The organism is uncultured Turicimonas sp., from assembly GCF_902477955.1.
Classification (GTDB): Bacteria; Pseudomonadota; Gammaproteobacteria; order Burkholderiales; family Burkholderiaceae_F; genus Turicimonas.
In genome coordinates this window covers 1-57,671 of sequence record NZ_CABSJB010000007.1, presented here as the reverse complement: position 1 = coordinate 57,671, position 57,671 = coordinate 1, and the positions used below count along the sequence as shown (strand labels likewise).

Below are 57,671 nucleotides of genomic sequence, written 5' to 3'. Positions count from 1 at the left end.
TACATCCCTCTCGGAGGCCCTTGTAAAATTTCAGATTCTAATTGTCGTTGAGTTCGTAGGTTTAAATGGCTACCCTGAAGGACTAACAATCGACATGTCTCCCTTTGTGTTTCTAACGCCCACAAACAGAAAGCATCATTTGCCAATAACCACGCAACCCAAATTTCTGGAGGAATTTCTTTATTTTTACTTCCAGCAAAAAGCGCTAAGCGTTTAAAAGTAATTTGAGATTGTTCAAACCAGTCTAATGCCCGCTGATTGGCTCGGAGCACGTCAATATCAAGGAGCTTAAGCCAACAATCCCGAAGCAGTTCAATAAGGCGAACCCAATTTTGAAATCCTTGATTCTGTGGATGCTCTTCAATAGAAGGCAGATCTAGAAAGGAAATATCCGGCCACCGAACATGGCCGTTGATCTCAAGAATTAAATCTAAAGCATCCTTTAAAACAAGTTCTAATTCCGAAATTAGCGACAACAAATTTTCTTTTGTAATATCCAAAAGAGCCTTTTTTATTTGCTCAATTACTTCCTCATCTTGCAAGGCGAGTTCACAGTCCAAACACTCGCTGATGTCAGAAGAATCGCCTATTAAGGGGATTTTTCGTAAAATTATTATTGGTGATAATCTCCTTCGAAGATCAACTCGGGCTATGGAGTCCATCTCTTTTATTTTTAAACGATTTTCATAATAAAATTCTTCAGTCCGGTTTCTCATTCTCCCTGTAAGAAGTGCCCACCAGAGCTTTTCCATTCGAGGAGTAGGAATTGAAAATGGGTACTCCTTTTTAAAATCCTCAGCTTGTTTTTTCGAAAAGGCACTGTATCGCTTTAATGTGGATATAAACAAATTTTTAAGTCGAGGACAGATACAACCTTCCTGTGCTGAAAACCATAATATCAGCCTGGGATCATTTAAGTAGAAAGTTAGCCATATAGCCAAGTATTCGAACACTTCATCCCATTTGGTAACTGAGAAACCGGTAAGATTCATCCATGCGCCGTGTTCATAGGACGCGGGTCTATTAAGCATACTGAATTTAAGTGATGAATCTTCCTCGTTTCGGTTGGTTACTCCAAATCTGGGGAGGTCTTTGCTAGAAAAGTTATTCTGAGTAAATACATCAAAAAACCAGTCGAGAGGTGGTGCAGGCTTTGACTCTGCAAAACGTTTTGCCGGCAATCCGGACGGATCAGATAGAGCCCATAGCATTCTACCGACGAAGTCATCCTGGGGTGTACTCTTTTGAGGATGAGTTAAACATAGCTGAAGAACAAGATTCTCTTTTCCTTCGATTCCACTTGTATAAGCAGCAGCCCAGGCGTGCAAAGACTTATGCAGCCCAACATGTTTATCCCCTTCTGTCCCCCAAGGGTAAAGAATTGGCCTGACCCCTTTGGCTTCCCATTTACTTTTCTCCTCAGCTTCTTTTCCCGGAGAACAGTCAGCGAAAACCCAAGCTTGAGGAGTCCGCTCTCCCTGCCTCCTATCGGCAGCGAGTGCATCCATCATATAGCGCATAACAGGGTCATTGATCCTGTACCCTACAAAGACGACAACCCAATTTCGAAAAAGTTCGATTACGAACCGAGCGGCCCAACCTTCAGTTAAGTAGGCTACCCCAAAATCCCCACTTGTCATTACTAAACTATTCAAGTCTGAGTTTTGTGTAACATCTTTAGGCAGAACACCGTGAAGAAAGACCAATCCGTCCCAACGACTCTTTTTAGGTATAGGTAAAGATGGAGCCCCATGCTCTTTAAACGGCATCTTTATTTTTTTAGCCGCCAAATGAAATAGACGATCGTAATTTGTGGTTACCAACCTTAAATGACCGTCACGGGACAGACCTAACTGTAAAAGAGCTTGGTGGGTTTTGGTCGCTCCTCTTTTGCCAGGTGTAGGGGTCAAAATCTCTGGTATAACCTCTCTTAGTTTTTTTCTTCCCCCTGTGATTCGACGCTCAAACTGATCAAGTGTAGTGTCGTATTCCTCAGCATCGAAGGTATCTTTCTCACTTTTAGTTTTACATTCTCCATTTAATTTATAAATTTTTTCTACAAACGTTTCGAAGTTAGGTAAGCCAGCAGGAATCGAAATGCCGGCTCCACAGAAAAACACTACACGGCCTTCTTCATGCGCCTGCAAAAGTTCATTCGGAATATCCGGACCATTTTTAATGAACTGCATACTTTCCTCTCGTTTGCTTCCCTTCAGTTTTGTTATGTAGGAACCAATGCCCAAGCAAGAGCTTTAGACGAAGCACTAATTCGAGGCATCTTCATAGATTGCCATGATACTTGCCCGAGAGAATGGTGCTTCCATAGGGATTCTCTATCCCAAAACTATTGTGCGCCAAGAAGGCGCACAAAATTAAATTTTATTATGAACAAAAATGAATCATTCTTAAACTCTAGATATTTCCTCCTGAATGTCCTTGATTTCCCGAGGAAGCTGGTCTAATAACAAAATTAATTCAGATAAATTCTCTAGATTCGGACACAAGCGAACTTTCTTGACCAAGTCTTCAACCCAATCTAAATGTTCTTTTGCAAAAGTTTGAGCCTCTTCCAAAAGTTGCCTCTTCTCTTCTTCGTCTTTGGTTGTGTCTGCTTCCAAAAGAAGGCGAGATAGGAAAAACAATTGGATTCCAAGGTGATCGGCAGGCACCCGGCTTGAAGGTTTTTCACCAAATTTTAAATACCAATTGAGAGTTTTATCTCGGGGCTCCTGCATAGACAGACCCGTCCGGACTACACTTTCTTCCGGGGGAATACAGCACGGACCTATGCAAAATGCAGTTGTCCATTGCTGCTGTAGTTTCTCCAAAGAAGTTGACTCCAACGCTTTATAAATGGAGCCCCCTGTTCCCTCTCCCTCTGAACAATTCACAAGGTAGTATTTCTTAAGAACCGGAAGCGTCTTCTCATTAAAGCCTTCTAAAAGCCATCCCCCAAAGGTGACGGCTTTCAGAGCAGCTAGTTTTAGCTGGTTTCCCATTGTTTAAACTCCCTTCGGAGCGACACGGGACTTGAATAGAATGCTCGGCTTAGTATTTTGAGGATCAAAGCCCAGTGCATAAATAGTAGCACCCGGATGCAATTTTCTTAGCTCATCTATAGGTCCGCATTCGAGAGCTCTTCCAATGCAAGAAGCCACACAAGCCGGTTTGAGTCCCATTTTTATTCGATCGATGCAAAGATCACATTTAGTCATCTTGGGATGCTTTGGGTCACCTATGGAAGAAAGAGATAAATCTTCAAAGAATTGCGGCGCTCCCCACGGGCAGACTTTGGCACAAGTGCCACATCCAATGCATTTTTCTGAATCAACAATAACGGCTCCGAATTCCGGTTCTTTAGAAATTGCTTTTGCAGGACACGCTGGAAGGCATGCGGGTTCAGCACAATGGTTGCAAGAAATTGAAAGAGGGGCAATAACAACATCCGGCGGATTGTCTCCAAGCTCTACAAATGTGACTCTCCTCCAATTTTCTTTCATGTCGAATTTTCTTAGCATTGAAAGATTACTTGCGGATTCCTCTGATCCTGCTTGCCATTTTTCTGGCGTTTCATATTGAGACAAATTCTTCAGAGGATTGATTTGGGCATCCCCTCTTCTGCCTTCATTCCACTCCTTACATGCTACTGTGCAAGTTTTACAACCGTAGCAACGTGTCTGGTCAAAATAAAAACCCCATTGAGTCATGATGTTCCTCTTAAACGGTTGTTAACTAAAAGATGGAAGAGTTTTACTTACTTCGCACAAGAGTCCATTGACGTACATTCCTCCGGAATCTCCTACCTCTTTGTTGAGAATAGGATCGGAAACTCCAGTATCCTGGTCGGTCAAAAGAACGTTCATGCAGCCACCTACGTCCACGGGAACAATATGAGATTCAGGTTTGCCATCGAAATCTGAATCGAACCATGCCTCATATTTTTCGGATTTGCTAGGCTGATACCACGCACCTTGAGGGATTGAAATCACTCCTTTCGGCTGTTGTTTTGTAACGATAGCCTTAAGCTTGGTACATCCCATGTCGTTGTAAACGTATACTTTTTCTCCGTTAGAAATATTCCGTGCTTCGGCATCGGCAGGGTTCATCAGAACTCCATGTGGAGAGGTATCCATAAGCATGGAGGTATTGTCGTATACAGAGTGGCATCGATGAATCAAATGAGGGGTTATATACTGAAGAGTGTAATTACGTTTAAATTTTCCTTGAGTATTACCTTCAGAGATGTCCTCGTATCCTTGCGGGGGTCTGACATAGCGTGGCGCTGACACATCTAACACAACACGTCCTCGACTTGCAAGGAAAGGAGAGTAAAAGTTGATCATCCCCGTATCAGTTGGGAATTTTCCAGGCTCAAATTTTGATGAAGGAATTATGCTTTCTTCCGGAGGAACCGGTAATTGAAGGTTTGCGCTTTCGAGCATTTCTTCAAATGTAGGTAATTTGAAATTAGGATCTATCGCAAGATAATCCGCCGGTACTTTAGCCCCTGCCCATTGTTGTTTCATCACATCAATGTCGGACATTCCTCCCATGCTCCAGGGAATCCCTAATCTTTTAGCAAAGAGTTCTGTAATTTCATTATCCGTCTTACATTCATACATTGGCTCAATGAGCTGACGAACCACATTGGTATCGGTTTTTGTACGGCCTCCATGGAAATAGTTTTGTTCAAACTGAGTTGCTACCGGGAAGATGATGTCCGAATAGCGGGCAGATGGAGAAAGGACTCTTTCACAAGAAATAATTGATTTTAATTTTTTATAGGCCAGTATCTTGGGGTTAATGGAAGAGCTTTGATTGAATCTATCTCCCGAGCCCGCTCCTCTCCAGATCATGTCAATTTCTAAGTGAGCATTTGGACCAAGATCAATGCCATTCAGACGCTTAACATCGTCTCTAAGTTGTTCAGGGGTACGGTTATCAAGTCCTGTCTGAAGGACTTTGGACTGCATATATAGAGAAAAACGAATCGGAGCATACTTTTTAGCATCAATAAACTTTGGTGCCGCACCGAGTTTTAAGGACATACCATCAACTCGTTTTAAAGGTCCGAAGCCTCCGCCTCTGACCGTTGCGTTACCCGTCATAGCGGCTAAAGCTAAAGATAACCAACAAAAATAGAAACCGTTACCGGATCTCTGGGCGCCTCCCGATGCAGCACCAGAATATATGCACGCCGGTTTGGTAGTTGCGTACTTGACTGCCAAGTTTTCTATAGTTTTTGCTGGTACTCCAGATAACTTCGAGGCCCAATCCAATACCCCTTGCTCTCCTCCATGCTCTTTTTGCAAGGCGTCCAAATACTCGACAAAAGATTCTCCTTGAGGAACCGTGAAGCGTTGTCCTTTATAGGGCTTACCTGTCATAGGATCGTTGATTGGGGATTGACTTACGACAGAATCATTAGGATAAAAACCAAAACAATACTTCTTCAGATAAGCCTCGTCATGGAGATTGCGTCTAAAGATGGTATTTGCCATCGCCACTAAAATGGCGGAATCTGTCTCCGGGCGAGGACAAATCCAACCAGGGATATCCTCAGTTCCAGTTCCCATTGCACTGACAGTTCCAGTGTGTCTTGCCTCTATAACCACAATGGGAATTCCTCTTTCTTTCGCCTTAGTCATTATGAAAGGCAGATGAGGTGAAGTGGATTGGGAATTGGCTGACCAACAAAGAATGAACTTAGAATTAAGCATATCCGTAGCTGGGTGACCGAGAACCCCTTTTCCGATACCAGCATAGTTACTATCGAGCTGGTTACCTGCTGACATATTTCCCCAAGTATTGAGATAGGGTCCCATGTAAGGCAACAACGTCTTGGAATGTTCCCAAATAGGAATATATCCGAGCTCTGCTTGACGCTCTTTTGCTTTTAGGATTTGTTCGCAAGCTCTATCTAAGGCTTCGTCCCAGGAAACGCGTTTGAATCCATTAATATTTCCACGTTCAATGGTCTGAATTAGCGGATACTTCAGTCTGTCCGGAGCGTAAATTCGTTTCCGTTCTGACAATCCTTTTAAGCACGGTCTTCTTTGAATATGGAAAATATCTTCATCTTTTTCCTGGCAATTTTCTAGGGGTATGTCACCGGCAGAGGTGAATGCCAATACTCGACCGTTCTGAACATGAGCTTTCAGGATGCATGACCCATGGCAATGCATATCGTGAAAAGTGTTAATGACTTTGACTTTGCTATCAAGCAAATCTTTGGGTGTCGCCGGAATAAACAGGTCAGTTTCTATGGCAGCTAAAGCTTTAGTCCAAGGACTCAAAGCCGCAGAACCTCCCATTACTAAGAGCGCTTCTAAAAACGTTCTTCTAGAGAGATGCAGCTTTCTATGTGAAGTTTTATTCATTATTCACCTTTGGGGTTAGGTTATGAAATATCAAAGCATTAGGGGGAACGCCTTGATCTTCCATTCTATCTAGCCCCTTTGGCTCTCTTTATATCTTTTGTCTTTGCTGAATGAACTTTTGTCTTAGAAGGAACAATTTAAATTAAAACCTCCTCCATTCAGAAGGTGACATCCCGAACATTTTTTTAAATGATTTCGAGAAATGCGCTTGAGAGGAAAATCCATTCATTTCCGCTATAGTTTTTATAGATGTATCGGCATAATGACCTTCTCGGAGATGCACTCGAGCCTTCCTGAGGCGAAGTTCATATAGATGTTTTATAGGAGAAGTGCCAATTTCTCGAAAGATATTTGTCAAGAATCTAGTTGATATTCCGAGATGGAGCGCTATTTCTTTAGCCGTTAAATCAGGATTTTTCAAATGAGTTGACATAAATTCAACCGCCTTGGTTCTCATTTTTTGTTTATTGTTTTGAATTTGAGAAAGTTCAACATTTTCCTGAGAGTGAAAAATTGGACGGAAGGCACACAACAGAGAATCGCAAAGCGCAGAAACCTCATTTCCTTGTACTTGAGGAAGAGAGTTCGCAATAGTTAAGAACAGTTTTGCGAAAATGTGTTCATATGGCGAGGAACCAAAAACTTTGTTCACAAAACTAGAAAAACTAAAACCGACATGCGTAAAGAAATAATCTTGGGGTACCAAGAAACACACTAATTTGGCTTTCCCTTGAATCATAATCTTGGCCGGCTCCCTGGGATCAACAATAACAAAGTGAAGAGCTGAAACCTCTAAAGATTCTGCTCCGTTAATTACATTTAACGAACCACGAATCACAAAAAGAAACAGGCAGAATCGAGAAGTTAAACAATTTGGATCCGTGACTTTAATAGAAGCAAGGAACGGATCAGTTTCTAAAAGTATGAAATTACTTTGCGCTGCGACGGCAATCGTTGAATTGAACTTTCCTTTAATATTTCCTTCGGTGCATTCAAAAATAAGGTTAGGCCCTTTACCATCTTGAGCCAAAGCTTCCGAAACAACCCGGAGGTTATCTTCTAACGATTTTCCGTGACTAGAGGAATGCTTATAAACAGCTGAAGATGGGATTGTCTGCACAGGAGAGCTTCCTGTTTTCTTTGACTTTAAAGGCATGCCAGGAAAAAAATTTGTTCTAAAAGGATCTAAATTTTTCCTTAGTATCTTAAATATTTTTTCATCATTTCCCAATACCTATAAAGGAATACTAGCCGAACTCAAGTTGTTGCTGTTTACTGAACCCCTTCTATTGAAAAGAAAAAAGCATCAGCGGTCTTTTCAGTCTCGGATCTGATTCGAACAAGTTCTCAAAACCTTAGAGCCAGAGCGTATCTCGAAGATCTTTTGTCCCTATTTCTTTCCTTTAATTTCTCCCTGGAAAGTATTCTGACAACCTATGGTAGAGGCAATGTGTTTCCGGCTGACGTTGCAGCCGTAATTCTTAAAAAGAATTTTTGTATTTGGGACGACTTTTTGCCACGCCGGCTGGCTTCAGGAATCATGCGTTTAAGAGCATCTAACATAAAAGTCTCCGTTGATTATCTGGAGACTTCATTTTGCTAGTGCGACCGTTATTTAGATACTACGTGAAAAGACGAGTACGATAAAAGCAATACAGCAGTTTGCAAATCAAAGCGCCCTGACCGCCGTTGAGCTGAAAAAACTATTGGATTAGAGGCCGAGGTGCTTTGATTTACAAACGTTCATTGTGACTTACTATGAATTTCACTTATTTAGACTAACTTAATGAAATTCCACTAGAATCCCAATCATGGGTTTTAAAAATTTAATTGATCGAGGAAGCTTAAATGTTTGCATATAGAGTGGGCAGACCGGGGTGGAAGTTAGCTACCCGAGCAGGCTGTTTGCTCAAAACTAAAGTGGCAGTCATGTACGACAAGGAAGCACAGGTCTATGTAGCCACTTGTGAGGATTTCCTTCCCTATTTGGGGATTGCCACGGAAGCAGAAACGCCCGAGGAGCTAAAAGAAAAACTATCCGGTCTCTTTGCTGAAGCTCTCGAGGAAGCTTTCAAAAAGAAAAAGACTAATACCGTCATTCCAAGTTTTAACTTGGTTACGCTTCAATGAAAGACATTTACAAGCTTCTCATTTCCATAATCAAAAGAAACGGAATTTTTTCGTCCAGCAAGCTAAAGGCGATCATGAAATCTGGTCCTGCAACAGTATTCAAGAAACTGTCGATTGCGGCAGAACTTCCCGATACTTGGCAAACAAAATATTGGAAACTTTAAAAATTGACGATCGTCGGTAAGGAATATCTTCAACTCATTCATCCTGAATTCCGGACCTTCTAGGCGATAAATCCGGGAGGTTCCATAGGTTGTCATAATACTTTCCCGAGAGAAATCATAGAAAAGAAGCATGGATAAAAGATCTTGGAAATGTTGAAGTACTTCAAAACGGTTTGGCGGGTAAATTGTCTTGTTTCTTCAAAACCCCACTTCACTTTTCAGTCCAAAGCAAACGCCGGAGACAACCGTGTTAAGTGTCCGAACTCCATTTGCCAATGATTAGCAATCCACTCTCCCAAAGTCTTTCCCGAAGGAAGGCTTAATGGTTTAGCCTCGGATAGATAGTACGAAAGACCAACCGTCTCAAATGGCTGCAACAAGCGGACTAAATCTCCGCGGCTTAAAGCATCGCGACAAAGAATTGACGGGACGCCCCAGCCAATACCAATTCCTTCCAATGCAGCTTGCAGGCAGCTCTGAGAACAGTCAACGCAAAAATAATGCTGTGCTTTAACAGATGTGGTCGCACCATCGGGTCCGTACAAGCACCTGAGGGACGTATTCCAGTTGAAGCAAGAAATCAGACAATGCGAATCGAGGTCCTTCGGCGAAATGATTTTTTGATGAGTTTCCAAGTATTCTGGTGAGGCAACAAGAAAGGTAGGAACGTCACCAAGCCTCTCTATTGGGCCCGGCGGCTTTTGGTTGAGATTACAAAAGACTGCTACATCAAAACCCATCTGAGACCCTAAATCAATTGATTTGTTGTCCGTTAATTCAATATCAAAGTCAGGGAACTCTTCTCTAAAAGCTTTGAACCAGCGAATAAAGACAGGAATTGTTCCATTTGGCACCTTAATTTTGAGGGTACGCTTTATCGAATCTGATGAAGTAGAAAATTTTTGCAAGCAGCCCTCAAATTGGTCTAGCAAAGGAGAAATTTCTGTGAGCAGGGCGGTGCCTCTTGCAGTAAGCGCGACGCTATGTGGGTTACGGCGAAAAATCTCAAAACCAAGTTCTGCTTCCAAAGCGCGGATCTTTGAGCTAATCCTTCCTACGTCCAATCCGGCATCGGCTGCGGTTTTGTTCATAGAGCCTAGCTGAGCAACGCGCCTAACTAAATGCCAAGTGTCCAGCCGAAGCGAATGAAGTGGAGAAGAAGAATTTGGATTCATAGGGTTAACCCAGGTTTGCTAAAAACGCCTTGATGACTTATTCCGTGACGCTCAGAATGTTCTTAATTATAGCCGTTGATGTACATTTTCATTTAAGGAGTGTTCAAATGAGATTTAAAGCCGCTTGGTCTGCCGTTTTAGTAGCCGCAGCTGTTGTTACGATGAGTCCTGCGAATGCCTGCTTCACTATTATCGTTGGTAAAAACGTCAGTACCGATGGAAACATTATTGTTGGCCATAACGAGGATAACGACGGCCGGGTAATGAGTAATCAGTACTGGGTACCTCCGGCTGTGCACAAAACAGGTGAGATGCTTCAGTATGAACCGAATACTGCGCAGATACCTCAGGTCGAAAAAACTTTAGGCTTCTGGTGGCAACAGACATTACACCCGGACGGTTACGCTTTTTCCGACGGTTTTTACAATGAAGCCGGAGTTCTCATAACTTCTAACAACTGTAATCTGACCATTGAAAAGGATGAAAAAGTCAAGGACGGAGGTATTGGTTACGGCATTCGTCGATTGCTCGCTGAACGCGCAACATCAGCCAGAGACGGCGTCAAGATTGCTATTGATTTGGTAACTAAGTACGGTTACCGCCATCAAGGAAGAACTTATACCATTGCCGACTCAAAAGAGGCTTGGCAGCTTGCTTTATTAAAGGGCGGCCGTTATTTAGCCAGACGCGTCGGCGACAATGAAATGACCGTAATGAGCAATGCCTTTTCGCTTGGACAGGTCGATTTGAAAGACAAAGAAAATGTCATCGCCTCTTCTGATTTAGTACAGCATGCTATAGAGAAGGGCACTTATAAGCCAGCGAAAGCCGGAGATTATTCAGATTTTAATTTCCGCGAGGCCTATCAACTTCGGGCTCGAATCGACAGACCCGCTAACACTGAGCGAGTACGCGCCGTCCTTTATCGACTCACCGGCAAAGACATGGTACAGCCATACAATTATCCCGAGTCTATGTGTATCAAGCCGGAAAGAAAGATGTCGGTTGCGGACGTCCGGGGACTTCTAAGACAAAACAATCCTTGGTACACCAACAAGTCCGGTTGGAAGCATGAGATATTCAACGAAACCTCTAATTCGGGCACTTTTGACAGCGCAGTGTATGTTCTGACCAAGAATCCTCTGATATCTTACAGTTGGAGAACATCCGGACGTCCTGATTCTCAGTTCTCTTATCCGCAATTCATGCTCGGAAAACCAGCGGACATTCAGTCTTATTTAACGCCGGAGCAAGCCACAAAAGCACAGTTTAGAAGTGTACCGAATGACTTTGACTATTCTCCTGACCGAACGGTTTTCACGTTTATTAATCATCAAAACTTCTTAGATTGGGATAATCTGGCATTCAGAAAATTTGCGGACAAACAAAGAGCCTTCGAGGCACAAGCTGAACAGGATTTTGCAATAGCTTACGAGCGAGCCCTTCAGCTCTCCACGGTAAGCAAAGAAAAAACAGTCGATCATATGCATCAGTTCAACGTTGAAAGCTTCGATAAAGTTCTGGGAGCGACAGCTTCTGAAGTTGCGCAGAACTACAAGGCTACGATTGCGATTGGGGCAAGCAAGCTTTCTATCAATGACAAAGGCAATGTCACTGTCACTCTTTTCTCTTCCAAAGATATCAACGCAGAGGGAATTGATCCGAAACAAACATTCTTTGGGGACGGATATCCCGATGGAAGCTTGAATCGGAACTTACAACTGACCAACCCGACATCTGTTGAATTCAAAGATGTTAACGGAGACGGGAAAAAGGATGCGATCCTTTCGTTCCCTGTTAAAGCTGCTGTGGCTCAAACTTTCCCTGGTGTAACGACTCAGTTGTATCTGTGGACGAAAATTGAGGGTGAACCAGTGATAGCTATGGATACCGTTAAGATAGAAAAGTAGTTAAACACCGTCTGTAAACAAGGCAAGGCTGCTCTGAAAATTTTGGGCAGCCTTTTGGTTTGGGCTAAAAATGCAATAATTGTGAGATAGGTCTTCCGTTTTATTGCATACAAATACCATTTAAGCATCTTTTCCTGGGGACGGGCCCTGCCCCTCTCCCATGCGTTCAGCTCCGCTTGGCTTGAGAGTCTTTTTCAATCTCGTTTTCCATAGCCAAAGCACCAAAGCGTATGTCTCGTGACCTTTATGTAGAGTACTCTCGGCTTTGATGCTGCAACATGGCTACACTCCCTTACGACATACGCCTTCCACGCTTGCTAAGCCAGAGTTTAACGGTCATTTAACTCTCCAACTTCTTAAAAGGCCCATTGGGTCTAATTTTTTTGCCTTTTCTATATTTTCTCAATGCATTCCTAATGTAAATGCAATAATTAGGCTAATTGCCGGAGGTCTTATGCATGTAGAAACTATTCTGGCGGAAAAGACAAGAAAATTACCTATGTCCGCTTGGTGCGCAGTTTTCGCGAAGGAAAGAAAGTTTGCAAAGAAATTGTTCAAATATTCGGTCGGCTTGATGAGCTGCAAAAGTCCACTAACGACCCGGATATTCTTGAGCATTTAAAAGCTAAATACGCCGAACAAAGTTCAGCACGTAAAGCCCAGAAGCAATCTGAACTAGCCACTAAATTACAGGGAGTTCTAAGCACAGCAGACACTCCAGCCAATACCGAAGGTTGCTTTACTCTGAGCTATGCCTGGTGGCCTTTGCGTAAAATTTGAATTCGCTGACTCTTCAGACTCGGATTAATTATCTGCAAAAGACCGGCTGCAAAGCCCGCTACTCTCTGAACTCGATTCTTTCCTACATGGTCTTTTGCAAAATCATCGACCCTGCTTCCGTTATCTCTCAATTTGATCGCCGCGATAACTTTATCGGCAATCCTATCGGAGAGCATGCAACTCTTAATGCATGTTATCAGACCCTGCAATGGCTCAATGACCACAAGGACGAGCTCTTCAAAACAGTAAACCGCAAACTGGATCAAGGCTTTGGAAAAGACAGAGCCAGCCTAGTGTTCTACGATGTCACCAACACTTACTTTGAATCTGCCCTTACCGATGAAGAACGCGGTTACGAACAGATGGACTACCACGAAAGGCTTTTTGACGCTTTGATCGAAGAGGTGGAAGCCGGCAATCTGGAAGCTTCTCTTTTAGAAGAGGACGAAATCGACCTGTGCAAAATTCCGAGCGATGTCTGGGCGAGAATAGAAAGCAAAAAATTAAGATATTTGCGGATGCGTGGTCCGTCAAAAGAACACCGGACAGATTTACCGCTGGTCTCTGTCGCTCTTGTAATTGATAAGAACGGCTTTCCCATGGATTTCGAAGTCTTTGCAGGTAACTCTTCCGAATTCAAAACAATGGCACAGGCCATTGATACGCTGCAGAAGAAATACAATTTCATAAAAACGGTACTTGTTGCAGACCGGGGTTTGAACTCAGCATCCAATCTGAAGATGCTCGAAGACAGAGGCTTTGGCTTTCTAATGTCACAGAAAGTCAGCAACCTCGGAGGCAAGCTTACGGATGTCATGACTGATTTATCGGACTACGAGGACTTAGTAACCGGAAGTTCGGAGCACGGCAAATTCAAAGTAATTGCCGATTATCAAAAGACAAACAGTCAGGATCCGACGGAAACCGTTAGTACCACTCTTGTGTTTACCTTCAGCGAGAAAAGGAAGAAACGTGACGAAGCCATTCTTGAGGCCTGGAGAAAGGTCATTGAGGAGAAAGCGGCGAAAAGAGAAGAATTGAAGGCGTCCAAGTACGGTTGGCGGGGGATGGTAAAGACAGAGACAGTGCTGCCTGAAGATGAACCCGAAGAAACTGAAGAAGCAAAGAAAGAAATAAACAAAAAAGCCCGAACCAAAGCAAAGAAAGCCGTGAAGATTATTGTTGGCGTTGATGAGAAAGTCTACGAAAAAAGAAGAGACTAGCTGGATTTGCCGGGATGGTCTATAAGGAGGCCCCGGAGATGGCCGGAGAACAGAATAAAGAAAAGCAATTAGAACCGGAGGAGGAAAAAATAAGGCTCAATAGAATTGGCCGTTATGTCGCTTCGACTTATCACATCCTCAGCCAGATTGAAGACTGCTTTAGGATAATGAAAAGTCATTTAGGCTTTAGACCGGGTCGTGTGTGGGATTCAGACCACATCAGAGGCCATATTGGTGTCTGTGTCCTAAGTCTATTGGTTCTGCGCTTGCTGCAGCATGCAGTACATATGGAAGGAACAAAATTATCAATCGACATGCTTATCCGTTCACTCCAAGACGCAAAAGTAGCAGTCCTTAAATCGGATCAACAGCTGTTGTTTTTAAAACTCAAGAGCTTTGAAAACCTCAGAAGAAATTGGCGCGATGTGTCTAATGAAGAGCTAGTGCAGAAAATTAAAGAAGGAGAAATAAAAACGAGTTTCTTGCCGGAAATACTGAAAAGCTACGGATTAGAGGAGTTGCCGACATTGTCCAACAGAGCGGATCTTGAGCGCTGTTTGAAAACAAAATTCCATAACGATGAGGAAACAGTCACCCCTGTCATCTACAAGCTTTTGTAGGACTACAAGCGAAAAAATTTAAAAATCCTTCGAGGCCTTGGGCATCAATATATCGAAGGATTTTTTTACTCTTGAACTTTCAAACTCGGGTATTAAATCTATATCTGCTAAGAGTACTCGATTCAACACACTGATTTGAAAAGAAGAATACTAGTTCTCTGGGAGCCCCTATTCACTTTTTTCTGAAAAAAGCAAATCAGCCATTTCCTCAAAAAATGCCAGACTTTTTTGACCTCGGGCTTCATTAGCGTTGTAGATATCTAAAGCAAATGAATTAATCAGGCATATCAGTGGCGAAAGACCGTCTGTGAATCTGTGATAAGTGATAGGTACTATCAACGAAACATCGGCACATTTTAATAACGGCGAGAATTCACTATGAGTTACTAAAATGATTTTGCATTGCTGTTTTTCCAAAAGCGTCAAAAGATCTAAAGATAGCTTGGGATATCTTGGCATTCCAAAAAACAATGCTACATCTTCTTCTCCTAAGGTTTGGAGCCGTCCTACCGCATCCAAAGAGCTTAAGCTTATATACTCTACATTCGGCCTAATCTTGCCTAGGGAATAAGCACCGTACAAAGCGACCGGTTCGCTTGCTTGCTGCCCGACGATAATAATCTTTCGTGCATTTAAAAGAAAAGCCAACGCCTGCGTATAGTCTTTTTTACCTATCGACTTAACGGCCTTAGCAAGCTGTTCTGCCTCTTTATTAAAAACTAAATCTAAGGTGTCTTCTTCGACAGGAGCTTGTTTTACTCGGTCCACAGCAGTCAACTCAGACTGTAAGACTTCCTGAAAAACACTCTGAAAATCTGAGTATCCCTTGAATCCCAATGAAACGCAGAAACGGTTAATCGTTGTATTGCTAACGCCGCTCTTCAAAGATAACTCTGTAGTAGTCATAAAAGCCACGGCTTTGTAATTCTCAAGAATGTACAAAGCAAGCTTCTTCTGCTGGCTGGAATATGACTTCAGATTTTCACGGATATTTTCGAGCAAAACCATAAAACACTTGCAAAATTCAAATTAATGGAGGAAAATTTTCATTGTTACTTATTTATGAAAAATATTTTCCATTATCTCAAGGAGGAGACATGTCAGAAATGTTCTTCATGCAGGTTATTGTAGTCGCAATTGCTATCGTAATCGGTGCAAAACTTGGCGGAGCCGGATTAGGAATGGCCGGCGGCGCTGGCTTGTTCGTTTTAACTTTTGTGTTTGGCCTGAAACCTGCGGCGCCCCCGATTGATGTCATGCTGATCATCACCGCAGTCGTGACTGCCGCCGCAACACTTCAAGCCGGAGGCGGACTAGATCTTTTAGTCAATTTAGCTGAGAAGCTTTTAAGAAAGCACCCAAAACACATCACCTTTCTAGCGCCTATTGTTACTTATCTCAGCACTATCTTCTGCGGAACTGGGTATGTCAGTCTTTGTCTGTATCCTGTTATCGCCGAAGTTGCAACAGAAGCAGGCATTCGTCCTGAAAGACCCATGTCGATTGCTTTAGTAGCCAATCAACAAGCTATCACCGCAAGCCCTCTTTCGGCAGCCGTTGCGGCCATGCTCGTGGTAATGGCACCATTCGGAATAACGTTAGGAACTATCCTCTCCGTAACTTTACCCGCCACTATCATCGGCTGCTTTATCGGAGCATTGTCTGTTTACAACAAAGGAAAAGAACTTTTAGACGATCCTGAATATCAGAAGAAAGTTGCCAACGGCGAAATTCAGAAAATTGAACCCGGGAAATTCACCGAAAGAAAAGTCACGAAGAGCGCTAAATTATCCGTCATCATTTTCTGTTTCTTCATCGCTGCTATTGTTCTTTTCGGTTCCTTCAGAGACCTTTCTCCTTCTTGGATGATTGACGGCAAGAAAGTCTCTCTTAGTATCCCGGAAATTCTTGAAATCCTCATGCTCTTGGCTTCTTGCATCATGGTTTTATGCTGCAAAATTTCTCCGGCAAATGTAATCAAGAACTCCGTATTCCAATCCGGCATGATGGGCGTGGTCTCAGTTTTCGGTATTGCCTGGATGATGGATACTTTCTTTACTGCCAACAGACAGTTGTTTATTGATGCCCTTTCCGGAGTCGTTGCCCAGTACCCGTTCTTATTTGCGGCAGTGCTTTTCTTCTTCTCTTCAATTTTCTTCAGTCACGGTGCAACAGTCCGCGCCATTATGCCTCTTGGCTTAACACTCGGAATTTCTCCGAACAACCTTGTAGCCATGCTGACAGCAACCAGCGGCTACTTCTTTATTCCAACCGGAGGTTTAACTATTGCTTGTGTTGCTTTCGACCGTACAGGCACTACCAAGATCGGCAACTACATCCTTAATCACAGCTTTATGCGCCCGGGCCTCATCACATTGGCGACCTCTTTAATTATTGCCTTCGGCATGATCCAGATCGTTATGTAATCGGAGAAAAATAAATGCGACAAGATTCAGACTTAATTGGTTCCATGGAAATCCCAGATGAACTCTATTATGGTATTCACACGATGAGAGCCCTGCCGGTAGGGGATGTTAGCTCCGTCAAACTAAATCACTATCCGGAGATCATCAAAACAATGGCCAAAATAAAGAAGGCCTGTGCAAAAGCTAACGAGCAAATCCATGCTCTCGATACCAAAGCAGCAGCCGCCATTGTTCAAGCCTCCGAAGAAATGGAACAGGGAAAGTTCAATGACCAAATGTTTGTGGATATGTACAACGGGGGCGGAGCCATTGCCATCAACATGATTGTCAATGAAATTATTGCCAACCGAGCTAATGAGATTCTCACAGGTCATAAAGGCTACGACAAAGTACACCCAAATACACACGTCAACATGTGTCAATCTACGAATGACGTTGTGCCTAGCGCCATGAAGATCGTATCCTATGAGGCAGCAAAGGGATTAATCAGTGCCGTCAAAGAACTTGAAAAGGCTTTGGAAAAAAAGGCTACGGAATTTAAGGGAAAGATTAAACTCGGACGCACTTGCTTGAATGACGCATTACCGATGACTTTTGAGCAAGAATTTTCAGGATATCAGAAAGGAATTGAAAGACAGAGAGTACGCTTGGAAAAAGCCTTAGAAGACTGGCTTAGCCTTACTCTCGGGGGAACGGCCATTGGAACAGGCGTAGGCACAATGCCAGGCTACGCAGAAAAAGTGTACGAGATCCTAAAACAAGATGTGAATCCTCTTATCCGCCAGGAAGCCAATCTGTTTGACGGCATGCAAAACGCCGATTCCTATTTGTATCTCTCGGGCATTGTGAAATGTCTGGCAGTTGTTCTCAGTAAAATCTGCTACGACCTCAAACTCATGGGCTCCGGTCCTTTTGCCGGTTTTGGTGAACTCATACTACCGACAGTCCAAGCAGGATCTTCCATCATGCCGGGAAAAGTTAATCCGGCAGTTCCTGAGTTAATGGTTCAGATTGCTCAACAGGTTTGCGGCAACGACACCACTATCACAATGGCTGTGGAAAAAGGCGAATTGGAACTGAATATCGCTGATCAAATTCTTCTTAAGACGCTTCTTGATTCCATTAATCTTTTGCGCCGAGGCATTCCCATCCTCATTCACCATTGCATAAACAGGCTTAAGGTTAATGAAGAAAAAACGAAGCATGACGCAGAAAGGTCTACAGCTCTGGTTACGTCATACAGTATGCTTCATGGCTACAAACAGGCATTGAAGCTTGCATTGGAGTCAATTGAGAAAAATCAAACAGTAAAAGAAACAGCTATTAAAAGCGGCAGGCTAACCGAAGAAGAAGCCGAAAAATTGTTTGATCCTCTTCTTCTTACTGACGTCAATTTGCTGCATGATTTGATACAAAAGTTCAAGAGCCAGAGAGATATTTGACTCAACTTCTAAGCTTGTTTTCAAACTAGCGTAAAGCTTAATCCTCTCATGTCTTATCCTGTGGGCTGGGAGGATTTTTTGCTCTTCATGGATTGTCCTGCTATGGTCTCCTAAAGTCTGGCTTTTGGAATAATCTTTTATTTCCTCGAAATCCGTGAAGAGCCAACTTCCGCATATTCAAGCAATTTAGTAGAACCAGATAGGCTTAAATACAAAAGCCGTGGTTCTAGGTTCTCCAGAATCACTTTGCTATTACGCTTCTAAAACGACTTCCGATTTCTTCCATGTCTATATATGATGAAGGGATATTAAGCTTATGAGCTTTGTAGTTTAAAAGACCGCCTTTTTCTGGCTCGTGAGTTGAAAGCAAAATGCAAGAATGACCGAACTCATGCCTTATAGTTTCAATCAATCCCCAAAAATTCATATCGTCCATGGTTTGAACCGGATCATCAATAGCAAGAAACGGAACGCTTGCATACAGCTTATTCAGGGCAAGAGTAAAGGCAATGACTATCGCCGATAACTGGCCACTACTCATGTTATATAACACATCAACATCACTTTGGAAATGCCCAGATACAAAAAGAATATTTTTATTCTTAGTGTATTTCATAAAAATACCGCGTCCAAAATAATTATCTTGCAAGATCCGGCCAGTGTATATATAAAATAAAATTTGAGTATCTACTATAACTCGCAGCAAATACTCATCTTTCTGGGAAATGATTTCTGTTTGTAGACCGTGTAACTTACGTATTTTATTTTCACAAGTAGATAAGGTCTGGTTAGTTCTTTTAAGCTCTAAGTCAATTATTTTTAACTTTTTATCGCTGCTTTCTCTGCATTTTGCTATCAAATATCGCCTTTTCTTTTCAATCAATTCAGATGTAATATTTTGGGCACTTCTAAGCATAGGATAACTATGAACAGTGGCCTTCAAAAGTTCAAAACTTAACTCCTTAGAATATCCTTGCGTTATCTTTCTTAATCGTTCTATAAATTCAGACTCAAACTTTGCAAAATCGTTTAAATCTAACTCCTCAAATGACAAATTAGCTTTCAAAAAATTAACCTTCTCCCCAACTTCCCGGTTATTCAAGATTTCCAACAATTCATCGTTTATACCAGTCTTTTTGACTGCTTCTTTTAGAGGTCTGATTACAGAAGAATTAAAGCGCTGCTCAAATGAGGTTTTAGCATTATTTAACAAGCGTACTGCAGTCAAAAGCGTTTTTGATAGAAGATCCGTCTGGTCTGCTATGGCCTTTAGCAAGTATTCGTGGCTACCATAATCTTTTCCGCAAAGAGGACAGATATCGTTTGGCTCCCACGCACCGTTTTCTACTTCTTGCACCAATTTTGCTCGATCTGCTGTCAATTGTAGTTGTTTAGTTTGCAATGAGTTTGTATTTTTTTCCAAATTTTTTATAGCAATCGAGTCCTGTTTGAGAAGTGCAATTTCCCTCTGATCCAAATATCTAGTCACGAGCTCCGTTTCCAGAAGAGAAAAGTCAATTTGTAAGACCCCAGATTCTGAACACTCGCGCACGATTCTTTGGAAATAATTACACAACTTAACTTCCTGCTCTTTATGTGAATGGAAGATAAATTGAAGAACCTTATTCAGCATGCTCTTATCAGGGATAGCGTTTCTGAGGCGCTGAGATAATTCATACTTGTAATAATCAGCTCGGTGTTCTAAAAAATAAAGAATTTTATCCAGTTCTCCTCCTTGTTCAATAATTGGCCAAAGGGGTTGGTCTTCGAAGGAAGGGTTCTCCGCGTCCCACCAGACAACTTTCTTAAATAACTTAAAGTAAGGAACAGGTTCTCCCTCCTGGAGCTTCTCTAAATTCGACAATAAAAGATTCCGCTCGTTATTTTTTGTCTCTCTCTCATTTTTATAGATGTCCTTTAACTCTTTTAACTTTCTAATCATCTCTTTGCATCTGTCAATCTCTTTCTCAAATTTGGACGTATTGAAGAGGCACTCTAGATCTCTACACCGATCCTTGGAATTCTTTTTAAGGAAATAGGTAGATTCTTCTTGATCAAGGTAATGAAGAAAGTTGTATTGGGAGAATAGAGAGTAAAGATTCTCCCCGGCCGAGTTTTCACATATCTCATACTCTCTGCTGTCATCTTTCCGAATAAGTAACTTGGAGAAACAGGAAAAATCGATAGGATTACCCATCTGGGTTACATCAGCGCACCTCTTTAACCATAAGGTCGAACCCTCAGTCTTAATGCAAATTTCTACACTGACTTCCGGAAGTAACGGATCAAAAACTAAGGGTTTTGTAAATTCGTTGAATTTATTCCTTTTGTCCGATTGCTCAAGGTAAGTAGAATATCTTTTAATTTTTCCAGTCAAAACAAGTTCGACAATATCGAAAAGGGTAGATTTCCCAAAGCCATTTTTTCCTCCCAATATAGATAGAGTATTTAAGCTAAGGTTAACCTCCAGTTCGCGAAAGCCTTTAAAATTTTGCGCTTGAATTTTTAGTAATTTAAAATCACCCATTATTCTGCTCCGCTTCTCTTCTTATGGCTGCGTCTAACGTGTTTTCATCCACCGCTTTAAACCATTCGTAAAGTGGTTTATTTTTGTCCGAAGGAATGAAATAATCTCTCAGAGCTTGGCTTCCGACGGGCGTCACTTCCATCATTAAAAAAGGCAGCTTATGGGCGAGCGAATACAGTAAATGATAAGGTCCAATTCTTGTTTGACACTCCTCTTTCTTTAACTCTTCAAATGTCTGGATGTTCATCAGCAGAGTAGAGAGGAGCTCCCCATCTGGGGCAATCTTTAGGAGCTCTTCCTTATCAGATTCTGTATAGACTACAACGTACTTTTTAAAATCAAAAGGGTCTTCTTCTAACTTGATAACTTTGTCTATGAGTTGGTCTGAGACTTCATCAACACATAACAGAATTAAAAGAGAAGCATTTTTTTCGAATTCTTTATAGTTTCCCAAAATAGATTTTGCCTTCTCTCTGGCCTCTACTAAATCTTTCGCAGAGACCTGGCTTCGACAAGATTTAACTATCCAAAAATCTTTAAATTCTGAATGGGAAAAATAAGAATAACGAGAAGGAGAGTCTGAATCTTCCTTGCCATATCCATTGCTTAAAAATATTTTATTTATGAAATCAATCATATTTACCTGAATTAAAAGTGTCACAAGGAAGAAGCCCAATTTTTTTATTTTTAAAGATATTGTTCTTTTTCGAATTATCTGAATCGTAATCTTTAAACAAACGTTTGGGCATTTCCTCATCCAAGTTTTTAATTACCGGAATATTGTCTCGAGTGACTAACCAATCAAACTCCCTTAAACAATCCAAATTAGGAGCATTCTTGTGTAACCTCCTTAACAAATAAATCAGATCTATATCTGCTCCATAATTAGGCGGATTCCAAACCATTGGAGTCAGAAATTGTTCCTTTTTTTTCCAAGATAATTTTGAGCCCAACGAAGAATTAACTCGGCTTATTAGGGCGGTCAAATTGTTTGCTGTGGCCGAGGCCGTTAAATCTGAGTAAGAACTTTCCTCACAAGTAACAGTAAGAGGTGCGACTATGCGTCTAAAAAATGGTTCTAATTCCTCCTCTTCCAAAGATACAATCTCCTCTATAGCTCGTGAAATTTTAGAAAGATCCAAAGAAGCATTTTCCATAATGCCTTCTTTTGATTCTTCTATCTCCTTTAGTTGTTCTATTTCCTTTTCTATTGCCAGAATAAAAGCTACTCTGACTTTCCTCCAAAACCATGAGGGCCCAAAATAGCTAAATTCATCCTGCGTAAGGCAATCTTTAATTTCTTGGTATGACAAGGAACTTTCTGGCATTGAAGCAGCTTCATATGCAGTCAACTTTGGAGAACTTTTAATCGATTTCCCATGAATCTTTACAACTTGGATGTCGACAAGTGAAATAAGCCGCTTCAACACAATTCTGGGATTAACAGTAAAAACATTGTCTTTGTGTATAAAAGAAATCAAATCCGAGATTGAAACAAAAACCCCTTCTGCGTCTAGCTTTTTTTGACCTTTGTAGTCCTCAAAATGCCTTACATTATCCCCTAAATTTATATTTGTATTAGTATGAAAATAAAGGATAGTATCATCCGTACATAGTCCTTTTTCTTTGAAATGTTTCTTCTTTTCTTCTAGGGCACCAACAGCTTTAGCTAAAGCCGGACTTGTCTGACTATACAATTTGCATTGATGAAGGCTCAGAATTTTTCCATCTAGATGGACTGAGAAATCTTCATATGCGTCTAGGAACAATCGGCAGTCAGCATAATCCTCTTTATTATTCATAATATCGTCTTTTACCAAATGGAGAAGGTAGTAGACGGCACACAAACCCTGGTAAATATAACCAGACCAAGAAGGGATAGCAGAATGCTCCAACTTCTTTATGCCTAGACTTCCTTGTGAATGATTCATTTCTTCTAAGTTATTGGTGTTTGTCATTCAATATTACATCTTTCCAAGTTCTTAGTTGGAAAGTCTAAAACACTGAAACTTTTCAGCTCTCTAACCATAACTTATCTAGGTTTCTGACTATGAGAATATTCTCTTTGATTCTTGCGCTAATATTTCTGAATTAAGCCAGCCATTCTTCCATCTCGGCTTATTAACGAAGAACCTAACAAGGCAATTCCTCGTTTCTTCAGAGAGTAATTATGAATAGAGATAACAAAGCCCCGCCCGTTGACAATTCCTTTCTTGAGGAAGCTTCCAACATTCTCAAAAATCTTGAAAAGGAGCACACTTCTCCTATTGTCTACCTATATACACTTTTGTCTCCAGAACTTCCAGGAAGGATTTTCAATCCGGCAGAGCATTTCATTTTGGAGCAACTTCGACAAATCAAAAGATACAAAAAGATTTCTTTCGATCAAAAAATTCCCAAAATTACACTTATAGTCTCGAGCCTCGGAGGAAATATTACGACCGTACTGAACATCATTAAGCTGATCAAAGAGAATTGCGGACTTTTCTCCGTTATTGTGCCCTCAAAGGCTTTAGGTGCGGCCTCTCTTCTTGCATTGACGGCAGATGAGTTAATCGTTGCAAAGGACTCTCTCTTCAGTCCATTTGGTCCTTTGGTTACCAATCAAAATAATTCCATGCCATCAACCCTTGCGCTGTCTGATATTACTGCAGTTCTTGATCAAAACATCTCTAACGAAAAAAAAGCGGAACTTTTGCTTTCTCTCTATAAAAATACGAACTCGATTGTCGTAGAGCAAGCTTTGCAGGAAAAAAATCAAATAAAGTCAGCATTAATGGAAAACTTTGAAGAGAGAGGTCTTGAAATGCCAATTAGAAAAGCTCTCCTTTCACTTTTCTTGGAAGATAATTTGCCTCAAGGAAGCTTGATAACCGTTAAAGACATCACTCAATGCGGATTACACGTGTTAGATCTTTTGGAAGAGCAGACGACCGAACTGAGGCATCTAGACTCTCTCATGGAGGAGTATTCATATCCCTATCCTATCCAAAGTATTTTAGATTTTTATAAAGGAAGCAATTCTTGTTATTTAAATTTCAGTATTTCTCTTCTCAGTGTGTTATCTGCAATCACTGGTCTTACCTCCCATAGAAGCGACATGCTCACAGCCTATTGTGGTGATAGAGAAAAAATTTCGCGAGCTACTATCTCTTTCAACCCGTCTAGTCTGTATACATATACTGCGGAGCTGGATCATAAAGGGAGAAAATAATGACTCAGCCTTTGCAACAAGAACTTGTGTATAGAAAAAGAGACGGAGCTCTTATGCTTCATTGCCCTTTAGACGAAGACCTAGAAGTCGGGATGACTAGAATTTGTTTTCCTCATCTAAAAGAGATCGGAGAGTGGCCTTTCTTTGATGAATTAAAAAACAGCTGGACAATTCGTCCTGGGCAAATGGTGACGCCTAGCTATAAGGTCGTCTGCCGGTTTCAACCAAATTTAGTTTTGCTTGAACAACCTTTGGTTCTTTCCGAATATATCAAAGAAGATGAAATTCACATGAATATTACTTCTCCTTTTTTGACAGCCGCAATACGAAAGATCGAGACAAGTTCGAAAGAAATTTCGACCGCTGCATATGCCCTAAACGAGATTAAAGGATTGAATTCAGAACTTCAAACCCTTTACAAAATACATAGGGATATGATGATTATGTGTATAGAAAGCAGCGGGTTCATTCCTCCTGTTTTTCTAGCGGCTCTTAAATCTCAAGCAAGAAGAATAATAGCTGACATGCGTCAAATTCTTCTAATTCTTCTCGTTCCTTATCTCGAAATTGAACTTCAACTCAGGCGATACGATATAGAAGATTTCAGCTCCGTCATAGATGCTAAAAAAGACTGTTCTTTTGAATTTCTCCCTCCTATCGGAAAGTACTTAAATTTTCTTAACTTAATAAGAGATCTCGATAACTGTTTCAAGCACGAAAGAGGAGAGAGGCAGCTCTCCCCTAATATTCCTCTGAAACCAGCAATAATCCTTTCTAAGCTTAATTCTCCCGGTCATAATAAAATTTGGAGAATTCCAGAAAAAAAATGCAGCTATGTAGATTACTCTAGACAAGAGTTTTGGCACTATAGTATTGAGTTCGACGCACTCACAACCCTATTCTCGAGTTTTCTATCTGAACTTTTGGAACTCCCAGATCCTAAATGCAAAGACTTACCTCCGGTACTTTTCCAAATCTCGGAAGACTGGTCTTTGGCCGATACTCTTCCAGACAAAGACAGCCGCAAAAAAGAATCCAAGAAAAAATTAACATCTTGGCTAGAAAAGAAAAGTTAAGAAAGAATGACTGATTATCGTCGCTGACCGAGGTGCCCTCGGCCCTAGAATTCTGTTAAGTAACTTCACCATTCTCTGTGAATAGAAATAATTTAATTTCTTGCCCGATATAACAATTCTCTTTTGTGTAGAGGGTAGTTACACTTCTAGGCGACAGGAAGGAGATACAAAGAGGACAAGATCAAAGCTGAACTTCTTCAAAGCTGTCCACCATTGTACTACGCACCACAACTCCTCCCTCTTCCATGGGAAATAAACTAAGTTATGCAAGTGGGACAGACAGACAACGAGGAATTTCAAAAGTCTAATTACTCTGCTCTCCCTCAGACGGCTAATCGGTCTCCTTTCCGAGACCGATTAGTTTAAGAGTTGACTAAGAAACAAAATCCGCTTACAAGCTTTCCATTACTTTCCAGCAATAGTTCTTGCAGCCAACCGTCCCAATGCCATGGCTTTACCCCATGCTGTTCCTGTCATGTAGGCTGCGCCGTGCACACCTCCAACTATTTCGCCGGCAGCATAAAGATGATTTATCTTCTCACCAAATACATCAATAACCTGGGCTTTTGTATTAATTCTCAGGCCGCAATATGTTCCAATCAATGCAGCAGTGGTTGGCATGATATAGAAAGGACCAGTTTCAATTTTAGTCGGTTTGCCGTGTCCGCTAGTTAGAGAGTTTCGGCCAAATTCGGCGTCATTTCCTGCCTCAACTCCTTTGTTATAAGAGGCAACAGTTTCTTCGACAGCCTTAACAGGGAGTCCAGCATTTTTTGCAGCTTCTTCGAGAGTCTGTCCTGTAAACAAGAAATCAAGTTTTTTCCCTTCATCGATTGGGGCGAATAATTTCTTATCAATCGCCCTTCTCCCCATTTGAGCCTTTCTCATTGGCTCATCAAAAATCATGAAACTCTTACCTTCCGGCTGGCTAAGAGCTAAATCGCCCAATAATTTGTACGAGAGAGATTCATTAACGAATCGTTTGCCCTCTTTATTAACCATAATCGCACCACCATAATAGACTTGAGCCATGTCACCGATGGTGTTGGGGTTAAGCTTGAATCCGTACGTGGCTTTCACGTATGCCATGTCTAGAACATCTGCGCCATATGCTTGGGCCATAAGCAGACCGTCTCCGGTGGTACCAACGCCGGCAATCACGGCTGCTTTGGCCATAGGAGGAGCGTATTTTCTAAGCAATTCCGGATTGCGGTTGAAGCCGCCAGATGCTAACAAAACACCTTTATTTGCTTTAATGTAGATGGTTTTCTTATCTTTTCCGGAGCACTTCACGCCGGAAATTGTCGAATTCTTATAATCCCAGGTGAGCCTTTCAGCCTTCATTCCCGTAACTACTTTTCCTCCTCTCTTCACAAAGTAGTCTCTCATAGCACTTAATACTTCGCCGGGTTTGAAGCCGTGCGCTCTCGGAACGCTCATACCCGCTGCAGCCGTTATTTCATGAGGAAGAATTCCTAATTCTTTCGTTACGAAGTCATAGTGTTTGCAACTTTCTTTAATGAAAACTTTTACTAATTCAGGATCGTTTTGATATCCACCGGTTTTCATCATATCGTCGAAATAGCGCTGCTCGTCATCAACAATATTCTTTGCTTTCTGTTCAGGTGTCCCGGCAACAGAGAATTTCCCTCCGCAAAGGAGACTAGATCCTCCAATTAAGGGCATCTTTTCAATGATGATCGCCTTCATTCCTTGCTGTACTGACTCAACACCAGCAGCCAGGCCTGCACCGCCGGCACCAATAATCACGATATCGTATTCTTCATCCCACTTTTGAGGCTGATTTGTTGGAACGGCCCAAGCTGTCCCGCATGTACCAAGAGCAACGGCGGAAGTGAGTTTAAAAAAGGTTCTGCGAGAAGTATTCATATAGTTCTCCTTTATACGGACTGTTTGAGTAATGAGATCAGTGAAGGCCTTTAGAACATTTCAGTATTCACCGTCTGTCTCAATTCCAATCTTCTCAGTACCTAGGTACTTTGATCTAGATCAAGTTTGCGCCAAATAAGACACTAGGAATTTTTCTATATGGCTCAAATGCCAGACAAAAGTTAGTATTCAAATTAGAGGAGAGTGATATGCAACGCAGAACGGTAGTGGAGGGAATCGGCGTAATCCTTGCAGCAAATCCCTTCCATTGGGTTATGGCCAAGGAAAATCCAAGCTACGATTTAATTATCGTTGGTTCCGGAGCTGCGGCTCTCTCTTCAGCAATTGCCGCTTACGATGCCGGTCAGAGAAAAATTCTAGTCTTAGAAAAAGAACCTATTATCGGGGGCTCAAGCGGCATGTCAGGAGGAGCGATCGCTGTAGCAGGAACTTCTCTTCAAAGAAGTAAAAATATTACGGACTCTAAGGAGCGTTTTTTCAGGGACATGATGCTCTCCGGGAAGTATACGAATGATGAGAACTTGGTCCGATTATTGGTAAACAACATTCCAATTCGCTATGAATGGCTTGTATCCCGAGGACTTCTTCCACAAAATCTAATGGCATCTTCAGGGATGAGCCGACCTCGTTCTCATATGTTTAATTCAGGGTTACTCATTCAATTGCTTCTGGGGGAACTTCAAAAAAGAAATATAGAAATCAAAACCGGCGTTCGTGCCATTAATCTTTTAGAGGGACCAGCTGGAATTACAGGAGTCCTTGTTTCAAGAGGCAAAAAGTTCACTAACCTGTTGAGTAAAAATGGAGTAATCCTTGCCTCCGGAGGATTTGCGAGGAACCAAGCTTTACTCTCCCTTCTTGCACCAAACATGAGAGCTGTCAAAGTCGTTTCCGGCATTGGTTCTCAAGGGGATGGTCTTCTCATGGCTCTTCAAAAAGGAGGATATATCGTCCCAGGAGAAACAATTCAGGCTTCTTTTGGTTTTACAAAAAATCCTTCGACTATTCGCGATTTCACGACCATTTATTACAGCGGCGCGATCATTCTCAATAAAGAAGGAAAACGTTTTGTAAATGAGTCGCTATCTTATAAGACAATAGGAGAGGTTTCGATTACGCAAGCCAACTCAAGCTCTTTTATCCTGTTCGATGAAAATATTAGAAGACTGCAGATGTCGAGACGACCTGTGGATCATTTGTTATGGAGCCCTTTTGATAAAGGGATGAATCCAAGTTACGCCGTTGTAGGAAAAACGATTTTTGAAGCAGCCGACAAAGCCGGACTGAATCCTGATAGCGTTAATACAACAGTTCTTCAATACAATAGTTTTGTCAAAAATCACTTTGACCCCGAATTCGGCCGTTCCTCTCTCACCTCCGGTTATGGAGACTTAGTCCCGATTGAGCAATCCCCCTTCTATATCATGCCCTCCATCTCAGCAATCATGGGCACTTATTGCGGACTAAAAGTGGATTGCAATTGTCGAGTTCTGAAAAAAAACGGCTTACCAATTAAAGGACTCTACGCTGCAGGCGAAATAATGGGCGGGGTTCACGGGATGAACTACATAACCGGCACAGGACTAGGCAAAGCACTTGTCTTTGGAGAAATTGCCGGAAGATCGGCGACGGAGTTCTCATGAAGTTTGCTCCATTTCTCCTGGCCTTTTGCCTTCTTTCTCCTTTATCTACAAAAGCAACTGCAGAATCCGTGCGGTTGGGGGTGGCTGACTATGTCAAGTCAGGTCTCCATACAGAACTTGTAACTTCTACCTTCAATTTATTAAAAAAGGTGCTCGAGCCAGGTCATAAATTGGAAATTATATTTTTAGAGGAAAATGAATTATCCAAGGCGGTAGAAAATCATGATGTCGATCTGATTCTTTCTTCCAGTTTCTTCTACAGGCAAATGGCTAGACAGGGTGCGCGGGATCTTGTTTCTGTCGAGACTGTTAAGGATGATGACCCAAACCAGAGTGCCGGAGCTGTCCTCCTTGTTAAGGGAGACAGAACTAAATTTTTAGAAATCTCAGATTTAAAAAACAAACGAATCGGATATGGTTCTGAATTCGGCCCGTTAAGTTTTATTGCCCTACAAGGGGAATTAACTTCCAGAGGAGTCAAGGCTAATCAGTTTTTTAAAGAAACAGTAGCTTTTTCAACGGGGATTCGTGACATTTTAGACAAACTTAAAAATGACACTATTGACGCTGTTCTTCTCCCGGCTTGCTTCCTAGAAAGCATTATTGAACAAGAAGACCTCCCTACTAGTTGGCTGAGAGTATTAGAACCGAGACATTTTTCATCCTTACGCTGCGCCCACAGCACCGTTCTTTTCCCAGGTTTGACTCTTTCTTCCCTTCCCTCCTTAAACCCAAGGCTTTCCAGAAAAATTACTCAATCTCTTCTGGCTATGCCCCCGTCCGAACAAGGAAGTTACTGGAGTGTAGCAACGGATTTCGGGCAGACCGACAAAACTCTCAGGATGTTGGACTTAGACGCTTGGGCTGCCGATAGAGCTTGGACCTTAAAAAACGTCATAAGTAAATATTGGCATCTTCTTCTCGCAATTTTGTTGATCATCCTAGGACTAATTTCATACGGCTACGTTGTCAGCGCCATGGTCGGAAGAAGAACAGAACAATTGCGATCCGCTCTCATTAGAGAAAAAGATTTAAAAAGACAAGCTTTAGAGACTTCCCAAAAACTAGAACAGATGCAGAGAACCGGAGCTTTTAATCAACTCTCCTCTTTGTTTGCGCATGAATTAGGTCAACCACTCTATGCCATCCAATGCTTTTGCTATTCTTTATTCCGACGTCTACAAGGAGAGGAACAGGATAAAAAAGAAGTCCTGGGATTAGTAAAGGACATAGAGAATCAGGCCGTCAGAGCAGATGAGATTGTTCAAAAAACAAGATTTTTCCTTAAAGGGAAAAAGGCAAAACCAGTACCCATTGAACTTACAGATATTGTCAAAAGATCAATCACCACATTCACCGCCACTCTGCACAAGAACTGTAAATTTAAACTCCGGGCACTTTCCCGTGAGGTGTATGTGCTGGCGGACGGTCTTGATCTCGAGTTAGTCATCATAAATCTTCTAAGAAATTCATATGAAGCATGTGCCGAGCAGAGCGGACCCAAAGTTACTATCACCATATCCAAGTCAACTGCCGGAGAGGTTGTCTTGTCAGTCGCCGATAACGGACCAGAAGTCCCAGAGTCCTTTATTAAAAGCCTAAGCAAATCAAAAATTAGTCAAAAGGAGAATGGATTGGGCTTTGGTTTGTTGATAGTGAGTTCATTAATAGAAAATTACGGAGGAAGGATCGTTTTTCGGAAGTCCTCCTACGGAGGCGTCCAAGTAGATTGTATTCTTCCAATCATCGAGGATAAAGAAAGTTATGAATGACAAAAAAAGCAGAATTCGAATTGTCGATGACGATGAAGCCGTGTTGCGTGGGATGAAAACCGTTCTTGAATTAGAAGGGTTCGAGGTGAGCACTTATTTAAGCGGGCACGAATTTCTGACTTCAGACGCGTATTCTGTCCCCGGCTGCGTAATTTTGGATTTAAAAATGCCGGAATTGTCGGGCCTTCAAGTTCAAAAGATCCTAAAAGAGAGGCATTTTGAACACCCCATTATCTTTCTGACGGCCCATGGCGAAGTGGATTCAGCCGTGCTGGCGATGAAAAACGGAGCATATGATTTTTTACAAAAACCCATTTCTCCAGCTATTCTCCTTCAAAAGGTTACAGAAGCTCTGCAGCAGGATCTAAGAGGGCTTGGGGTGGATTCTGAAACAAGACAAAAGAAGCTAGCGTCCTTGTCTGCACGAGAAAGTCAAGTTATAAAAAAAGTTCTTCAGGACTTGTCTAATAAAGAAATAGGAGAGGCTTTAGGCCTCAGTGAAAGGACAATAGAAAACCATAGAGCGTCTGCCTATAAAAAACTCGGAGTCTCTTCAGCCATTGAAGTCAAAAAGTATTTCAATGTCTAAGCTAAATTAAAAACAGATATGCGTCCCGCCGATGCCGAAAGCATGGCAAGACGCGCAGCAAATTTCACCTTCTATTCTTTAGCGTATTTGACAGCTTGATTAGCGGCTATTCTTCCGAATACTAGACTTTGAGAAAGAATCCCGCCTCCGTGGTAGTCGTGGTAGTAGAGATTGATTGTTTCTCCGGCAGCGTAAAGACCTTTGATTGGCCTTCCATCAGGCTCTGTCACTTGTGCATTCTTATTGACGGTCAGCCCACCGTAAACCATCGTTATTGAAGGTGTGAGAGGATAGAAAGCAAAGAGCTTGCCATTGAGATTAATTTTCTCAGCCAGATTTGTCTTCGGAGGTTCTGCGCCGAGAGCCTTTCCATCTTTTACAGATGCGTTATATGCCTCTAGAGTAGATTTCAAAGCGGCAGGCTGAACTCCAATTTCTTTAGCCAGCTGCTCATACCCATTGGCCTCAATTAGTCCACCCTTGGCACGTTTGAACAATTCTACCGACATTCCTATGCGTTTTTCTTTTTGCAACATCGCTTCATCGAATATCAACGCAACCGTTTGTCTGGTTTGTTGGAGAGTAGCTTTGCCGAATGAGGCGTAACCTAAAGATTCGTCAACGAATCTCTTACCTTCAGCATTTATGCCTAAACAGTATGGCAAAGCCCGGGTCGGAGAGCCTCTACCATTAGGACCGTCATACACAACGGGAAGATGCAATGACTCAACTCCAACCATCCCTCTTGTTCCTGCACCGATCTCTTGAGCCAAACGAATACCGTCGCCAGTGATAAATTTATTACCGCGAATCAAAATATTTGCTCCGCCCGGATGAGCAGCTTCCAGCATCTCTCTATTAGCAGAATAGCCACCCGTAGCCAAAATTACAGCTTTTGCAGAAATTTTTACTAACCCATCCTCTGTTTGGCAGACTGCTCCATCGACAGCTCCTTTACCATTTACCAGCAACTGCTTAGCCTTTGTCTTAAATAGGACCTTTCCGCCTTTTTCTATATATTTATCGAACAGAGTCTTAAGGAGGGTCGGCATACCTTTATATTGACCCGGAGATGCAATGCGAACGCCAACTCTCCAAGGTGCCTGCTGAAGCCAGGGCTCAAACCCTGCGCCATTTGATTCAGCCCATTTTATTGAATCGAGAATATTATCCGCGAGAACTTCGTAAAGGTCTGAACGTCCTCCACCGAGGGATTTTTTCTTCACGTCTTCGACGAAAGCTTTTTTGGCCTCTTCAGAATTGTTTTCCGGCATCAAGAAAGAGCCTAGACAAACCTTAGAATTTCCTCCTCTCTGATTTTTTGCAGCCTTGTCGATCATTAAAACATTAGCGCCGTCTTCTTGAGCCTGCAGAGCGGCGACTGTTCCGGCAATTCCGGATCCAATGACAAGGACATCGCAGGAAATTGTTTTGTCAGGCTGGCCTGTTAACCAGGCATAGGCTGGATTAAGAGAGAAACCCATTGCAGCCATGGCACCTGAAATTTTGATTACTTTACGGCGTGAAATCATAGGACTCCTCCATTTAGGGATTGAGTAGGAAGGGATATTTGGATTTTAGCAATGCTCTTTTGTTTAGTTAAGTAAATTTTTCATGTAAAACTCTTACCGCCATCATTATTGGTCCGACCTTTTCGGAACTTTTCTTACCCTGTATGTCTCGGTAGTTAGTCAATAGACTTTTGAAAACGAAAATAGATCTGCCGGGGACTATCTGCAGAATTGCGCAACTTCTTCTTTCTCTAGAATCTCGTTATTGATTCATCATTTTTTATCGAATCTTTCAGTTCTTTTGGCTGGTAATAGATTTCTTTGATAGGAGCGTTAGAGGAGTTAGATTACATTTTTCTCGTAATTGCCTCAGATAACGTACCTTCTTCCATTGCTTTGCCCCCCAGACACTTAGTCTTTTTACGCAACGTTTGTGCTGCTAAATGAATTCTCTTTCCCTCTTCTCAGCTTTGTAAGTTTTTCCAGGTGGTTATCCGTTCTGTACAAATCCGAGGTTGGATATGAGAGTAAGAAAGATGCCAAAAGCTCCAACTCCTAAGAAGATGTAAGTTCTTAAATTTAAAGCTGTTCATTAGAAGATAAGAAGGGTAATTTCTTCCTGAAAGAATTGAGTTGCAACAAAAATCTTGTTATTCCGACTCCTCCTTAAAGGAAATTTCGACCCTGAAAACTACCTTTTTGTCTCCGAATCTAAGAAACAATTAAACACATTCTTATTGACTTTCTTACATATATTGAATATTGTATACAATATGCAATATTCAAACGATATTGCTCTTTCCCTAAAAGGAGTCGATATGAAAAAGAATCTCGGTTTTCTAATCACTATCGCTATCGGTTTGGTTCTTTGGTTCTCACCTATTCCTCAAGGTGTGACCGCTGAAGCCTGGCATGTCTTAGCGGTCATGGTCGCAACAATTGCTGGTTTTATTTTTATTCCTTTACCCATCGGTTATGTGGCAATCTTCGGCATTACAGCTGCAATTCTTTTTAAGGCATTGCCTTTGAAAGTCGCTCTCGCAGGTTTTTCCAACAGTTTGCTATGGTTAATCGTCATGGCTTTCATGTTCTCCCGGGCATTTCTTAAAACAGGGTTGGGAGAAAGACTATCCCTCAAGATATTGAGCGTAATTGGAGACAGCACTCTTAAAGTTGCTTATGGATTAACAATCAGTGGTTCCATTTTGGCAGCCGGAATTCCTTCAGGCACGGCAAGGGCAGGAGGAGTTATTTATCCGATCGTTCGAAGTATGTGCAAAGCCTTGGATAGCGAACCTGATCACAATCCAAACCGTGCCGGAAGATTTTTAATCCAGTCTTACTTCCAGTCGGAAGCTTTTATCTCTTACCTGTTCATGACAGCCATGGCTGGAAACGTGCTGGTGATGCAATATGCAAAGGATCTAGCAAATCTCGAGATGACCTGGGGAGGCTGGGCATTAGCCGCTTTATTACCGGGAATCGCATCAATTGCTTTGGTTCCTTTGGCCGTTTATTTTGTTGTTCCCCCAACACTTAAAAAAGCACCTGAAGCAAAGATCGAAGCGAAAAAGATGCTTGATGCTATGGGTCCCATTTCTTCAAAAGAAGTTATCCTTTGTGTCATCTTCCTCCTTTCCATTGCGTTATGGATGTTAGGAGACTTCACAGGAATTGGATCCACTTTAGTTGCCTTCATTGCTGTGTGTGCGATGTTGTACTTCGGCATTCTTACCTGGGATGATGTCCTAGGAGAAAAAGGAGCCTGGGACACATTGATTTGGATGGGTGTCTTAGTTTGTATGGCCGGTGCCCTCACAGAAAAAGGCTTCATGGTCTGGCTTGGAAACGGATTGGGAAGTATTTTTGTCGGTGCTGATTGGTGGGTTGTTGCACTAGCTATTGCCATCTTCTTTAACTATACACAATACGCCTTTGCCAGTTCTACGGCCCATATGGTCGCTTTGTACGGAGCCTGTCTGACGGTTATGTTAGGAGCTGGATGCCCTCCTCTTCTTTCCATTCTTATGTTGGCCTTCATTGCCAACACTCCGGCTTGCCTTACTCAGTACACCTGTGGATTTGCTCCAATTTTCTTTAATGCCGGCTATTTCACGAATGCCGAATGGTGGAAGATTGGCTTCATCCTGTCTTGGCTTCATTTAGCCATCGTGGTTGTCTTTGGCTCCATCTGGTGGAAATTAATCGGTCTTTGGTAATTCTTCTCAACAATTTTTACCTTCAACACAAGGGAATGATTATGAAAAATAGAATGCATTTTTTTGATTATGAGATGTACGAAAAAGGTTTTGGAACAGAAGAAATGCGAAACCTTTGGAGCGAAAGAGGGATTTTGCAGCAATGGGTTGATTTCGAGGTGTACTTGGCCCAAGCTCAGGCTGAGTTAGGAATGATTCCCCAAGATGTGGCCGATGAAATCACAAAAAAAGGGAACATTGATCTTATTGGTATTGACAAGATTGCAAACATTTTTGGCACCACCAATTTAAATACCGTTGCCCTCATCCGAGCTTATAAGGCTATCTGCGAAAATGGTGCCGGAGAATTTATCCACTATGGTGCAACTTCCCAAGACGTCCTGGACAGCACTCTGGCATTTAGGATCAAGAAATCATTAGAAAGCTATAGAGCTGACTTAGAAAAGATCGTTTCTGTTCTCCTCCCCTTAGCTGACAAATATCGCAATGCAGTCATGGCAGGAATCACTCACGGTCAACACGCCATCCCAGTTACCTTCGGCTTTGTAGTTGCCACCTGGGCTCAGGCTTTCAAAGAACACATTGAAAGGATTGACCAAGCTTTACCAAGAATTTGTACAGGAACGGTATCAGGAGCCGCTGGAAACTTTGCTTCGTACAATTTATTGTTTGGAGAGAAATGCTGGGACATGCAAGTTAAGGTTCTTGAAAAATTTGGCTTAACCGTTCCTCCCATTTCAGTTCAGCCCCGCAATGAAAGATTCGTTGAGTACATGTATCTTTGTTCTTTGATCGCCAATACTTGCGAAAAAATTGCTGATGACATTGTATTTAACCAAAGAAATGAAGTCATGCAATTAGAAGAGCCGTTTGACACAGAACACCAGATCTGTTCAAGCACTATGCCCCAGAAACGAAACCCGGTCCTCTGCGAAAATATTAAAGGTTTGGCAACATTAATTCGTTCCAATGCCACGGCTCAAGGAGAGATTTTCCACCGGGATCTCCGAGACGACACTCCATTCTTTGTTGAAGATGTCCGTATGCCGGAAACAGCTATTCTCATGGATAGCATGTTGAAAGAAATGCTGACAGTATTCAAAGGATTAAAAGTGCATGAAGAGAACATGCGTAAAAACCTTGATAAAGATGAAGGATCGCTGATGGCTGAGCCTTTGGCTTTACTTCTTTCCATCAAGTCCGGGAAAAAAGATACAGCAATGAGAATTGTCCATAAAATCGCAATGGACTCTTTCGAAAAGAAGATTCCGTACGAACAATACGTCAAGCAAATGCCGGAACTTCGAGAATATTTAACAGAACAAGAAATTGTAGATATTCTCAATCCCAGCAACTATCTTGGACTCACTCAAAAAGCTATTGACAACGTCATAAAAGGATAAGGCATGAACAACATCACCAAGGCGTGTTTGGATTTTGCTTTCAATTTGAAGTTTGACGACACAGCGCCAAACACGTGCGAACAGATGAAAAAGTACATTTTTGATCTAATTTGCTGCGCTGTGGCCGGATCAAAAACAAAAGAGGTCGATGCTTTTAAATATTTATGCCGTTTGAACGTTGTGCAAACCGGCATCACTCCTCTTGGGTTAACTCACCCTACTTCACTTTACTACGCCGCATTGCTTAATGGAGCATCAGGACATGCCCTAGAAATGGACGATTCTGACAGAACGGGGCTATCCCATCCCGGAGTAATGGTCATAACTCCAGCTCTTCTTGCAGGATGTATGCAGCAATCTACCGGCAAAGATTTTCTTACAGCTTGTATTGCAGGCTATGAGATTATGCTTAGAGTCGGCACTGCTCTCGGATTGTCACATTATGCGCTTTGGCATACCACTGGGACTACCGGTCCCCTCGGAGGTTCAATTGCTGTCGGCAAATTGAATAAACTCACACGCGATCAGCTGGGACATGCATTCGGAAATGCCGGAACTCTTTGCTCCGGCCTTTGGGAATTTAATGCAACAAAGGCACAAAGCAAAATACTGCATGTCGGTCACGGTGTAGCAGATTCAATACTTGTTTGCCAACTTGCCTCTCAAAATTTCACTGGGGCTGACAAGATTTTAGAAGGAAAACAAGGGCTTTTCAAAGGCTTCCATGAAGAGAAGTTTGATGAAAGTCTATTCCAAGATTTTGGTTCAATGTGGAGAAGCGACGGGGTCTCATTTAAGCCCTATCCCTGCTGCCGGCATACGCATGGCGGGATTGATGCAGGCCTGGAACTTCATCGGAAGTTAGGAGATGTGCCCGTAGAGGAAATAGAAAAGGTAGTTATAGAAACGTACCAGGCGGCCTATGATGTCGTAGGCAACAAGAAAATCTCTTCGGTCAAAGATGCGAAGTTTAGCTTACCTTTTACAGTTTGCACCGCCATTGCAGACGGCTTGGTTTCTGAAGAAAGTTTTGGCGAGAAAAGCTTAAGAGACCAATCAAAATTGTCTTTAGTTGAAAAATGTACGGTTTGTGTGGCCTCGGACATCCAAGCAATTCATCCTTTTCATGAGCAAAGCCGTGTAACACTTGAAATGAAATCTGGTGAAAAAATTTCAGCATTTATTGCCGATCCTTTGGGCGAGCCTGAAACGCCCTTAGATTGGCCAGACTTAGCCGCCAAAGCAAAAACACTTCTTTCATTTATTTCGGAAAACGAAATGAACGAACTTCAAGAAAGAGTCAGAACAATTGAGGAGGAGGATATTGCCGATCTTTATCAATTCGTTCATTCTCTTTCTATCAAGTAGTCTCCGCTAGTCAGAGCAATCTTTCTCAGGTAAAGATTGCTCTGTTTTCTTTATATGTTCCAATAATAGTTCGCAACCTCTTCGAGTTGTCTTAGCATCAATTTGGCACAGAACTTCTTCATCTGAAAGAGGATCTGACAATAACTTATATTGCTCTTGGTGGCTTTTTAAAGAATATTCAAAGTTTGCTGCGTGATATTGGTAATAAAACCGATGCCAACGCATTATTTTGCGTAAGTTATAAAGTTCTTTTTCGAGCCAAGAATTGCCAGTCAAGGAAATTAATGTTGAATGATATTTTTCATGAAACTCCATGAAATCCTTGGCATTCTGTGTTCGCCAAGCATTTTCCATACCGTCTAATTCTTTTTTTAATTTTTTCAAGCCCTCAGGGGTCATCCTCTGATGGGCTAATTTAACGGCCAACGTTTCAAGAGTTATTCTGATTTCACTTATATCCGAAATTTCTTGAATATCTATTTTTTTTACGAAGCTCCCTTTGCGTGGAATAGTTTCGATGAGGCCTTGGGACTCCAACAGCCGGAGCGCTTCTCTGAGAGGAGTTCTACTAGTTCCGAACTTTTCTTCTAAATCAGATTCCTTCAGTTTACTTCCCACTTTGAATGTGCCGTCAAGAATCATATCTTCAATCAGACCGGCAAGTTGGGGTACCAAAGTGTTAGTTAATAACAAACTCATATTTTTTAATAAGATATTCTTTTATTTACTTTAAATGACAGAGCTTCTTCTATATGCTGGGCCTGATGCGTTATATGATTTTCTTTATCGCTGAAAAACTAACTAAAATCAAGTCGCAGAAGTTCTCACAGACCGTTATAAGGCCACTAGGCTTTCATCTTTAATCCGTCATTTTACTCAAGTTAAAAAGATACTTCTTCTCAGGTTTTCAAGAGATTGAAAACAGCTAATACTTCAGCAGGTCTTTTAATTTCTAATTTTTTCAAACCTAATAATCGAAACCCTTCAACAGTCCGATGTGACAAGTTTAAACGTTCTGCTATTTCCTTGTTTGTTAAGCCTGATGAAACTAGCTTTAAGACTTGTTTCTCTCTTGATGTGAGACTGTCATATCGACGCCTTAACTCGTTCTCTTCAGAAAAATAAGGATTTATGCTCTTCAGTGAACATCGTTGAATGCCTCTGGCTATCGCTTTGAAAACTCTTTCCGGTACGATTGGCTTCTGTATAAAATCAATAGCACCATCTAGAACCGCTTTAACAGCCATGTCTATATCGCCATGTCCCGAAAGAAAGATAAGCGGAATGGGATATTCTATTTCTCTTAAACGTTCAAATAAATCTATGCCGTTTATCCCCGGCATCCTTACATCAGCCACAATACAACCAAAATCGTCCGGAGAATCTTCTGTTAAAAATTTTAAAGCACTTTCATAAACAGCTACACGGTACCCTTCACATGTTAGTAAAAATTCCAGAGCTTCTCTGACTTCGCTTTCATCATCAATAACACGAATTAATGGAGCTTTTTCTTTAGGAAGCATTTTTTTTATTCTCTAAAGGTAGTTCAACAATTGCTGTTAAGCCGTCTCCCGAGTTTTCGCTCCTAACAAAAGAGAGACTGCCTCCATAATATTCCATTGTATTAATAATAAGTTGAACTCCCAAACCAAGTCCATCTTCCTTAGTAGAGAATAGAGGTTCAGAAATTTTTTCGTAAGCATCATCAGAAATTCTTCGTCCGTTATCTTTAACGGAAATAGAACAGAAACTATGATTATTTTTCTTAGTGACAGATGCCAAAACTTCAATTTTTATGTGTTTGGTTGTCCGCTCTGCTTGTTCAGCATTTCTAAAAAGGTTAAAGAGCACCATTTTAAAATCCAGTCTATCCAGGAGAACAAAAATTGCAGAGCCTTTGATAAGGGTGATATCGGTATCTTCTGGGTAGAGTTTCTCATATTCTTTAATTTCCTTCTCAAGAAGATCGTAAACATTCACTCTAACAATTGATTTTTGCCGTTTTTTTGCAAAACTTCTTACACGATCTACAACTTCTGCGCATTGCTGTGATTGCTGAGCTATCTTGTCTAACGCATGATGAATAAGAAGAAAATTTTTATTTTTTTCTTCCAGTAATCTTTGGGTTCCGGTTATATAGCACTGGATATTATTTAAGGGCTGTTTTAGCTCGTGTGCAAATATCGTAGACATTTGACCGACTATTCCTAACCTCATTATTTTCTCGAGGGAACTCTGAGCTTTTTGTTTTTCATACTCAGTCTTTCTTTGCTGCTTAAATGCCGTTTCCAGTTCTAGTGTTCTTTTCCTAATTAAGATTTCCGTTCGCACACTATGGCCAAAAATTCCCAATAAAATTAATAACAGAGCGATAACATAAACCTTGTATTCAGCCCAGGCTCTTTGAAAAGTCCATCTATCTAAATATTCATATGGACCAATCTTCAAACTTTTAAACAATTCATCTACCGGGCGATAATCTGCCGAAACACTCCAATAACGTCCATTGGAATCAGCTTGCATATTAAATAAAACGGAAGTAATTTTTCTTAGACTTTCATGCTCCAAAGAAGGCAGTGAGGATACGGTCCAATTGGGAAATAATGTTGTAGAAACCTCACACGGAATATCCTCCTGCTTTGTCTTATTGACCACTTTGAATTTTTCTCTTTCCTTCTCTGAAAGATTATTTTCAAGATAACAAGCACTTAGAAAGCCAACATCGGCTTCGTTATTTTCAAGAGCCCTCAAGACTAAGTCCATTTGCAAACCATCACCTAAACCTACAAATTTTGTTTTAGAAAAAAAAGACTTTGCAGGCGGATATTGACGATTGATCTCTCCCATTCCAATTTGATAACCTTGGAAGCTGTCCTTTGAGACGGCAGCCAATCTCTTACCTTTCAAATCTGCAAGAGTGTTCAGATCTGTTCTTGATTTTAGAGTAACGATCGCGGTCCCTGTACTCCGATTAGGATTGCTTTTTTCCGGAGATACACTAGTTGCGAGCATCCTAAGGCCGGAAGATTGAAGCCGCTTCACGAAACCAGCTCCAGTAAAAACTAAGTCTAAGGAGCCTTCTTTAACAGCTTTTTCGAGCTTTTCAATTGAATATAGTGAAAAAATCACAGGCCTACCCAGCTCTCTTTCTATTAATTTCAAACTATGCTCAAAATGTCTAAGAGTATCGTTAGGGTAATTAATATAAGTTGCGCCTGCTCTTAAGGGAGTTTGCTCACCTGCATTACTTAAACTCTGAAAGAGAGAAAAGACAAGCACTAATAGAATCCGGAACATTGTTATGCTGACTTCTGCGCTAACACCGCTAACCATGCCCGAATCTCCTGTACTACCGTGAATTTACAATATCAATAAAAATTAAGACCTATCGTTATAGATTCTCATTCTAATCTCCGTAACTTAGTCTTATATATATTTCTCTGATACATCATTGAAGTTAGGAAGATCATCAAATAATCAAAAAGGTACCTCTTCCTATCTTTAGATTTTTTAGAATCAGCTCTCTAAATTAGCTTGAAGAATTTTTTTATTAAGGTTGCTTTTTTCCTTGTCGACTTAGAGCTGCTCCTTTAACTTCGGAGCAGCTCGGTTAAAACTATTTAAGGTTGTTCTGCATCTTAGGATGACAATTCACACATATTAACTGTGAAGGCTGATGTTCCTTGTGACATACTGAGCACTCGACGGTTGTACCCCAGTGAGGAGAGTTGTGGGGATTCAAAAAGACCCCTTCCTTTTTTTTCGCCAATTCAATACCGCTGAGATGACAGCCAGTACATGTATCAGTTGGAACTCGATTATTAAATTGCCCTTGGTGGCATTTTTCACATTTAATATCCTGATGAAAAGGTTTGTTTACCACCTCTGAGGCGCCTAGAGGAGAACACGCAAATATTGTAAAAAAAGTCATACAGGCAAATATCTTTAACGTTTTTTGCATCTGAATTCTCCTTATTTAGCTATTGTTTCACCGGCGATCATTCCGAAGGTAAATGCGGCGGGTAATGTTGTAGAAATAAGACTCATTGAACCATGAATTCCACTTGCTGCCTCACCTGCTGCAAAAAGACCAGGAATTACTTTCCCATCCAGATCCAGAACTTCAGTCTTAGGAGTAATTAAGACTCCTCCCATTCCTCTATTGCTTACAGGAAGAATTACCGATGCATAGTAAGGGGCTTGTGAGATGGTTTGAAAATTAACCAGATTAAAATCTTTGCCAAAGTCAAGGTCCTTCTTGTTCAGTACCTGCTGATTGTATCTATCAATAGTTTTCTTCAGAGAATCAAAGGGCAAGTTATAGGCTGAGGCCAGATCCTGCAAAGTTTCGTGTTTTGTCAGATAGCCCAATTTTGCTTGTCTTTCAGTTCTTAATGGATCATCAAACTTATCTATTGCATTTTTGTCCAACACAGCAATCGGAAAAGCCCTTGCTCCTGATTTATAGATATTAAGTGCGTTAGCAGTCATGACCGGACGAGGGACTGATTCATTCATACAGCGAACACCTGTTTTAGGATGAACCATGCAAGAGTACCTCATATCTGTTGCTGAAAGTCTTAATCCAAATCTGGCAAAAGCCATATTTACCGGACGTGCCCCAATTCTAAGCATTGCTTTAAAAGCACCAGCGGTTGCCGCTAATCCAGCCGTTAAAACCATTTCAGGGAGAATTTGAGGAGTATCCTGTTTGCGGAATTCAACATCTCTTCCGTAGCCTCCGCTACCCATGATGACGCCTTTTCTAGCTTCGTAAAATTTTACAGTTCCGGTTTTATTTTCCAAATCGTCTGACTTCAGCCGAGGATCGAATTCATAGTTTTCACGAACTTTTACTCCAATAACCCTACCTGTCTTATCTTGAATTAAAGCATCAAGCTTAACTCTGGTTCTAAACTCTCCTCCCATAACATTTTTAAAATTGTTATGCAAAGGGATTAAAGCTCCTTGGGCACACCCGTTAACAGGCTGATGAATTCTTGCTACTGAATGGCCATTTTGTTTAATTAATTTTTCATGAAATTTAGCCCCGTGCGCCACAATAAAATCCATGGCTCTTCCGCAATTATTAGCAAACGTTTCCGTTAACTCTCTATGGTTGAATCCTCCTCCTAACTTTTCGATATCTTTTACAAACAGAGCAGGTTCATCCTTGATACCGTTCTTTTTAGCCAATGTGCTGCAAACAGCAGCCATATCCCCGGCGGCTATCACAGAGCTACCACCTAGCATCGGCATTTTCTCAATAACTACAACGTGCTTACATCCATTTTGTTTTGCAGAGATTGCTGCACAAGTACCGGCCATTCCAGAACCGACGACCACTACATCGAAACTTTCATCCCAGGCCACTGGCTCAGAAGGTTGATTATTTGCCATTGCCCCTGTTGATGTTCCGACTAGAGCACTAAACAAACCGGTTTTTAAAAAAAATCTTCTATTTCTTTTCAACATCTTGCATTCTCCTTAGCTTGAGGCGGACTATGGCGTTGGCTTAACCCATTGGCTGAAGTTATGACACTGGTTACAACCGTCATATGATTTTGAGTGTTCTCGATGGCAGCTTATGCAATCCATTGATTTTCCATAGTGATAATTGTCATGAGGATTGACTCCTTTTTGAGACAAGTGAGCCGTTCTTTGAGCGACATTTTCTTCACTTTGATGGCATGTCAGGCAGTCTCCTTTACTAGGGGCCTGAATTTGTGTGGAGTCAGAATGGCAGCTTTGACAACTCAAGCTTTTATGCCAAGGTCTTAGTTGATGTTCTTGAGGAGTTTGGGCATGCACAATTAACGCCCCAAAAGACATTAAAAACAATCCGCTAATAATAAAAAATCTTTTCATTATTCTTCCCCTAAGATTCCTGTTTTGATACTTGAGTGCCTGCGATCATTCCAAAAACACCACAATCTATGACAGAACAGCAGGTAAGTCGATTTGCCCCATGAATGCCACCCGCTGCCTCACCAGCGGCATAAAGCCCTTTGATAGGTTTGAATGTTCTTGCAGAAATAACCTGTGCTTGCGGCGTTATCTTTGCCCCTCCTGCGGTATATGCGATAAATGGCATAGCCTGCATTGCATAGAAAGGAGCTTTTCTGACCCCGGCCCCCTTCATGGCTTTCATATCTTTATTAAATTCTGTGTCCTTGAGCTCATCAAGCATTTTGTTGTATCGCTGAGCCTGCTCCTTCAGAGCAACAACGGGGATGCCATAAGCTTTTGCCAGTTCTTCTAAAGAATCGAATTTATAAATATTTCCGCCACAGGTATTCTTAAGAGCTAGGCCTCGTTTAAGTCTTCTTTGATCATGAAAATTCTTAATAGCCGCAGAGTCATAGATAAGCACCGGGGTAACGTTTCCATTCTTTTTCTTTTGGTCCAGTATCGCCATTGATATCTTGTCCCGGTTACCTCCTTCGTCTACAAACCTAAGTCCAGATGAAGGATCAACGTACATTCCCCAACAAATATCCGTATAAGAAATAGGGAAAGAAAATCTAAACAAGGAAAGATGAACCGGGTAGGCTCCAGCTTCGAGAAGAGCCCTGAGGCCCGAACCAGTAGCACCTATTTGTGCGTTAGAAGAAATCCCTTTGAGATAAGGAACTTCAGCTGAGACAATTGAGTTATCTCGACAGTATCCTCCAGACGCAAAAACTATGCCTTTTCTTGCTTTGAAATACTTAACGGAACCCGTCTTGTTTTCTGTATCTTCTGAATCTAACAAAGGATTAAAAAGATAGTTAGTTCTAACTTTTAGACCGATCGCCCTTCCGTCTCCATCATAAATTACGCTTTCTGCCTTACATCTTGTAATGAGTTTTGAGTTTTTAAAAGAAGCGAAACTGTTAGATAAAGGTCTAATAATGCCCTTTCCTCCACCTACTGGATACACGGTTCTTTTTACACTGTGACCACCAAAATGCATAAGCGTGTCATTAAAAATAACTCCGTGTTCAACCATAAAATTAAAGAGAGCAGAAGTTCCCTTGGCAATAGTCAAGGCGTATTCGGGATCCGTCAGACCCCCAGATACTTTCTGCATATCAGCAGCCAACCATTCTGGTTTATCTTGTATTCCTAATTTTTTTTGAAGCGGGCTGCCGACAATAGCCATATCACATTGACTAATTCGGCTCGAACCTCCAATCTCACCCATTTTTTCAACAATTAAGGTTGCGGCCCCATTTTCAGCAGCTGTGATACCAGCGGTCAAACCAGCAACGCCGGAACCGACTACGATAACATCAAACTCTTTATCCCAAAGGTGTTCCTCTTTTTTCTCTTGAGAAAGTACGCCTCCAAAGGGAAGGACCGTACACGTAGCGAGTCCGGCCTTTAATAGATGCCTTCTTGAAGATGCTGCTTTCATATTCATCCCCTTAAATGATTAATTGAATCTGAAACATTCCAAATTCATTCTATGGGAACAACTACCTAGGTAGAGATCAGGAACAACCAGTGGGAATCTTTTTGTGAGTGTGGAACTCTTACTGGTGTCGTCATTGGTTCCAGCCACATCGTCACTTGTTTTTTCACGGTGCTTTATTGGTAGAAACTCAAGAGATTTTTTGATATTTATGTTAGTTCAACAGGCAATTTTGATAAGAATTAAATAAATTCCCCTCTTTTCTATCGCTCTTTATGGCTACCGCTTACTCATTTGCTTTTAATTTTTCTGCTCTGAGCTTTCTAGCATTGTTGCGATGGTTGCCAGTGCCCTTGAGGGGGCCTAGGTTGTTCGGAAATTGTGAATTGCCAGCCGTAAGTTACAGGATTTTGAAAAATACCGCTTAAAAATAGTGTGATTTTTCCTTCAATGATGATAACAACCCGAACGGATGGCTATAACCCGGATAAATGGCGATGTAAATAGAACATTCAATGATGCCTTTGGAACTTCCGACGATACTATCCGGATTGAATATAGTTGAAGAGCCAAAATCGCTGAAACAGAATACTTAGCGATGAAAACCAGATTTCTCGAGGAAAAAATCAGAACGTAGATAATCTCTGACCGACGATGACAGGAACTAATAACAATGAACGCCGGAACTTATCATCGAGTAGCACAAAAAACTTTTTCTATTTTTATCCTGTCCTTCCCTTACACTATGTGTTATCCAGTCCAAGGAATATAAGACAATGATTAGAAAGAACATTAGTTATAGAGAGGCCATTGTGCTGAAGGGCAATAAACCAAATCCTACTAATTCTCTTCAAAAAATGCTCGAAGAGGCTTTACGGCACCCTCCAATAACAAGAAAACAAGAAATGGAAAAAGAAAGCACACAAGTCAGGCTGATTTTTTCGCATCAAGGATACTCAAATCTTTTGTGTTGCCAATTGATTCAATTCGATGAAGGAGCTTCTCAGCCCATTGTCAAATTAGATTCAAAAACCCAAGAATATGTCATAGATGCAATTCGGCCCGAAGAAGGATCTGCCAAACAAGCATCTAACAGTGCAGAATTCATCAATTCCATTTTGTACTTTGTTGTCAAGGACAATCATGTAGTTTTTATAGCCGGCCGCTCTCTACGGAGCAAAGAACTTGAAAATCATCTAAATTGGTTACTAAAAGATTGCACAAATGCATTATCTGCTTCTGAAGACTTAATTCTTAATAAGCGAGCTCCAAAAGAGATCGAAGAAATATTGAAAGAGAACCATGTAAAAGAAGTTTCTCTCGAAGCTGGCATTAAAGCAGAACAGCTCGATTTACCCTTTGAAACCTCTCACAGAGAAAGTGACCTACATCAAAGTATGTGGGAAAAATTTCAAAATATAGTCAAAAAAGACTTTCTTTCAAAGAATAATAGCGCAGGGCTCTCTCAAGCAATTGAAAATGCAAACCTTCGGATGGGCTTAAAGCTTCTGGTGGAAAAAGAAGCATCGAAATCTTGGCGAAAGTTTTTAGATGAAACCGCTATTTCATTCCGACATTTTAATTTTGAAGAAACTGTAATCATCTTAGATAACGGAAACGTAATTAAGGGAAACGAGCTAGATTTGACCAGTCAAATCTCTGTGGAGATTGGGCCTAATGGGCTGCCTAAGTTACAAGAGCTTTGGAAAGAAATGATTAGTTGGTTAACGAGCTTAACACGGCAAGAGGGCCTAGGAGATGTTTAATTTTCTACGTAGTTGGCGAGTATCGGGCATCATCATTTTATTGTTGCTCCTTTCTGGTTTTTTAGCTGGAAAATTTCTAAGTAGAGAAATTAAAGAGATTTCACTTGTAACCTACGGTTATATAGCGTTTGCTATTTTGCCCATAACAATTTGTTTATTTGGCCTAAAGGAGCTTAATTCAGCCTACTCACAACTAGGCTCAAAACTAAATAAGAGGGAAAGGGAGGTTCTTGAGACTATCCTCTATAGCAAGACGAAAGGAGCGATATTATGGGGCTTCCTGCTTGTACTACTTCAAGTTGTTCTTGCCTTCATGCTAAGCGTTTTTCAGAGCGATATTGAATGGTTTTTTGCTATTTGGGGAGCATTACTAGGTGCGACTGTGGCTGTCCTAGTTTATGGACTTTCTCTATGTCTTTCAGTGCAAGAAATCTATAGCTTTGTCAACCAAACAATAGATTCTAGAATTAGAAAAGAACAATCGAAAGATCTTGAGAACCGATTATCAAATTCAACAAGCTTGGAGGCATGAATAGCAAACTCGACCGAATTTATCGGTTCCGATAAAAATATAACCGACCGTCCGTTTATACATCCTGTTGTTTTCCAAATTCTCTTTCTGTCATCCTATAAATGTAGATACCAGTCGAACTTGATAGATTTTGCAGGATCTTTTGTTCAGGCATTGGCCTGAATTAAAGAAAGAGACGGAAGGCGCTAATTCACAAAGGGCCTTCCGAATTTATTTAAGCTAATTAAATCTGAATTTAATGCTTTCAGACGAGACTCGTTAACGCTATTTGCGAGAGGAAGAAAAATTTTCGACCATTTTCAAAGCCCTTCCGACAGCCTGATCCATATCGTAGTATTTGTAATCTCCCAAACGACCCAGAAACGTGACGTTTTCTAATTTGTCTGCAAGGGTCAGATATTTGGCATATAAAACTTTGTTACCTTCATTGATAATCGGGTAATAACGTTCATTCTTTCCTAAAACAAACGATTCCGGATATTCGTAGGAAACAACGGTAGAGTCACTCTGCGTGCCCAAGAAATACTTGTATTCTCCGATACGCGTGAAGTCGTAATTACACGGGTAGTTAACTACAGAGTTACTTTGGAAGTAGGGACGGTCGAATGTCAGGAAATCAAACTTCAAGCTTCTATACGGCAGTTCACCATACTGGTAATCAAAGAATTCATCAATTGCGCCGGTAAAGAAACAACGGTCAAAATCTTTAAGCATTGATTTATCAAATGAGGTGTTGAGCCTGACTTCTATGTTGGAATGGTCGAGCATTTTTTCAAACATCGCCGTATATCCGTGCAATGGAATTCCTTGATATTTAGCTTGGAAATAGCGATTGTCTCTTCCGACGAATACCGGTACTCGGCCCGTAACCAAAGGATCGAGATCTTCCGGTTTGACTCCCCATTGTTTAACGGTATAGTGAAGGAAAACTTTCTCATATACGTACTCTGCTAAGAATTGCAAATCCTTATTCTTGCTTTCTCTTAACTTGAGAATTGGAACTTTCTTGTTGAATGGAAAGTCATTCAGTAAGGCCTCGATAAGAGACTGAGCCAATTTTTGAGGAAATAATTGCTCGATTGAATTGAAGTTGAATGGGATCGGAACCAATTTCCCGTCAATCAGTGCTTTAACTTCGTGCTGGTATGGATACCATTGAGTAAATCGAGATAAAAAATCCCATACCTCTTGATTCTCTGTATGGAAAATATGAGTACCGTATTGATGGATATCAATTCCATTACTATCAAAGTAATCGTAGCAATTGCCGCCTATGTGATCTTTTTGATCGATCACAACCACCTTGTGACGGTTTTCGGCAAGTTTTCTTGCTAAAGAAATGCCCGAGATCCCGCATCCAATGATTAAAAAACTTACCATAAATATCCTTGAACTTAGACAAAATCCAACATAAATTGGACATCATTCACATTTAATCGCCTATTGAGCCTAGCAGTTCTAATTCATCAAGAAATACTTTTTTGACTTGTCCCGCCCTCTGTTCAAGGGATGGATCCTGACACAATTTCAATTTTTACAATTTAACAATCGTATCTTTTCAACTATCTAATTTCCACGAAAAATAGATCCGACTGGAGCAATTCCTAAATAATTTTCTCCTAAGGCATTTTTCATTTCCAACCATTTGTATAATAACAAAAGTAGTCTGTCTTCATCTTCTGCCTACAGTAATGTATTACAATCTCTGACGGCTTTATAAGTGAGCTTTTGTTTCATAAGTAGCCCTCTCAAATCTGGTAAAGGGGTTTGTTTCAATAAACCACTAGAGAGCTTCACTTCGTTACCGCTTATATTGCTCAGCACTTGGCAGAATAACCGCACTTTTAATACGAAACTAATTTAAGAAAAAATGAAGTCAGAGTTCGGCTCTTTAGTCCTGAAGTCTCGGTGACGTGGAAAAGCCTGTCAGTTTAATTGAAAAATAAACATGTAATAATCGAATGAACCAACGTTGGCAATAAAAGCTTCAATGTTTTTAATTCTCCTTACAAAACTTGTTCGCCTTTCATTACTTGCCCGTATAATGGAAAAGGTAAATTTGAATCTTTCCCATGAAATCTAAGTCACTCAGTTTCACAATAGTCATCGCTGCCTGGAATGCAGAAAAAACCATTAAAACGGCTATCGACAGTGTTACAAATCAATTAATTGAGACTTATGAGGTCATCGTGGTAGATGACTGCTCACTGGACAAGACTTTTGAGGTTGTGTGCCAGCTAGCTGAAAAAAATCAAAATATCAAAATATTGAAAAACAAAAAAAACCTTGGTCCTTCAGAATCCAGAAATATCGGACTTGAGATGGCTAGAGGAGACTATGTGGGTTTCCTTGACGCAGACGATTTCTACTCTGAAAAACTTTTCATGGCCGTGACTGCAGAAATTTGGAAAAACAAGTCTGACGTCATCAAGTTCGGTGTAAGAGAGATATATCAAGATAGTAGACGTGAAGTTTCATCTTCAGCATTTTTCTCTAATCGACCAAATGAAATAACAGAAAAGGCCATTGAACTCGAAAGATTGCCTTTGTTTGGCTATGCGGCTAACAGCTTCTACAAAACTGAAATTCTTAGAAAGAATAAAATTTTTTTTGATAAAAATCTGCGTTTTGCTGAGGATTTTTTCTTTAATTACTCTGTTTTTCAAAAAATTTCGAGTTTCTCATTTATCGATCTAGTTGCCTACAACTACAATCGGATTTGTACAACCTCTTTGTCCTATCAAAAAATCAAGAACTATGGTCCTCTGTATCAAAAGAAAATCGTCCTTCTTTGTTCGTGGGCTAATTCGAAACACTGTTTAAACAAAAGTGGCAAAACTCTTTCGATAATCCTTGTTCGATCCCTCTATTCATCTGCAATTAGAAAGATGAAAGATAAAAAATATAAAGAGGCTCTTCAGGCAATTCAGCAGTTTTTTGAACTTAGGGAATTCACAATATTACAGCCTTTTTTTAAAGGTGAAACTCTTTCTCACAGGATTGCTTTTTTACCCCTTAGACTTCACTCACCGCTTATAACGTGTTTTTTTTCTTATATACTTTCCTGCCTATTTAGTATGTATCCAAACCTATCAAAAAGAATTTGAAACATTACTTACCTGTCCTTCCAATGATATTTGATCAAAGAGATGACTAGCAGAAAAGTTAGAAAAATTTTTCTCTTAATACTTATTCTCTTGTTAAAAAGCAAATCCCCTGAATTTCGCCTAAGAAACAGGATGTGTTTTTCTTGAAAGAAGAAATGTTTTCCATTGTTATCTTCTCTAGCGGCCGTGAAGAAAAGATTGTAAAACCTAACAAGACAGTTAATTGATTCATCTTTTAGAAACGGGGTATGCTCCTCGACCCACTTTTTTCGTTTTTCGGCCTTTTCAACTAACTCGAATCTCTCAAAGCAACTTGTGAGACGTGACAAAGACCCCACTCTCATCTCATAGTGATATCCTGTAAACGGCAGATAGGCAACAAAATTAGATCTTTGTATCAGTGTAGGAAGAAGAGCAAAATCTTCAAGAGTCTTCCCTTCAAAGTTGACCCCTTCAAAAAGATTTCTTGAAAAGACTTTATTGCACAGCCAGCTTTTGACCTTTGTATCTTCAATAACTTGGCGGAGAAAAACGTCTTTTCCAAGAATTTCTGGACTGCTCCCATAAACATGTACGTATCGATACTGTAAATTCTTCTCCTCAACTACATCACAAAAAACAATATCGGCTTTCGAATCACTTTTTTTTGTTAACAGTTTCTCATAAAAAAAAGAATCTACATAATCATCTGAATCAACAAATCCAATTACAGAAGATCGAGCGTGTTGTATGCCAAAATTCCTTACAAAGCCAACCCCTTTATTTTCTGAAAAAGAATAGACTCTAAATCGAGGATCTTCTCCGACTACCTGATTAATAATCTTAAGGCTCGAGTCGGTAGAGGCATCATCTATTACAAGACATTCAAAATCGTGCAGAGTTTGAAATTTAATACTGTTAAGAGATCGTTCAATATAATCTTCGCAATTGTACGAAGGAACAATAATGGATATGCCAGTCATATACTCTCTTTTTAAAGCAAGCCTATTCTCTTCAGCGTCTTCTTGATCATTTCTCTTCTCTTACTGTGCAACGGAAACATGACTTTAGATTTTTCTCTCACAAAATTTTTTAATTTGTTATTGCTCTGTTTGGGGGATTTGCCCATTAAATCTGAAAGAATTTGCTCATAAAATGGCCCTTGTTTCGCGAACTTCCAGAAATAGAAAGAGAGTTTCTGATAGGGGTCGTGCCAAGGTTTAATTGATCCAGTGTAGTGAATAATTGCAGGGTTCTCAAAAGCAGCAAGATAGCACTCAGCATATGCAGGATCTACTTGATGCAAATATTGAGGGTTGTAAATTGTAACTCCATTCTGAAAGTTGAATCTTGGACTAGCCAATTTAACATCATGTTGAAAAATAAAATTTAATAAATCTTGATCTTGAAATGGGAGCACAAGCTTTAGGGTTTCTTTCAAAGTCTTTTGATATTTATTTCGATCAATTCCGTTCAGATTAAATAAAATAACTCCTGCATTAAAGTACGTTGAGTCTGGTGATAATATTTTCAAGTCTCGAAGTTCTCTGACTCGATGAGGGTGATTGACAAGGTTAGGAGCTATAGTGTCAAGAATACCTACAACCAGTTTTCGTTCAAAATCAGTAAAGTAAAATTCCGTGAAGTCATCAGCGAATACAAGATCCGCATCACAAAAAAGTACTCGCTCGTAGTTCTTAAAAATCAAAGGAATAAAACATTTGAAATATGTAGAAATAGACCAATAGGAACGAACATTAAAATCTTTGACATTAAAGTTAGTATATAAATAGGTTGATATGTCAATAAACCTTAATGAAAAATTTTTAGGGAGCTCTAAATTTAATAACCTTCTGCTGTAATCATTTATGTCTGTGTGAAGAACAACGATATCGTAGTTAAACTCTTGCTTAGAACAACTTATTAATGATTTGAGAGTGGCGGAGAAATATTTACAATAGTTATTATCAGGCGCAAATACTAGGCAGATGGAGTTTCTACTCTCAAAAAAAGGTGTGATCTCAAGTTTAACTTCCACTTCCCAAATAGCTTTCTCCGGGAATAATGCTTCTAGAACTTGCGGAAATTTTGCAAGGGAGTTTTGATCGCTTCTTTCGTCATCATTTATACAGAAAAGGAAAGGACGTTTGGTCTTTAATACATCTGGAACTTTCTCTACATCTGCAATTGAAAAATAGATAGATTCCTCTTCGGTTGCAGTTCTTAGGCGATTTCTATCTTGTGGAAGATCCATCAAAGAATAAATAAATCTTTGGACAGAATTTGAGGATCTAAATTTATTTGCTATCGTTGTTGTAATTCTCTCTGAAAACAACTCGTGTACTTTCTTTATTGTAGAAACCTTGTAAGGCTCAAAATTATGGTAAGGCTCAACATCTTCAGGGAACCGATATCCTTTCTCCCTCAGCAACGACTTCGTAAATAAAAGATTTTGATAATACAGGTTCCGGGGGACTTTATTGTCAAGATTTGGGGTCTTGATAAGGCGGTGAATAGGATCTCCGTTTGAATCAAAGAAAAAGCTCTTCGGAACTGGGCGGAATACGAAAAGATCATCCGAAGCAAGTATAAATCTTTCTGATAATCCTTTGATTTTGTATACATTCAGCTCTATTGCTTCTGAATTAAAACAGGGAAGAAAGTCTTTCTCAATAATGTCCTTGTGATCAACAAATTGTATTTTTGAGTTATCTTTTAACCATGATGGTTTTTGTTCATCAGTGACAATAAAAATTTTATTCACCCAGCTCATATTTCGTGCCACGGAGCGCAAACTATAGCGGAGTTCGGAATTATCTCTAAATCTATTTTTTCCAAAAAACTTCTGAGAACTATTTTCTCTATATTTTTTTTGCCAATGGGGATCCTCCCCATTAACCCACAAATACACTAGATCAATATTGAAATCTTTCATACGGCTTATCTAAAATAACGAGAGCAAACATCTGAGGGAGAACCATCATCAATAATTTTTCCATGCTCTAACCAAACGACACGTGTACAGCACTGCTCTATCAGACTTCTGGAATGAGTCGCAATTACAAGAATATTTGAATTCGCAATGACATTATTCAAACGAACTTCTGCTTTCTTTTGAAAAGATTGATCCCCTACAGAAAGCCATTCATCCATTAATAAAATTTCCGGCTCTATCATAGTGGAAACTGCGAATGCTAACCTCATGTGCATACCCGAGGAATAAGTACGCACGGGCATGTTAATAAAATGCCCCAACTCCGAAAAGTCGATTATTTCCTGCAAATGTGACTGCACCTGATGTCTTGGTATTCCGAGTAAGGCCGCTCTAAGAAATATATTTTCTAGACCTGTGGCTTCTTGATCAATTCCAAGTGAAATGGAAATCAAAGAGCCTATCTTTCCTTCTATGTCTACCGAGCCTTGTGTTGGTTCATAGACTTTGGATAGAACTCTTAAAAGAGTGCTTTTCCCGGCTCCATTATGTCCGATAAGACCAACACGTTCATTTTCTTTAATTGTTAAGTTAATGTTCTCCAAACTACGAACGATGGTGTGTCCTTTTTCAGTGAGGCCGATTTTACCTCCTGTGGCCACTCCAAGTACTGTCTTCTTAAGGGAACGACCCTGCGAATTATAGATTGGCATGTCAATTGAGACATTTGTTAGTTTTATAAAAGACATTTGTTACAACCAATAGGCTATACGTGATTTGTACCTGTTAAAAATAGCGATAGCAAGAATCCAACCCAAAAATAGAAGACTTATTCCCATCATCCATGCCATCATTGGGGGACATCTTCCTAACAAAGGTTCTCTAACAAGCTGGATCAACTGAAAAAAAGGATTCAATTCCAAATAAAAAAATTTTCTTCCAAGCTTAAGAAGTGACGGCATCCAGAGAATGGGGGTAACATAAAAAGCCACCTGCAAAATACTTGCGATGATAGGGGGAAAATCTCTATACCTAGTGCATATAATGCCAACTATTAAAGAGATCCAGGTTAAATTTAGAATCAATAGTATTAATCCAGGAAAAACAAAAAGAAGGTCTAAGTCAAATCCTCGCCCAACAAATAAACAAACAAGAGGGAATATTAAAAAATTATGTAGAAAAATATAAAAATTTTTAGCTATTAGCCGGATTACATGTGAATAGATAGGGATTGGTAGCTGTTTGATAATATTTTCGGCATTTATAAAGACACTTGCAGAATCGTTAATTGTTGAGGAGATAAATCCCCAAATGATCATACCTGCAGCAAGGTAAGGGATAAACTCCTTAACTCCAGAATCATAAATGTTTCCAAAAATAATCCCTATACAAACAATCATTACTCCAGTGGATATAGTTATCCAAAATGGCCCAAGAGATGATCTTCGGTACCTTTGACGAATATCCGAATAAGCAAGAAACAAAGGAAGTTTTATATCACAAATACTTTTCCTGATATCTTCTACACCGGCCTTACTCATTGAAATCAAACCCCATCTTCTTTTCAAACAACCTTATCTTTTCTAAAGAATAGAATGAATGATATGCTTCGGAATTTGGCAAAGAATAGATGCCGATTCTCTTTCCCTCAAGAATCAATTCATTTAAGACTGCACTCAAATAAAATTGTCCGTTAACACTGTTGTTCTTCAGTAGCACTTTTTTTGCAGATTTTAAAAATTCACTTCCTTTGCGGAAGAAATAAAACCCAGCCAAAGCCATTTTGGAGATAGGATTTTTTTCACAAAATTCAACCGGTTCATTTCCGATTGTGTTGACATAAGACCAGCGCGGATGGACTGCATCAAAAGTTACAACCCCAGCTTGATAATCGTTTTGCAAAAAGTATTCAACAACCTGCTGGTAGTTAATGTCTATTATCTGATCAGAGTTAAGGATCAACAGTGGTTTATCTTCATCAATGCGATCGCACGCCAGAAGACAGCTACACACGGCTCCCGAGTTCTCTCCTTCTATTTGGATACTTTCTACCTTATCCGCAAGAAGACGAACCGTTCGATCCAAATGGAATTGTTCTATATCCTCTTTATTAAATACAAAAATAAACTCAGGGTCTTCGATTGATTTAAGGTTCTGCATGACTCGTTCGATCATGGAGACGCCACCAATGTCAACGAGTAGTTTAGGGAAAAAACTATCTTTAAAAAATAAAGACTTCCCGGCAGCTGGAATAAGAACTTTCATGTCTAATAGTCCTCCTCACAATCACGAACAAAATCTTTAATATTCTTGTAATTCACATCAAAAACTGTTCCGACTTGGAGAACATAAGCCCCCGCTGCTCTTCCAGCTGCAACGCCATTAGGATTATCTTCAACAACAACACATTCCTTTGGTTGTAGTCCAAGTTTTTTTATTGCTACTTGATACATTTCAGGATCCGGCTTACTTCTCTTAACATCCTGGTTAGACACTATAAGATCCAAATATCCTGTAAGAGCAGCTCTTTCCATCATAGTTTCAATGGTTCGACGAATCGAATTTGAACATACCGCTATCCTGTATCCTTCTGCCTTGAGCCTGGATAATGCAAATTCATGACAGTACGTTGGATGACACAAGGTATTTATCATTTCCATTGTGTATTTTTGTTTAAGCTCATTAATAAATGGATGAAGCTTGGAGGGAAGAAAATGTTTACAACTCAAAATTTTTAGCTTCTCTTTCGTGGGTAATCCGTCAAATGTTCTCAGATGATCGTAAATGCTTATCTGGATTCCAAAATGACTCAATGCTTTATTTAGGGCTTTGTAGTGCCACTCTTTTGCATCGATTAGAACGCCATCCATATCAAAAAGAATCGCCTTGATTGTCATAAAGAAAAATATTCCTTCGCATTAAGTGATAAGTCTGTACATAGAAAAACGTTTGGAAGTTTATCTATTTGACGAGTTCTTAACTCGTCCCAAAATTTTTTATATGGACGCCCATGTAATTCTGGAGAGACAAGGGCAACTTTTTTATTATTCTCTAGCACTTCTTGGATCTTTTGAAAAAAATTGTTGTTGTATCGTCCATAGAAACTATCAAACCAGACTCCACTACAGCTTTCGTATTCGATCAAAGGAAATGGTTCAATGTCTGAGAATCGTGTAAAAAATGACAAACCTATTTGTTTTGCCTCGAAAAGTTGAGGAATAGACATATCGAAAATAAAATATTCTTCAACGGCATATTCTTGCAAAAATTTTTGAAGTTTTGTTAACAAACCATCAGCTTTTATATTCAAAGCTAATGCTCCTCTACTATTTGAGGCGCGATAGGCTTGCAATAATGTAGTCAATTTAACTTGCGGCTCTAAGATTGGATCATGGCTGATTTGGATTTCTCCCTCGAAATCTCTCAGATCCGTTTCAATACCGAATCCTTGGTTTAATGCTTCAATCAAAGAGTTGAAAGTATTTTTTTCTTTGGGAGAATGCCACAAGCCTCTATGGGACAAAATATTCATAATTAATTAAGCATCAAAGATTTTACTTTTTTTCTAATGGATGAAAAGGTACGAGAAAAGACTAGTTTCTTTATTAAAGAGTTCTCCGAGAAATTTTGGATATTTCTTTTAGAATAAAAGAAGAGTCTTCTTCTAAAAGGAGGTCGCGTCAGGAACAAAACTCGAGCGAATAGTAAGAAATACTTATCCTTAAGCTTCTGCTCTCCGGTGAAATCTGCCTCTGAATAGCAACGAGCGTGTTCAACAGGAGCCCCCAAAAAAGGACTGACAGAAAAAGTATAAGGAAGGATTATCGTCCCGCTTCTAAGTCTTGGATTTCTTTCTTTTTTCCAGCGAAGACCAACATTCCATGTATTAACTAAAATAAAAAAACTCTTCAAAGCTCTGTCACTATCTTTAAACGTATTTTCTATTTTCCATCCCTTCCGTTTCAAATACTCTCTACAAAGGTAAGCTTCTGGAGGAACAAACTCTCTCTGAAAATCACTTAAAGATAACCTTGCCATCTTAAAAAAATACTCCGTCTCAAAATGAGTATTAGATAGTTTTGGAGCATCATAGTAAATCTTTAAGTTCTCATGAGAACCAACCAACAATAAGTCTGAGGGATGATACAACCGGTCTTTTCGACTAAAACAATTGGTCGTGAGTATTTTATTTTCTCTCTGAATTCTAGGAAGATTTCTTAGGACTGCGTCAAAATCTACCCACTGATCATTTCTTAATTTAATAACCGCACAATCGTCCGGGAGATTTTCCAGACCTTTAGAGACCAGGTTAATCTGCCTATTAATATTAAAAAAACCAGGATTAAAAACATCCTCCGAACAGACAATTTCGCAGTTTGTGTTGGTTTGTGACATCAAAGGAAGAAGAGCCTCTTTTGTCATTTTTTCGTCATCTTTATATACAGAAAAAACTATCTTCTCGAAAATATTTTTTCA

At 40.5% G+C, this 57,671-nt stretch carries 46 protein-coding genes (1 of these 46 running past the window's edge); 18 read left to right on the top strand and 28 right to left on the bottom strand.

Features of this window, described 5'->3' with window-relative positions; translation table 11 throughout:
- The 5 genes from dsr1 to RDK53_RS03460 form a co-directional block, all read right to left on the bottom strand.
- A protein-coding gene (gene dsr1, locus RDK53_RS03480; protein WP_308513311.1) for an anti-phage defense-associated sirtuin Dsr1 crosses the window boundary here: on the bottom strand, positions 1 to 2,189 show its 5' portion. The gene continues 1,609 nt to the left of window position 1, outside the view; the window shows 2,189 of its 3,798 coding nt (coding positions 1-2,189); the start codon lies at positions 2,187 to 2,189; its stop codon lies off the left edge, out of view.
- Positions 2,190 to 2,405: 216 nt separating this feature from the next.
- Positions 2,406 to 2,999 (bottom strand): molecular chaperone TorD family protein, encoded by a 594-nt coding sequence (locus RDK53_RS03475; RefSeq protein ID WP_308513310.1) that lies wholly within the window; start codon positions 2,997 to 2,999, stop codon positions 2,406 to 2,408.
- 3 nt (positions 3,000 to 3,002) lie between these two features.
- Positions 3,003 to 3,707, bottom strand: a complete 705-nt coding sequence (locus RDK53_RS03470; RefSeq protein WP_308513309.1) for a 4Fe-4S dicluster domain-containing protein — start codon at positions 3,705 to 3,707, stop codon at positions 3,003 to 3,005.
- 21 nt (positions 3,708 to 3,728) lie between these two features.
- Entirely contained in the window at positions 3,729 to 6,380 is a 2,652-nt protein-coding gene (locus tag RDK53_RS03465; RefSeq protein WP_308513308.1) for a molybdopterin-dependent oxidoreductase, read from the bottom strand.
- Positions 6,381 to 6,522: 142 nt separating this feature from the next.
- Positions 6,523 to 7,611, bottom strand: coding sequence for a helix-turn-helix domain-containing protein (locus tag RDK53_RS03460; protein ID WP_308513307.1), 1,089 nt, complete (start codon positions 7,609 to 7,611; stop codon positions 6,523 to 6,525).
- Positions 7,612 to 8,228: 617 nt separating this feature from the next.
- Here RDK53_RS03460 and RDK53_RS03455 point away from each other — a divergent pair.
- Positions 8,229 to 8,510 carry a DUF1902 domain-containing protein gene (locus RDK53_RS03455; protein WP_308513306.1) on the top strand — a complete coding sequence of 94 codons (282 nt, stop codon included), beginning with the start codon at positions 8,229 to 8,231 and terminating at the stop codon, positions 8,508 to 8,510.
- A 382-nt stretch (positions 8,511 to 8,892) separates the two neighbouring features.
- On the opposite strand, the gene RDK53_RS03450 is transcribed toward RDK53_RS03455, so the two are convergent.
- Complete coding sequence (locus RDK53_RS03450; RefSeq protein WP_308513305.1) at positions 8,893 to 9,849, bottom strand: LysR family transcriptional regulator; 957 nt, start codon at positions 9,847 to 9,849, stop codon at positions 8,893 to 8,895.
- A 107-nt stretch (positions 9,850 to 9,956) separates the two neighbouring features.
- On the opposite strand from RDK53_RS03450, the gene RDK53_RS03445 reads away from it, so the two are divergent.
- From RDK53_RS03445 to RDK53_RS03430, 4 genes are all read left to right on the top strand, one after another.
- Entirely contained in the window at positions 9,957 to 11,759 is a 1,803-nt protein-coding gene (locus tag RDK53_RS03445; RefSeq protein WP_308513304.1) for a C69 family dipeptidase, read from the top strand.
- 510 nt (positions 11,760 to 12,269) lie between these two features.
- Positions 12,270 to 12,539, top strand: coding sequence for a hypothetical protein (locus RDK53_RS03440; RefSeq protein WP_308513303.1), 270 nt, complete (start codon positions 12,270 to 12,272; stop codon positions 12,537 to 12,539).
- Complete coding sequence (locus RDK53_RS03435) at positions 12,536 to 13,762, top strand: IS1634 family transposase (RefSeq protein WP_308513302.1); 1,227 nt, start codon at positions 12,536 to 12,538, stop codon at positions 13,760 to 13,762. The genes RDK53_RS03440 and RDK53_RS03435 overlap by 4 nt, the downstream gene beginning before the upstream one ends.
- A gap of 38 nt (positions 13,763 to 13,800) precedes the next feature.
- Positions 13,801 to 14,382 carry a hypothetical protein gene (locus tag RDK53_RS03430; protein WP_308513301.1) on the top strand — a complete coding sequence of 194 codons (582 nt, stop codon included), beginning with the start codon at positions 13,801 to 13,803 and terminating at the stop codon, positions 14,380 to 14,382.
- A 168-nt stretch (positions 14,383 to 14,550) separates the two neighbouring features.
- Here RDK53_RS03430 and RDK53_RS03425 read toward each other — a convergent pair whose 3' ends face one another.
- Positions 14,551 to 15,390: a MurR/RpiR family transcriptional regulator gene (locus RDK53_RS03425; RefSeq protein ID WP_308513300.1), complete on the bottom strand. Its 840-nt coding sequence runs from the start codon at positions 15,388 to 15,390 to the stop codon at positions 14,551 to 14,553.
- Positions 15,391 to 15,479: 89 nt separating this feature from the next.
- Here RDK53_RS03425 and RDK53_RS03420 point away from each other — a divergent pair, with 89 nt between their 5' ends.
- On the top strand, positions 15,480 to 16,808 hold the full coding sequence (locus RDK53_RS03420) for an anaerobic C4-dicarboxylate transporter (RefSeq protein WP_308513299.1): 1,329 nt from the start codon (positions 15,480 to 15,482) through the stop codon (positions 16,806 to 16,808).
- A gap of 14 nt (positions 16,809 to 16,822) precedes the next feature.
- The gene (locus tag RDK53_RS03415) at positions 16,823 to 18,250 is read left to right on the top strand and encodes an aspartate ammonia-lyase (RefSeq protein WP_308513298.1); all 1,428 of its coding nucleotides are present in this window, start codon (positions 16,823 to 16,825) and stop codon (positions 18,248 to 18,250) included.
- A 241-nt stretch (positions 18,251 to 18,491) separates the two neighbouring features.
- On the opposite strand, the gene RDK53_RS03410 is transcribed toward RDK53_RS03415, so the two are convergent.
- Genes RDK53_RS03410 through RDK53_RS03400 form a run of 3 tightly spaced genes read right to left on the bottom strand, consistent with a single transcriptional unit; the run spans position 18,492 to position 22,735 of the window.
- Positions 18,492 to 20,777, bottom strand: coding sequence for an AAA family ATPase (locus RDK53_RS03410; RefSeq protein WP_308513297.1), 2,286 nt, complete (start codon positions 20,775 to 20,777; stop codon positions 18,492 to 18,494).
- A complete protein-coding gene (locus RDK53_RS03405) occupies positions 20,770 to 21,414 on the bottom strand; it encodes an ABC-three component system middle component 1 (protein WP_308513295.1) in 645 nt (214 codons plus the stop codon). The genes RDK53_RS03410 and RDK53_RS03405 overlap by 8 nt, the downstream gene beginning before the upstream one ends.
- On the bottom strand, positions 21,407 to 22,735 hold the full coding sequence (locus RDK53_RS03400; RefSeq protein WP_308513294.1) for an ABC-three component system protein: 1,329 nt from the start codon (positions 22,733 to 22,735) through the stop codon (positions 21,407 to 21,409). The genes RDK53_RS03405 and RDK53_RS03400 overlap by 8 nt, the downstream gene beginning before the upstream one ends.
- Positions 22,736 to 22,947: 212 nt before the next feature.
- Between RDK53_RS03400 and RDK53_RS03395 the strand changes: the two genes are divergently transcribed.
- Together RDK53_RS03395 and RDK53_RS03390 are read left to right on the top strand one after the other, a co-directional pair.
- Complete coding sequence (locus tag RDK53_RS03395; protein WP_308513293.1) at positions 22,948 to 23,991, top strand: hypothetical protein; 1,044 nt, start codon at positions 22,948 to 22,950, stop codon at positions 23,989 to 23,991.
- Positions 23,991 to 25,067, top strand: a complete 1,077-nt coding sequence (locus tag RDK53_RS03390; RefSeq protein ID WP_308513292.1) for a hypothetical protein — start codon at positions 23,991 to 23,993, stop codon at positions 25,065 to 25,067. Before RDK53_RS03395 ends, RDK53_RS03390 begins: the two co-directional genes overlap by 1 nt.
- A gap of 405 nt (positions 25,068 to 25,472) precedes the next feature.
- Here the strand turns inward: RDK53_RS03390 and RDK53_RS03385 are convergent, their stop codons facing one another.
- Positions 25,473 to 26,957 carry a flavocytochrome c gene (locus tag RDK53_RS03385; protein WP_308513291.1) on the bottom strand — a complete coding sequence of 495 codons (1,485 nt, stop codon included), beginning with the start codon at positions 26,955 to 26,957 and terminating at the stop codon, positions 25,473 to 25,475.
- 209 nt (positions 26,958 to 27,166) lie between these two features.
- Here RDK53_RS03385 and RDK53_RS03380 point away from each other — a divergent pair, with 209 nt between their 5' ends.
- The 3 genes from RDK53_RS03380 to RDK53_RS03370 are packed head-to-tail and all read left to right on the top strand — an operon-like array spanning position 27,167 to position 30,982.
- Positions 27,167 to 28,621, top strand: a complete 1,455-nt coding sequence (locus RDK53_RS03380; protein ID WP_308513290.1) for a flavocytochrome c — start codon at positions 27,167 to 27,169, stop codon at positions 28,619 to 28,621.
- On the top strand, positions 28,618 to 30,393 hold the full coding sequence (locus RDK53_RS03375) for an ATP-binding protein (RefSeq protein ID WP_308513289.1): 1,776 nt from the start codon (positions 28,618 to 28,620) through the stop codon (positions 30,391 to 30,393). The genes RDK53_RS03380 and RDK53_RS03375 overlap by 4 nt, the downstream gene beginning before the upstream one ends.
- The gene (locus tag RDK53_RS03370) at positions 30,386 to 30,982 is read left to right on the top strand and encodes a response regulator (protein WP_308513288.1); all 597 of its coding nucleotides are present in this window, start codon (positions 30,386 to 30,388) and stop codon (positions 30,980 to 30,982) included. The genes RDK53_RS03375 and RDK53_RS03370 overlap by 8 nt, the downstream gene beginning before the upstream one ends.
- A 71-nt stretch (positions 30,983 to 31,053) precedes the next feature.
- Here the strand turns inward: RDK53_RS03370 and RDK53_RS03365 are convergent, their stop codons facing one another.
- Entirely contained in the window at positions 31,054 to 32,514 is a 1,461-nt protein-coding gene (locus RDK53_RS03365; protein WP_308513287.1) for an FAD-dependent oxidoreductase, read from the bottom strand.
- 797 nt (positions 32,515 to 33,311) lie between these two features.
- On the opposite strand from RDK53_RS03365, the gene RDK53_RS03360 reads away from it, so the two are divergent.
- From RDK53_RS03360 to RDK53_RS03350, 3 genes are read left to right on the top strand one after another with little or no spacing between them, the layout of a single operon-like run.
- On the top strand, positions 33,312 to 34,712 hold the full coding sequence (locus tag RDK53_RS03360; RefSeq protein WP_308513285.1) for a DASS family sodium-coupled anion symporter: 1,401 nt from the start codon (positions 33,312 to 33,314) through the stop codon (positions 34,710 to 34,712).
- 41 nt (positions 34,713 to 34,753) lie between these two features.
- Positions 34,754 to 36,115 (top strand): adenylosuccinate lyase family protein, encoded by a 1,362-nt coding sequence (locus RDK53_RS03355; RefSeq protein WP_308513284.1) that lies wholly within the window; start codon positions 34,754 to 34,756, stop codon positions 36,113 to 36,115.
- 3 nt (positions 36,116 to 36,118) lie between these two features.
- A complete protein-coding gene (locus RDK53_RS03350; protein WP_308513283.1) occupies positions 36,119 to 37,483 on the top strand; it encodes an MmgE/PrpD family protein in 1,365 nt (454 codons plus the stop codon).
- Between the two features lie 6 nt (positions 37,484 to 37,489).
- Here the strand turns inward: RDK53_RS03350 and RDK53_RS03345 are convergent, their stop codons facing one another.
- The 7 genes from RDK53_RS03345 to RDK53_RS03320 form a co-directional block, all read right to left on the bottom strand.
- Positions 37,490 to 38,182 carry a GntR family transcriptional regulator gene (locus tag RDK53_RS03345; protein ID WP_308513282.1) on the bottom strand — a complete coding sequence of 231 codons (693 nt, stop codon included), beginning with the start codon at positions 38,180 to 38,182 and terminating at the stop codon, positions 37,490 to 37,492.
- A 200-nt stretch (positions 38,183 to 38,382) separates the two neighbouring features.
- Positions 38,383 to 39,006: a response regulator gene (locus tag RDK53_RS03340; protein ID WP_308513281.1), complete on the bottom strand. Its 624-nt coding sequence runs from the start codon at positions 39,004 to 39,006 to the stop codon at positions 38,383 to 38,385.
- Entirely contained in the window at positions 38,996 to 40,816 is a 1,821-nt protein-coding gene (locus RDK53_RS03335) for a PhnD/SsuA/transferrin family substrate-binding protein (RefSeq protein WP_308513280.1), read from the bottom strand. Before RDK53_RS03335 ends, RDK53_RS03340 begins: the two co-directional genes overlap by 11 nt.
- Positions 40,817 to 41,099: 283 nt before the next feature.
- Positions 41,100 to 41,414 carry a cytochrome c3 family protein gene (locus tag RDK53_RS03330; protein WP_308513326.1) on the bottom strand — a complete coding sequence of 105 codons (315 nt, stop codon included), beginning with the start codon at positions 41,412 to 41,414 and terminating at the stop codon, positions 41,100 to 41,102.
- A gap of 41 nt (positions 41,415 to 41,455) precedes the next feature.
- Positions 41,456 to 42,958: a flavocytochrome c gene (locus RDK53_RS03325; protein ID WP_308513279.1), complete on the bottom strand. Its 1,503-nt coding sequence runs from the start codon at positions 42,956 to 42,958 to the stop codon at positions 41,456 to 41,458.
- A 27-nt stretch (positions 42,959 to 42,985) separates the two neighbouring features.
- Complete coding sequence (locus RDK53_RS12245; RefSeq protein WP_374041557.1) at positions 42,986 to 43,315, bottom strand: cytochrome c3 family protein; 330 nt, start codon at positions 43,313 to 43,315, stop codon at positions 42,986 to 42,988.
- Positions 43,316 to 43,361: 46 nt separating this feature from the next.
- On the bottom strand, positions 43,362 to 44,882 hold the full coding sequence (locus RDK53_RS03320) for a flavocytochrome c (protein ID WP_308513278.1): 1,521 nt from the start codon (positions 44,880 to 44,882) through the stop codon (positions 43,362 to 43,364).
- A gap of 773 nt (positions 44,883 to 45,655) precedes the next feature.
- Here RDK53_RS03320 and RDK53_RS03315 point away from each other — a divergent pair.
- Together RDK53_RS03315 and RDK53_RS03310 are read left to right on the top strand one after the other, a co-directional pair.
- Positions 45,656 to 46,645 (top strand): hypothetical protein, encoded by a 990-nt coding sequence (locus RDK53_RS03315; protein ID WP_308513277.1) that lies wholly within the window; start codon positions 45,656 to 45,658, stop codon positions 46,643 to 46,645.
- Complete coding sequence (locus RDK53_RS03310) at positions 46,638 to 47,177, top strand: hypothetical protein (RefSeq protein ID WP_308513276.1); 540 nt, start codon at positions 46,638 to 46,640, stop codon at positions 47,175 to 47,177. Before RDK53_RS03315 ends, RDK53_RS03310 begins: the two co-directional genes overlap by 8 nt.
- Before the next feature lie 264 nt (positions 47,178 to 47,441).
- Here RDK53_RS03310 and glf read toward each other — a convergent pair whose 3' ends face one another.
- Positions 47,442 to 48,557: a UDP-galactopyranose mutase gene (gene glf / locus RDK53_RS03305; protein ID WP_308513275.1), complete on the bottom strand. Its 1,116-nt coding sequence runs from the start codon at positions 48,555 to 48,557 to the stop codon at positions 47,442 to 47,444.
- 692 nt (positions 48,558 to 49,249) lie between these two features.
- Between glf and RDK53_RS03300 the strand changes: the two genes are divergently transcribed.
- Positions 49,250 to 50,284, top strand: a complete 1,035-nt coding sequence (locus tag RDK53_RS03300) for a glycosyltransferase family 2 protein (RefSeq protein WP_308513274.1) — start codon at positions 49,250 to 49,252, stop codon at positions 50,282 to 50,284.
- A gap of 8 nt (positions 50,285 to 50,292) precedes the next feature.
- On the opposite strand, the gene RDK53_RS03295 is transcribed toward RDK53_RS03300, so the two are convergent.
- The 8 genes from RDK53_RS03295 to RDK53_RS03260 are packed head-to-tail and all read right to left on the bottom strand — an operon-like array spanning position 50,293 to position 57,617.
- Positions 50,293 to 51,246, bottom strand: coding sequence for a glycosyltransferase family 2 protein (locus RDK53_RS03295; protein ID WP_308513273.1), 954 nt, complete (start codon positions 51,244 to 51,246; stop codon positions 50,293 to 50,295).
- Positions 51,247 to 51,257: 11 nt separating this feature from the next.
- Positions 51,258 to 53,198 (bottom strand): Stealth CR1 domain-containing protein, encoded by a 1,941-nt coding sequence (locus RDK53_RS03290; protein ID WP_308513272.1) that lies wholly within the window; start codon positions 53,196 to 53,198, stop codon positions 51,258 to 51,260.
- Positions 53,199 to 53,203: 5 nt separating this feature from the next.
- Complete coding sequence (locus RDK53_RS03285; RefSeq protein ID WP_281523210.1) at positions 53,204 to 53,944, bottom strand: ABC transporter ATP-binding protein; 741 nt, start codon at positions 53,942 to 53,944, stop codon at positions 53,204 to 53,206.
- Between the two features lie 3 nt (positions 53,945 to 53,947).
- Complete coding sequence (locus tag RDK53_RS03280; RefSeq protein ID WP_302944394.1) at positions 53,948 to 54,736, bottom strand: ABC transporter permease; 789 nt, start codon at positions 54,734 to 54,736, stop codon at positions 53,948 to 53,950.
- On the bottom strand, positions 54,729 to 55,460 hold the full coding sequence (locus RDK53_RS03275) for a glycosyltransferase family 2 protein (RefSeq protein ID WP_308513271.1): 732 nt from the start codon (positions 55,458 to 55,460) through the stop codon (positions 54,729 to 54,731). Before RDK53_RS03275 ends, RDK53_RS03280 begins: the two co-directional genes overlap by 8 nt.
- Positions 55,461 to 55,462: 2 nt before the next feature.
- Positions 55,463 to 56,092, bottom strand: coding sequence for an HAD family phosphatase (locus RDK53_RS03270; RefSeq protein WP_308513270.1), 630 nt, complete (start codon positions 56,090 to 56,092; stop codon positions 55,463 to 55,465).
- Positions 56,089 to 56,727, bottom strand: a complete 639-nt coding sequence (locus RDK53_RS03265; RefSeq protein ID WP_308513269.1) for a hypothetical protein — start codon at positions 56,725 to 56,727, stop codon at positions 56,089 to 56,091. The genes RDK53_RS03270 and RDK53_RS03265 overlap by 4 nt, the downstream gene beginning before the upstream one ends.
- Positions 56,728 to 56,729: 2 nt before the next feature.
- Complete coding sequence (locus RDK53_RS03260) at positions 56,730 to 57,617, bottom strand: hypothetical protein (protein WP_308513268.1); 888 nt, start codon at positions 57,615 to 57,617, stop codon at positions 56,730 to 56,732.
- Positions 57,618 to 57,671: the final 54 nt, after the last annotated feature.

Coding starts and splice junctions, on each gene's coding strand:
- RDK53_RS03455 (WP_308513306.1), top strand. CDS start 8,229: ATGTTTGCATATAGAGTGGGCAGACCGGGGTGGAAGTTAGCTACCCGA.
- RDK53_RS03380 (WP_308513290.1), top strand. CDS start 27,167: ATGCAACGCAGAACGGTAGTGGAGGGAATCGGCGTAATCCTTGCAGCA.
- RDK53_RS03320 (WP_308513278.1), bottom strand. CDS start 44,882: ATGAAAGCAGCATCTTCAAGAAGGCATCTATTAAAGGCCGGACTCGCT.
- RDK53_RS03335 (WP_308513280.1), bottom strand. CDS start 40,816: ATGGTTAGCGGTGTTAGCGCAGAAGTCAGCATAACAATGTTCCGGATT.
- RDK53_RS03400 (WP_308513294.1), bottom strand. CDS start 22,735: ATGACAAACACCAATAACTTAGAAGAAATGAATCATTCACAAGGAAGT.
- RDK53_RS03370 (WP_308513288.1), top strand. CDS start 30,386: ATGAATGACAAAAAAAGCAGAATTCGAATTGTCGATGACGATGAAGCC.
- RDK53_RS03365 (WP_308513287.1), bottom strand. CDS start 32,514: ATGATTTCACGCCGTAAAGTAATCAAAATTTCAGGTGCCATGGCTGCA.
- RDK53_RS03385 (WP_308513291.1), bottom strand. CDS start 26,957: ATGAATACTTCTCGCAGAACCTTTTTTAAACTCACTTCCGCCGTTGCT.
- RDK53_RS03290 (WP_308513272.1), bottom strand. CDS start 53,198: ATGAAAGATTTCAATATTGATCTAGTGTATTTGTGGGTTAATGGGGAG.
- RDK53_RS03410 (WP_308513297.1), bottom strand. CDS start 20,777: ATGGGTGATTTTAAATTACTAAAAATTCAAGCGCAAAATTTTAAAGGC.
- RDK53_RS03280 (WP_302944394.1), bottom strand. CDS start 54,736: ATGAGTAAGGCCGGTGTAGAAGATATCAGGAAAAGTATTTGTGATATA.
- RDK53_RS03470 (WP_308513309.1), bottom strand. CDS start 3,707: ATGACTCAATGGGGTTTTTATTTTGACCAGACACGTTGCTACGGTTGT.
- RDK53_RS03340 (WP_308513281.1), bottom strand. CDS start 39,006: ATGCTTCCTAAAGAAAAAGCTCCATTAATTCGTGTTATTGATGATGAA.
- RDK53_RS03295 (WP_308513273.1), bottom strand. CDS start 51,246: ATGACTGGCATATCCATTATTGTTCCTTCGTACAATTGCGAAGATTAT.
- RDK53_RS03325 (WP_308513279.1), bottom strand. CDS start 42,958: ATGTTGAAAAGAAATAGAAGATTTTTTTTAAAAACCGGTTTGTTTAGT.
- RDK53_RS12245 (WP_374041557.1), bottom strand. CDS start 43,315: ATGTCTTTTGGGGCGTTAATTGTGCATGCCCAAACTCCTCAAGAACAT.
- RDK53_RS03450 (WP_308513305.1), bottom strand. CDS start 9,849: ATGAATCCAAATTCTTCTTCTCCACTTCATTCGCTTCGGCTGGACACT.
- RDK53_RS03270 (WP_308513270.1), bottom strand. CDS start 56,092: ATGACAATCAAGGCGATTCTTTTTGATATGGATGGCGTTCTAATCGAT.
- RDK53_RS03315 (WP_308513277.1), top strand. CDS start 45,656: ATGATTAGAAAGAACATTAGTTATAGAGAGGCCATTGTGCTGAAGGGC.
- RDK53_RS03390 (WP_308513292.1), top strand. CDS start 23,991: ATGACTCAGCCTTTGCAACAAGAACTTGTGTATAGAAAAAGAGACGGA.
- RDK53_RS03405 (WP_308513295.1), bottom strand. CDS start 21,414: ATGATTGATTTCATAAATAAAATATTTTTAAGCAATGGATATGGCAAG.
- RDK53_RS03260 (WP_308513268.1), bottom strand. CDS start 57,617: ATGACAAAAGAGGCTCTTCTTCCTTTGATGTCACAAACCAACACAAAC.
- RDK53_RS03430 (WP_308513301.1), top strand. CDS start 13,801: ATGGCCGGAGAACAGAATAAAGAAAAGCAATTAGAACCGGAGGAGGAA.
- RDK53_RS03310 (WP_308513276.1), top strand. CDS start 46,638: ATGTTTAATTTTCTACGTAGTTGGCGAGTATCGGGCATCATCATTTTA.
- RDK53_RS03330 (WP_308513326.1), bottom strand. CDS start 41,414: ATGACTTTTTTTACAATATTTGCGTGTTCTCCTCTAGGCGCCTCAGAG.
- RDK53_RS03300 (WP_308513274.1), top strand. CDS start 49,250: ATGAAATCTAAGTCACTCAGTTTCACAATAGTCATCGCTGCCTGGAAT.
- glf (WP_308513275.1), bottom strand. CDS start 48,557: ATGGTAAGTTTTTTAATCATTGGATGCGGGATCTCGGGCATTTCTTTA.
- RDK53_RS03425 (WP_308513300.1), bottom strand. CDS start 15,390: ATGGTTTTGCTCGAAAATATCCGTGAAAATCTGAAGTCATATTCCAGC.
- RDK53_RS03360 (WP_308513285.1), top strand. CDS start 33,312: ATGAAAAAGAATCTCGGTTTTCTAATCACTATCGCTATCGGTTTGGTT.
- RDK53_RS03285 (WP_281523210.1), bottom strand. CDS start 53,944: ATGTCTTTTATAAAACTAACAAATGTCTCAATTGACATGCCAATCTAT.
- RDK53_RS03465 (WP_308513308.1), bottom strand. CDS start 6,380: ATGAATAAAACTTCACATAGAAAGCTGCATCTCTCTAGAAGAACGTTT.
- RDK53_RS03375 (WP_308513289.1), top strand. CDS start 28,618: ATGAAGTTTGCTCCATTTCTCCTGGCCTTTTGCCTTCTTTCTCCTTTA.
- RDK53_RS03395 (WP_308513293.1), top strand. CDS start 22,948: ATGAATAGAGATAACAAAGCCCCGCCCGTTGACAATTCCTTTCTTGAG.
- RDK53_RS03350 (WP_308513283.1), top strand. CDS start 36,119: ATGAACAACATCACCAAGGCGTGTTTGGATTTTGCTTTCAATTTGAAG.
- RDK53_RS03445 (WP_308513304.1), top strand. CDS start 9,957: ATGAGATTTAAAGCCGCTTGGTCTGCCGTTTTAGTAGCCGCAGCTGTT.
- RDK53_RS03355 (WP_308513284.1), top strand. CDS start 34,754: ATGAAAAATAGAATGCATTTTTTTGATTATGAGATGTACGAAAAAGGT.
- RDK53_RS03415 (WP_308513298.1), top strand. CDS start 16,823: ATGCGACAAGATTCAGACTTAATTGGTTCCATGGAAATCCCAGATGAA.
- RDK53_RS03275 (WP_308513271.1), bottom strand. CDS start 55,460: ATGAAAGTTCTTATTCCAGCTGCCGGGAAGTCTTTATTTTTTAAAGAT.
- RDK53_RS03265 (WP_308513269.1), bottom strand. CDS start 56,727: ATGAATATTTTGTCCCATAGAGGCTTGTGGCATTCTCCCAAAGAAAAA.
- RDK53_RS03475 (WP_308513310.1), bottom strand. CDS start 2,999: ATGGGAAACCAGCTAAAACTAGCTGCTCTGAAAGCCGTCACCTTTGGG.
- RDK53_RS03345 (WP_308513282.1), bottom strand. CDS start 38,182: ATGAGTTTGTTATTAACTAACACTTTGGTACCCCAACTTGCCGGTCTG.
- RDK53_RS03420 (WP_308513299.1), top strand. CDS start 15,480: ATGTCAGAAATGTTCTTCATGCAGGTTATTGTAGTCGCAATTGCTATC.